General features: G+C 65.9%; 51 protein-coding genes (2 of these 51 only partly in view). 14 read left to right on the top strand and 37 right to left on the bottom strand.

All coding sequences use genetic code 11. The annotated features are described in order from the left end of the window. From sucB to GD628_RS07470, 3 genes are all read left to right on the top strand, one after another. Positions 1–1,510: the 3' portion of a 2-oxoglutarate dehydrogenase, E2 component, dihydrolipoamide succinyltransferase gene (gene sucB / locus GD628_RS07480; protein WP_152274308.1), read on the top strand. It extends 239 nt beyond the left edge of the window; only the last 1,510 of its 1,749 coding nucleotides appear in the window; its start codon lies beyond the left edge, outside the window; its stop codon occupies positions 1,508–1,510. 147 nt (positions 1,511–1,657) lie between these two features. After that, a complete protein-coding gene (locus tag GD628_RS07475; RefSeq protein WP_091605563.1) occupies positions 1,658–2,005 on the top strand; it encodes a hypothetical protein in 348 nt (115 codons plus the stop codon). Positions 2,006–2,207: 202 nt separating this feature from the next. Continuing rightward, positions 2,208–2,636, top strand: coding sequence for an OsmC family peroxiredoxin (locus GD628_RS07470; protein ID WP_152274307.1), 429 nt, complete (start codon positions 2,208–2,210; stop codon positions 2,634–2,636). Positions 2,637–2,669: 33 nt separating this feature from the next. Here GD628_RS07470 and GD628_RS07465 read toward each other — a convergent pair whose 3' ends face one another. From GD628_RS07465 to GD628_RS07445, 5 genes are read right to left on the bottom strand one after another with little or no spacing between them, the layout of a single operon-like run. Beyond that, on the bottom strand, positions 2,670–3,122 hold the full coding sequence (locus GD628_RS07465; RefSeq protein WP_338083411.1) for a fluoride efflux transporter FluC: 453 nt from the start codon (positions 3,120–3,122) through the stop codon (positions 2,670–2,672). Next, positions 3,044–3,493: a fluoride efflux transporter FluC gene (locus GD628_RS07460; RefSeq protein ID WP_152274305.1), complete on the bottom strand. Its 450-nt coding sequence runs from the start codon at positions 3,491–3,493 to the stop codon at positions 3,044–3,046. The genes GD628_RS07465 and GD628_RS07460 overlap by 79 nt, the downstream gene beginning before the upstream one ends. Next, positions 3,490–4,011 carry a universal stress protein gene (locus GD628_RS07455; RefSeq protein ID WP_152274304.1) on the bottom strand — a complete coding sequence of 174 codons (522 nt, stop codon included), beginning with the start codon at positions 4,009–4,011 and terminating at the stop codon, positions 3,490–3,492. Before GD628_RS07455 ends, GD628_RS07460 begins: the two co-directional genes overlap by 4 nt. Positions 4,012–4,020: 9 nt before the next feature. Beyond that, positions 4,021–7,548, bottom strand: coding sequence for a S41 family peptidase (locus GD628_RS07450; protein ID WP_152274303.1), 3,528 nt, complete (start codon positions 7,546–7,548; stop codon positions 4,021–4,023). A 10-nt stretch (positions 7,549–7,558) separates the two neighbouring features. Next, the gene (locus tag GD628_RS07445; RefSeq protein WP_152274302.1) at positions 7,559–9,262 is read right to left on the bottom strand and encodes a serine/threonine protein kinase; all 1,704 of its coding nucleotides are present in this window, start codon (positions 9,260–9,262) and stop codon (positions 7,559–7,561) included. A 113-nt stretch (positions 9,263–9,375) separates the two neighbouring features. Between GD628_RS07445 and lipB the strand changes: the two genes are divergently transcribed. The 3 genes from lipB (at position 9,376) to GD628_RS07430 (ending at position 11,940) form a co-directional block, all read left to right on the top strand. Next, complete coding sequence (gene lipB / locus GD628_RS07440) at positions 9,376–10,092, top strand: lipoyl(octanoyl) transferase LipB (RefSeq protein WP_152274301.1); 717 nt, start codon at positions 9,376–9,378, stop codon at positions 10,090–10,092. Beyond that, entirely contained in the window at positions 10,089–11,093 is a 1,005-nt protein-coding gene (gene lipA, locus GD628_RS07435) for a lipoyl synthase (RefSeq protein WP_091605583.1), read from the top strand. Before lipB ends, lipA begins: the two co-directional genes overlap by 4 nt. Before the next feature lie 94 nt (positions 11,094–11,187). Further along, positions 11,188–11,940 (top strand): DUF4191 domain-containing protein, encoded by a 753-nt coding sequence (locus GD628_RS07430; RefSeq protein WP_091605586.1) that lies wholly within the window; start codon positions 11,188–11,190, stop codon positions 11,938–11,940. A gap of 77 nt (positions 11,941–12,017) precedes the next feature. Here the strand turns inward: GD628_RS07430 and GD628_RS07425 are convergent, their stop codons facing one another. Then, complete coding sequence (locus GD628_RS07425) at positions 12,018–12,464, bottom strand: RDD family protein (RefSeq protein ID WP_091605591.1); 447 nt, start codon at positions 12,462–12,464, stop codon at positions 12,018–12,020. A 262-nt stretch (positions 12,465–12,726) separates the two neighbouring features. Between GD628_RS07425 and glnA the strand changes: the two genes are divergently transcribed. Both glnA and GD628_RS07415 read left to right on the top strand, forming a co-directional pair. Beyond that, entirely contained in the window at positions 12,727–14,151 is a 1,425-nt protein-coding gene (gene glnA, locus GD628_RS07420; protein WP_091605594.1) for a type I glutamate--ammonia ligase, read from the top strand. 129 nt (positions 14,152–14,280) lie between these two features. Then, positions 14,281–15,417, top strand: a complete 1,137-nt coding sequence (locus tag GD628_RS07415) for a serine hydrolase domain-containing protein (RefSeq protein ID WP_152274300.1) — start codon at positions 14,281–14,283, stop codon at positions 15,415–15,417. An 84-nt stretch (positions 15,418–15,501) separates the two neighbouring features. Here the strand turns inward: GD628_RS07415 and GD628_RS07410 are convergent, their stop codons facing one another. The 4 genes from GD628_RS07410 to GD628_RS07395 form a co-directional block, all read right to left on the bottom strand. Then, a complete protein-coding gene (locus GD628_RS07410; protein WP_152274299.1) occupies positions 15,502–16,230 on the bottom strand; it encodes an amino acid ABC transporter ATP-binding protein in 729 nt (242 codons plus the stop codon). Next, positions 16,227–17,684: an amino acid ABC transporter substrate-binding protein/permease gene (locus tag GD628_RS07405; RefSeq protein ID WP_377956258.1), complete on the bottom strand. Its 1,458-nt coding sequence runs from the start codon at positions 17,682–17,684 to the stop codon at positions 16,227–16,229. Before GD628_RS07405 ends, GD628_RS07410 begins: the two co-directional genes overlap by 4 nt. Before the next feature lie 125 nt (positions 17,685–17,809). Further along, complete coding sequence (locus GD628_RS07400; protein ID WP_152274298.1) at positions 17,810–20,830, bottom strand: bifunctional [glutamine synthetase] adenylyltransferase/[glutamine synthetase]-adenylyl-L-tyrosine phosphorylase; 3,021 nt, start codon at positions 20,828–20,830, stop codon at positions 17,810–17,812. Between the two features lie 16 nt (positions 20,831–20,846). After that, a complete protein-coding gene (locus tag GD628_RS07395; protein ID WP_091605607.1) occupies positions 20,847–22,187 on the bottom strand; it encodes a glutamine synthetase family protein in 1,341 nt (446 codons plus the stop codon). A 250-nt stretch (positions 22,188–22,437) separates the two neighbouring features. Between GD628_RS07395 and panB the strand changes: the two genes are divergently transcribed. Continuing rightward, the gene (gene panB / locus GD628_RS07390; RefSeq protein ID WP_152274297.1) at positions 22,438–23,292 is read left to right on the top strand and encodes a 3-methyl-2-oxobutanoate hydroxymethyltransferase; all 855 of its coding nucleotides are present in this window, start codon (positions 22,438–22,440) and stop codon (positions 23,290–23,292) included. A gap of 42 nt (positions 23,293–23,334) precedes the next feature. On the opposite strand, the gene GD628_RS07385 is transcribed toward panB, so the two are convergent. Then, positions 23,335–23,499 (bottom strand): SPOR domain-containing protein, encoded by a 165-nt coding sequence (locus GD628_RS07385; protein ID WP_141653674.1) that lies wholly within the window; start codon positions 23,497–23,499, stop codon positions 23,335–23,337. 102 nt (positions 23,500–23,601) lie between these two features. Between GD628_RS07385 and map the strand changes: the two genes are divergently transcribed. Together map and ppgK are read left to right on the top strand one after the other, a co-directional pair. Continuing rightward, positions 23,602–24,480, top strand: coding sequence for a type I methionyl aminopeptidase (gene map / locus GD628_RS07380; protein WP_152274296.1), 879 nt, complete (start codon positions 23,602–23,604; stop codon positions 24,478–24,480). 24 nt (positions 24,481–24,504) lie between these two features. After that, the gene (gene ppgK, locus GD628_RS07375; protein WP_091605615.1) at positions 24,505–25,302 is read left to right on the top strand and encodes a polyphosphate--glucose phosphotransferase; all 798 of its coding nucleotides are present in this window, start codon (positions 24,505–24,507) and stop codon (positions 25,300–25,302) included. Positions 25,303–25,385: 83 nt separating this feature from the next. Here the strand turns inward: ppgK and nrdR are convergent, their stop codons facing one another. The 25 genes from nrdR to dinB form a co-directional block, all read right to left on the bottom strand. Beyond that, positions 25,386–25,883, bottom strand: coding sequence for a transcriptional regulator NrdR (gene nrdR / locus GD628_RS07370; protein ID WP_091605618.1), 498 nt, complete (start codon positions 25,881–25,883; stop codon positions 25,386–25,388). Between the two features lie 91 nt (positions 25,884–25,974). Continuing rightward, positions 25,975–27,336: a histidinol dehydrogenase gene (gene hisD / locus GD628_RS07365; RefSeq protein ID WP_226802398.1), complete on the bottom strand. Its 1,362-nt coding sequence runs from the start codon at positions 27,334–27,336 to the stop codon at positions 25,975–25,977. A gap of 13 nt (positions 27,337–27,349) precedes the next feature. Continuing rightward, positions 27,350–30,889: a DNA polymerase III subunit alpha gene (gene dnaE / locus GD628_RS07360; protein WP_152274295.1), complete on the bottom strand. Its 3,540-nt coding sequence runs from the start codon at positions 30,887–30,889 to the stop codon at positions 27,350–27,352. 28 nt (positions 30,890–30,917) lie between these two features. Beyond that, positions 30,918–31,853: an RluA family pseudouridine synthase gene (locus GD628_RS07355; protein WP_193313219.1), complete on the bottom strand. Its 936-nt coding sequence runs from the start codon at positions 31,851–31,853 to the stop codon at positions 30,918–30,920. After that, positions 31,846–32,415: a signal peptidase II gene (gene lspA / locus GD628_RS07350; protein ID WP_091605985.1), complete on the bottom strand. Its 570-nt coding sequence runs from the start codon at positions 32,413–32,415 to the stop codon at positions 31,846–31,848. The genes GD628_RS07355 and lspA overlap by 8 nt, the downstream gene beginning before the upstream one ends. A 170-nt stretch (positions 32,416–32,585) precedes the next feature. Continuing rightward, positions 32,586–33,245, bottom strand: coding sequence for a DivIVA domain-containing protein (locus tag GD628_RS07345; protein WP_091605626.1), 660 nt, complete (start codon positions 33,243–33,245; stop codon positions 32,586–32,588). Between the two features lie 148 nt (positions 33,246–33,393). Further along, positions 33,394–33,687 carry a YggT family protein gene (locus tag GD628_RS07340; RefSeq protein WP_091605629.1) on the bottom strand — a complete coding sequence of 98 codons (294 nt, stop codon included), beginning with the start codon at positions 33,685–33,687 and terminating at the stop codon, positions 33,394–33,396. 60 nt (positions 33,688–33,747) lie between these two features. Beyond that, entirely contained in the window at positions 33,748–34,281 is a 534-nt protein-coding gene (locus GD628_RS07335) for a cell division protein SepF (protein WP_091605632.1), read from the bottom strand. Positions 34,282–34,364: 83 nt separating this feature from the next. Continuing rightward, positions 34,365–35,102, bottom strand: coding sequence for a YggS family pyridoxal phosphate-dependent enzyme (locus GD628_RS07330; RefSeq protein ID WP_152274294.1), 738 nt, complete (start codon positions 35,100–35,102; stop codon positions 34,365–34,367). A 42-nt stretch (positions 35,103–35,144) separates the two neighbouring features. Continuing rightward, positions 35,145–35,846 carry a purine nucleoside phosphorylase YfiH/LACC1 family protein gene (locus GD628_RS07325; protein WP_152274293.1) on the bottom strand — a complete coding sequence of 234 codons (702 nt, stop codon included), beginning with the start codon at positions 35,844–35,846 and terminating at the stop codon, positions 35,145–35,147. A gap of 31 nt (positions 35,847–35,877) precedes the next feature. Next, positions 35,878–37,044 (bottom strand): cell division protein FtsZ, encoded by a 1,167-nt coding sequence (gene ftsZ / locus GD628_RS07320; RefSeq protein ID WP_091605641.1) that lies wholly within the window; start codon positions 37,042–37,044, stop codon positions 35,878–35,880. Between the two features lie 216 nt (positions 37,045–37,260). Further along, a complete protein-coding gene (locus GD628_RS07315) occupies positions 37,261–38,262 on the bottom strand; it encodes a cell division protein FtsQ/DivIB (RefSeq protein WP_152274292.1) in 1,002 nt (333 codons plus the stop codon). Continuing rightward, on the bottom strand, positions 38,252–39,670 hold the full coding sequence (gene murC / locus GD628_RS07310; RefSeq protein WP_152274291.1) for a UDP-N-acetylmuramate--L-alanine ligase: 1,419 nt from the start codon (positions 39,668–39,670) through the stop codon (positions 38,252–38,254). Before murC ends, GD628_RS07315 begins: the two co-directional genes overlap by 11 nt. Beyond that, complete coding sequence (gene murG, locus GD628_RS07305; RefSeq protein ID WP_152274290.1) at positions 39,667–40,776, bottom strand: undecaprenyldiphospho-muramoylpentapeptide beta-N-acetylglucosaminyltransferase; 1,110 nt, start codon at positions 40,774–40,776, stop codon at positions 39,667–39,669. Before murG ends, murC begins: the two co-directional genes overlap by 4 nt. Further along, entirely contained in the window at positions 40,773–42,125 is a 1,353-nt protein-coding gene (gene ftsW / locus GD628_RS07300) for a putative lipid II flippase FtsW (RefSeq protein ID WP_091605653.1), read from the bottom strand. Before ftsW ends, murG begins: the two co-directional genes overlap by 4 nt. Then, the gene (murD, locus tag GD628_RS07295) at positions 42,126–43,670 is read right to left on the bottom strand and encodes a UDP-N-acetylmuramoyl-L-alanine--D-glutamate ligase (protein WP_152274584.1); all 1,545 of its coding nucleotides are present in this window, start codon (positions 43,668–43,670) and stop codon (positions 42,126–42,128) included. Positions 43,671–43,672: 2 nt separating this feature from the next. Then, positions 43,673–44,779 carry a phospho-N-acetylmuramoyl-pentapeptide-transferase gene (gene mraY / locus GD628_RS07290; protein ID WP_091605656.1) on the bottom strand — a complete coding sequence of 369 codons (1,107 nt, stop codon included), beginning with the start codon at positions 44,777–44,779 and terminating at the stop codon, positions 43,673–43,675. Next, a complete protein-coding gene (locus tag GD628_RS07285; protein ID WP_152274289.1) occupies positions 44,776–46,260 on the bottom strand; it encodes a UDP-N-acetylmuramoyl-tripeptide--D-alanyl-D-alanine ligase in 1,485 nt (494 codons plus the stop codon). Before GD628_RS07285 ends, mraY begins: the two co-directional genes overlap by 4 nt. 6 nt (positions 46,261–46,266) lie before the next feature. Beyond that, positions 46,267–47,856, bottom strand: a complete 1,590-nt coding sequence (locus GD628_RS07280) for a UDP-N-acetylmuramoyl-L-alanyl-D-glutamate--2,6-diaminopimelate ligase (RefSeq protein ID WP_152274583.1) — start codon at positions 47,854–47,856, stop codon at positions 46,267–46,269. A gap of 51 nt (positions 47,857–47,907) precedes the next feature. Continuing rightward, complete coding sequence (locus tag GD628_RS07275; protein WP_338083410.1) at positions 47,908–49,701, bottom strand: peptidoglycan D,D-transpeptidase FtsI family protein; 1,794 nt, start codon at positions 49,699–49,701, stop codon at positions 47,908–47,910. Between the two features lie 27 nt (positions 49,702–49,728). Next, positions 49,729–50,409, bottom strand: a complete 681-nt coding sequence (gene ftsL / locus GD628_RS07270) for a cell division protein FtsL (protein WP_091605666.1) — start codon at positions 50,407–50,409, stop codon at positions 49,729–49,731. Continuing rightward, a complete protein-coding gene (rsmH, locus tag GD628_RS07265) occupies positions 50,406–51,404 on the bottom strand; it encodes a 16S rRNA (cytosine(1402)-N(4))-methyltransferase RsmH (RefSeq protein ID WP_152274288.1) in 999 nt (332 codons plus the stop codon). Before rsmH ends, ftsL begins: the two co-directional genes overlap by 4 nt. Positions 51,405–51,599: 195 nt before the next feature. After that, positions 51,600–52,031, bottom strand: a complete 432-nt coding sequence (gene mraZ, locus GD628_RS07260; protein ID WP_091605672.1) for a division/cell wall cluster transcriptional repressor MraZ — start codon at positions 52,029–52,031, stop codon at positions 51,600–51,602. A gap of 289 nt (positions 52,032–52,320) precedes the next feature. Further along, positions 52,321–52,701 (bottom strand): DUF3040 domain-containing protein, encoded by a 381-nt coding sequence (locus tag GD628_RS07255; RefSeq protein ID WP_091605675.1) that lies wholly within the window; start codon positions 52,699–52,701, stop codon positions 52,321–52,323. Between the two features lie 170 nt (positions 52,702–52,871). Then, positions 52,872–54,095, bottom strand: coding sequence for a DNA polymerase IV (gene dinB / locus GD628_RS07250; protein ID WP_264372045.1), 1,224 nt, complete (start codon positions 54,093–54,095; stop codon positions 52,872–52,874). A gap of 85 nt (positions 54,096–54,180) precedes the next feature. Between dinB and GD628_RS07245 the strand changes: the two genes are divergently transcribed. Both GD628_RS07245 and GD628_RS07240 read left to right on the top strand, forming a co-directional pair. After that, entirely contained in the window at positions 54,181–54,696 is a 516-nt protein-coding gene (locus GD628_RS07245; RefSeq protein WP_152274287.1) for a hypothetical protein, read from the top strand. 71 nt (positions 54,697–54,767) lie between these two features. Further along, positions 54,768–55,841, top strand: a complete 1,074-nt coding sequence (locus GD628_RS07240) for a polyprenyl synthetase family protein (RefSeq protein ID WP_193313238.1) — start codon at positions 54,768–54,770, stop codon at positions 55,839–55,841. A gap of 7 nt (positions 55,842–55,848) precedes the next feature. Here the strand turns inward: GD628_RS07240 and GD628_RS07235 are convergent, their stop codons facing one another. Beyond that, positions 55,849–56,202: an Rv2175c family DNA-binding protein gene (locus tag GD628_RS07235; RefSeq protein WP_091605682.1), complete on the bottom strand. Its 354-nt coding sequence runs from the start codon at positions 56,200–56,202 to the stop codon at positions 55,849–55,851. Between the two features lie 228 nt (positions 56,203–56,430). Here GD628_RS07235 and GD628_RS07230 point away from each other — a divergent pair, with 228 nt between their 5' ends. Then, positions 56,431–57,259 carry the 5' portion of a lytic transglycosylase domain-containing protein gene (locus tag GD628_RS07230; RefSeq protein ID WP_152274285.1) on the top strand. It continues 539 nt past the right edge of the window, so the window shows 829 of its 1,368 coding nt (coding positions 1–829); its start codon is at positions 56,431–56,433; its stop codon lies off the right edge, out of view.

Raw genomic sequence — 57,259 nt, 5'->3', positions numbered from 1 at the left:
CGGGTCCTCCTCTGACGACTCCGGTTCCGCGCCCGCACAGGAAGAGGCACCGGAAGCCGAAGAAGCTCCCGCCGAGCCCGAGGCGAAGGAAGAAGCACCGGAAGCACCCGCAGAGGACTCCGGGTCAGCAGATTCCGGTGACAGCACCGACGTCACGCTTCCCGCACTGGGCGAGAGCGTTACCGAGGGCACCGTTACCCGCTGGCTGAAGGCCGTAGGCGACGACGTCGCGGTAGATGAACCCCTCCTGGAGGTTTCCACCGACAAGGTAGACACCGAGATCCCCTCCCCCGTGGCCGGCAAGCTGCTGGAGATCAAGGTCAATGAGGACGAGACCGCCGAGGTAGGTTCCGTCCTGGCCGTCATCGGTTCCGGTTCCGCAGCCCCGGCCAAGGCCGAACCGAAGGAAGCCGAGCCCGTGGCTGCCGCTCCTTCGACCGAGCGCGAGGAGCCGGTTGCAGAGCCGAAGGAAGAAGCTCCCAAGCAGGAGGCTCCGAAGCAGGAAGCCCCCAAGCAGGAAGCCCCCAAGCAGGAGGCTCCCAAGGAAGAGACCGGCAAGGAAGAGTCCGGCTCCGGCACGTACGTGACCCCGCTCGTCCGCAAACTGGCCAATGAGCACGGCGTGGATCTGTCCACCGTCAAGGGCTCCGGCGTGGCAGGACGCATCCGCAAGCAGGATGTTCTGGACGCTGCTGAAGCCGCCAAGGCAAAGGAACCGGCACCGGCTGCGGCGCCGTCGTCCTCTGACAAGGCTGCTCCGGCGAAGATCAGCGAAGAGAGCGCAAAGCTGCGCGGCACCACGGTCAAGGCACCGCGGATCCGCCAGACCATTGCCCGCCGCATGATGGAGTCCCTGGACACTTCGGCACAGCTGACCCAGGTGCAGGAAGTCGACATGACGCGCATCGCCACGATGCGCCAGAAGGCGAAGGCCGGCTTCAAGGAGCAGAACGGCGCCAACCTGACGTTCCTGCCGTTCATCGCCAAGGCCGTGGTGGAGGCGCTGAAGGCGCACCCGAAGCTCAACGCGTCCTACGACAGCGAGTCGCAGGAAATCACCTACCACGACGCCGAGCACCTGGCGATCGCCGTTGATACCGAAAAGGGCCTGCTGGTTCCGGTCATCAACGACGCCGGGGACCTGAACCTCGCAGGTCTGGCCAAGAAGATTGCCGACGTCGGTGCGCGCACCCGCAGCGGCAAGATCGGTCCGGACGAGCTTTCCGGCGGCACCTTCACGATCACCAACATCGGCAGCGTCGGAGCCCTCTTCGACACTCCGATCATCAACCAGCCCCAGGTGGGAATCCTGGGCACCGGTGCGATCGTGAAGCGCCCGGTTGTCCGCACGGATGAAGACGGCAATGACACCATTGCCATCCGCTCCATGATGTACCTGTCCCTGACGTACGACCACCGCCTGGTGGACGGTGCCGATGCAGGCCGCTTCCTTCAGACCCTGAAGGCACGCCTGGAAGAAGGCAGCTTCGAAGCCGACCTGGGCCTCTAAGCGCTAAGACACAATGACAGGCGGGTGCCCCCCACGGGGGCACCCGCCTGCTGCGTTATTTGGCGTCGACATCCCGACTTCTACTCGTTGTAGAATAGTTATCGGAAGAATTACGTCCCCTGACACACTGTCGGTAAGATCGAAACCATGGACTTCCTTCATAGCTTCCTCGTGTTCCTGCACATCCTCGGCGCCGGTGCCATCGTTGGTATCTGGCTCGCCAAGATCAAGAACCCCACCGTGATGCCGGGCCAGTTCCACGCTGCACTGCTGCAGCTGGTGACCGGCATCCTGCTGGTCGGCCTCAACGAAATGGGTGACGGAGAGGTCAACCACGTCAAGGTGGCCGTAAAGCTCGTCATCGCGCTGGTGATCGCCGTCATGGCCTTCATCGGCCAGCGCAAGTACAAGAAGGACCAGCCGGTCTCCGGCGTCCTGGCCAACGGCGTAGGTATCCTCACCGTGGTCAACGTGGCACTGGCCACCATGTGGTAATCGACCTCTGATCCACAGCGCGGCATCGCGCACCGGTTCCTCCCCTCACGTTCCGAGGGGAGGAACTTTTTTATGCGTCCCCGGGCCTGCCGGTCTCCGGTATCTGTATGCCGGGGTCTGGCAGTTGAGCCACCTGCCTGCAAGGATGGGCGGCAGCGCCCTACGGCAGTCCCGCCCGGCGCCCGGCCCCGAAGGAGCTCCCATGGCTACTGTCCGTAAAGCACACACCATCTGGAACGGGGACCTGTTCCATGGCACAGGCGAAGTCACCCTCGATTCGTCCCAGCTGGGAACATACGAAGTAACGTGGAAGGCCCGTGCGGAGGAGTCCGGGGGCCGCACCAGCCCCGAGGAACTGATTGCGGCCGCGCACTCCGCATGCTTCTCCATGGCCTTCAGCAACGCCCTGGCGGAGGCGGGCAAGACGGCAGAACGCATCGAGACGTCCGCGGAGGTCAACTTCGTTCCGGGAACCGGCATCACCGGCAGCCATCTCCGCGTCACCGCCGTCGTGCCGGGGCTGACCGCCGAGGAGTTCACGGACATCGCCGAGTCCGCCAAGACCGGATGCCCGGTGTCCCAGGCCCTCTCCGGCATTAGCATCACCATGGACGCGGCGCTCGAAACCTAGGGCCGGCGCCCGCCCCGTGGCGTCAGGGTACGGCTACAGTGCCGATCCGGCCCAGAGGCCGGCGATCGCGGCACCGACAGAAGCCACAAGCATCACGACACCGCTGATGAACGCCGCGGCCTTACGGCCTTCCCTGATGAGCTGCACTGTTTCATAGCTGGCGGTACTGAAGGTGGTGTATCCACCGAGAAAAGCAGTACCAAGGACGATGCCGAGTTCAGTGGGAAGCATCCGCCCAGCCGTGAGTCCCGTGAGCACGCCCAGGACAAGGGAGCCGGACACGTTGATGATCGTCGTTGCCCACTGGAACGTCGTCCGGAGGCGGGATCGGAGCACTCCGTCAACAACGAACCGCAGCGCCGCGCCCGCGCCGCCTGATGCCGCTAAAAGTACAAAGAGCCAGGGAGTCACCGCAAGGGACCCCGTTCTCTTGGCCTCTGTGGCGACCGGCGTCGAACTGAGCTGGAGGCGGCTATGCCTGCCCATGTGGCACAGGCACCGATTGCTACAGTTCCGAGTGCGTAGAGGACGCCTTGAGGGGCCAAACCGTCCCGGAGAAGCACCGCTGTGTCCCTGGCCAGGGCACTGTACGTGGTAAATCCGCCGCAGAAACCTGTTCCCAGGAGGAGCCGGAGGTTCCTGCTGATCGAGCGCTCACTGCCCAGAAGGGCCTCGTAGAGACAGCCCAGTAAAAAGGCGCCCATGACATTGATTGCCGGGATGGCCAGGGGCACGGACCCGAGGTGCGGAATCAGCAGGGATAGAGCCTCCCGGCAGGCCGCACCCGCAGTTCCCCCGGCGGCAACCAGCGCGATAGGCCGCCAGCGCAGGTGCGGCGGGCGTTCGGCGGCCTTCACTCGACCGACCCGCCTGAAGCTCTTCCCTCGTTCTTCGCGCCGACCGGAACCACAACAACCGGTCGAAACTGCCCGCGGGCAAGCTTTGCCGCGATGGACGAGCTAAGCAGCTCCTGGATGCTCCCTCCCAGGGATCGCTCGCGCGTACCCACAACGATCATGGCGGCGTCGACAGTATTCGCCAGGTGGCCCAGGGCATGTGCTACATCGCCGGGGATGGCCAGGGTGCGCCACGATACGTCTGTACCGGCGAGGATGCCGCCCAGATCCGCGGCCAGCTGCGGATCAAAAGCGGCCTCACCCTCGTCGGCAAAATCGGGGTCGAGGGAAGCACTGGTCATTGATCCATCCGCAGACTCGCCGGTAGCGAAGCGGGCCGGGTTGGCACAGGCACAAATCAGCTCGGACCCGAATTGCCTGGCGAAGCGCGCTGCCTGGCTCACCACCCGAGGGGACTGGCCCGGCGCGACGCCGACAACCACAGGTTGCCCGGGCCCCGCGCCGTGGTTCGTCTCCATCACGTGACCCTACACCCGCTCCTCTCCACCACGTCCGGGTATGGTTTGCGGCCGCGGGGGCAGCGGCGCCGGGCGCAGGCTCGGATAGCCTTCCCGGGCAGGCGGCACGTCAGTGGGGATCTCCGCCAGCATTTCCTTCAGGATCGCCACACCCTGCTCCAATTGGGGGTCCACGCCCGCTGCATAGGCGTGCGGCGGGTATGGAACCTCGATGTCCGGCTCCACCCCGCGGTTCTCCACGCCGAAGCCCACACCCTGGGTGAACCAGAAAGCGTAGCGCGGCTGGGTGACCGATGTACCGTCCGCCAGGTCGAAGCGGCCGTCAACACCAACGACGCCGCCCCAGGTCCGGGTGCCGACTACCGGTCCGATTCCCCGCAGCTTGGCCACCTGCGTCACGATGTCACCGTCAGAACCGGCGAACTCATCGGTGAGGATCACGACCGGACCCCGGGGAGCCTGGTCCGGGTAGGTCCCGGCCTGCTCGCCCCGCGGGAGCATCCACGCGGTGACCTTCCTGCCGATGAGCTCTGCGACAAGCTGGGAGGTGTGGCCGCCACGGTTATGGCGGACGTCAATGACCAGTCCGTCCTTGGCCGCCTCGCTGTCCAGGTCACGGTGAAGCTGCGCCCATCCGCTGGCGACCATGTCCGGAATGTGGAGGTAGCCGAAGCCGCCGTCGGATGCTGCACGCACGGCCCGCCGGTTCGCGTTCACCCAATTCTGGTAACGCAGCCGCTCCTCGCTGCGCAGGGGAACGACGGCGATGCGCCGCTGTTGCGGGCCGTCCTCGCCTGAAGTGCGGACAACGGTCAGTTCCACCACGCGGCCGCCGGCGCCCACCAGCAGCGCGGCAGGTCCCTTGTCCGGCGGAACCGGCAGTCCGTCCACGGCAGTGATGATATCCCCGGGGCGAACGTCCGCCCCCGGAGCGCTCAGGGGCGAAATGGCCTTGGGATCAGACGACTCCGGGTCCAGGATGCGCACGACCTCCCAGCCGCCTGCACCCGGACGGAGGTCAGCGCCAAGGAATCCCTGCGCACCTCCCCCGGCTTCCGCGGCACCGGAGGCCGTAACGTACGCATGGGACGTGCCCAGTTCGCCGTGCAGCTCCCAGAGCAGGTCCACCAGGTCGTCATGCGAGCCCAGGTTCTGCACCAGAGGACGGTAACGGACGTGTACCTCGTCCCAGTCCAGTCCACCCATGTCCGGGGTCCAGAAGAACTCACGCTGCAGCCGCCACGCTTCGTCGAACGCCTGTCCCCAGACCTTCAGCGGCTCCAGCAGGACCCGGATCCTGGCCAGGTCAACGGTGACGTTCTCCGGGGAATCCTCGTCCGCCCGGGCACCGGCGGGAACGGCCCGCAGGCGGTGCTCGTTGCGCAGGACCACCGTGCCTGCGTCCTGGGAGAGTTCGTAGTCTTCCAGCGCAGGAACAAGAACGGAGACTTCCCTGGCCGCTACGTCGAAACGCTCCAGCCTCTTGCCCGGTGCCCGGTCCGAGGAATTGGCCCGTCCGTCGCCGGTGACGCCGTAGACGTCTTCGGCCAGCCACAGCAGGGCGCCCTCGGCTGCGCGCAGTTTGGTGTAACTGCCCTGGGGCACCGGAACCGCGATGAGCCGCTCTGCCAGCCGCTCCAGGTCAACGGCGGTTCCTGGTGCCTCTGCATCCTGCGGGTCGTCGGACTCCGTCTTGTCGGCAGCAGCTTCCTCCACCACGTGGGCGGCGGGGCCGAACGGCGAGTTGGTGCCGGCGGCAAGCGCCACGAGGAACGGCTTCGTGGAGGTGGGGAATCCCAGATCGAAGCCGTGGGTGTCATAGACGGGGTCGAAGCTGCGCTCAGACAGGAATGCGAGGAACTTTCCATCCGGGGTAAACGACGGGCTATGGTCATGGAACCTGCCGTCGGTGACGTCCGTGTTCGCGGTGTCGCTGCCGGACACTTCCCTTAGCCGGATCCTGCTGCGCGCTCCGTGGACGGTGACGGGCTCAGCCCAGGCCAGCCAGCGGGAATCAGGGCTGAATGCCAGGTCTGTTACGGCTCCGTGGCCGCTGTCTGCTAGCTCCACAAGCTGGGCGGTCCCTGCATCCAGGAGGTAGACCTTGCCGAACTCGGTGGCAACGGCCACAAGCCTGCCGTCCGGGCTGGGTACCAGCTGAGCTGTACGCGACGGTGCCGGGAAGGGAACCCGCACCAGTCCGGAACCGGCTGCCTTTTCCTGCGACGCGAGCACTGCCTCGGATGCACCCTGCGCAGGCGCTTCGGCGTTGTCCTGTCCTCCGGCGGGTGCAGCGGGGGGCGGAGCGGCTTCAGTGCTGCCAGCCGCGGGGCGGCTGACTGCCGAGACCGGGCGCGGCAGGTCACTCGCATCCGGCTCGGAGGCTGCCTGGGTGGCCGGTGACGGGGCAGGGACGGGAGCCGGGCGCACATCGCCGGCGGCCGGCAGGGACGCGAAGACATCCTTGATGAACAGTGCCTCTTCATTGTCCGGGTCCGCGACGTACACGGCACGGCCTCCCGGGAGCGGGCGTCCGAGCCGGGCGCGTACGCCCGGGGTTGCCTCAATGACCCGGGAGGGGCCGTCCTTGTGGGTGAGCCAGTGAAGAGTCCCATGGGTTTCCACGACGCTGGACTTCCCGCCGGCATCCGGGAATGCCGTACGGAGGTGCTGCGCCGCATTGAGCGGACGCGGCCGCCGGTTGGTCCCGGCCGAGCCCAGGGTGATGTCCAGCCGTTCCGCCTCGGCGTCGAGGGACGGGAGGACCCACAGCGCGCCCGCCGATTCGAAGATGATCCGGGTACCGTCGGATGAGGGGTGCCGGACGTAGAAGTCCTGGAAATCTGTGTGCCGGCGCAATCCGGTGCCGGCAGGCGTTACGGAGTAGATGTTGCCGTGACCCTCATGGTCGGAGAAGAAAGCGATCCTGCCATTGACCCACATCGGGTAGGCAAGGTTGCCGTCCAGCTCCGGAACCAGGCGCACAAACTCGCCGTTGCCATCGGCGTCGATCCAGAGCTTTCCGGCGGTTCCCCCGCGGTACCGCTTCCAGCGGGCGGGCTCGCGGCTGAGCACCGAACCGATGACCAGGGGCCGTTCGTCCCCGAGCACGGGCCCGTGGGCCAGGGTGTCCACCGGGCCGTAGGGAAGGCGCTGCGGCGCGGTTCCGTCCAGCGGCACCTCGTAGGCCCAGCGCAGCCGGAAGTCCTCGAACTCGAAGGGACTCGTTGCGATCACGGCCCCGCCCGGAGCGAACCCCCGAACCGTCGTGCTCTGGTTGCCCCAGAACGTGAGCTGGCGGAAGTCTCCTCCGTCAGTATCGGCGGTCACTACTTCAGGGGCAGATCCCTGCGTCACGCTCCAGGCGATCCTCGAACCGTCCGGTGAGAACTTCGGGTTCCGGGCTGGCAGCTGCAGGGAGGAAACCCGCCAGGCCCGGCCGCCGGAGACCGGCGCCACCCACACGTCGTCCTCAGCTACGAAGGTCACTCGGTCACCGTGCAGGTCAGGATAGCGAAGATACGGAGTTGAACTCATACCCCCGATCCTATCTTTTGGTGACCGAGGGCTCCTGAAGGCTTGCCGCCGCGGGCAGCACTGCGGCGATCCGCCAGCTGCCTCCGCTCCGCTGCAGCTCAAGAAGCACTTCCTGGCGCTGCTCCGCGCCGGGATCCGCGGCCTGGGTCCCGTCGCTGCGGACCTGTGTCCAGGCCGAGAGTTCAGCGGAGACCGCTATCCGGACGCGTTCCCCGGAAAGAGGGGACGCAGCGGAGGCATCCAGTACGGCTGCGGTGAGCCCCTCGAGACGCTCACCGCGTTCCTGCAGGGCCCTGACTGTTGTCAGGTCCGCCGCTTCCACCTCGGAGCCCGGCTGGTTGACCCATCCAAGAAGCTCCGGGTTTCCCGCGGCGAACGCCCGGGCCCGGAGCACGGGCAGCACTTTTGCCGCGGCCAGCGGATCATCTCCGGCAAGGACAGCCAGCTCCCCGGGTGTCGGTTCGGATTCACCCTGGGCAGGCTGCAGCTGCGCCGCCGGAGGTTCGGCCTGTGGAGGGCCTTCGGGGCCGGGACCGGTAGGGGCAGTCTCCTGGACCTGTCCTGCGGCGGGGACCGACCTAACGCCATCCGGGTGCAGCACCTCGGGCGCCAGGACCGCAATGGCTCCGAGCACCGCCGTAGCGCCCACCAGCAGGGCAGTCGCGATCAGCCAGCCGCCGGTCTTTCCGGCACCGCGGCGGGTCTTCCGTGCGCTGCCCCCGGGGGCTGCCCGCGTGCCCCGCAGCGGTTCTTCCCAGGGAGCCCGCGGGGAACGCCGCGCCTTCCGCTGCCCGGGGCTGCGCCTCCGCCGGGACCCGGCCGGGGGCGAGGTGCGGCGCGTGCGCAGTTCCGCGGCAATGCTGGGGTGCACGGCCGGGAGCAGGTCCAGCGGTTCCGGCGGGCAGGCCCGCAGCACGCGGGCGGCGAAGTCACCGGCCGCCGGCCGTAACTCCGGGGCCTCCTCCAGGGCCGAATCCACCAGGTCCCGCAGCGCCGGCGGGAGGTTCGGAAGCAGAACACTCAGCGGAAGGCGCAATCCGGGAACCAGAGGGCGGCCGGTGAGCATGAACCAGCCCAACGCACCCAGGGCGAACACGTCACCTGCGCGCCCCTCCCCCGGTTCCCCAGCCTGGAGCGCCGTCTCGGGTGCACTGAAGCCCGGAGTCCCGGTGCCTCCCCGTCCCGGTTCGGCCAGGAGCCTGCCCGTACCGAAGTCAGCCAGCAGCGGCTTGCCGTTGGCAGTGAACAGGACGTTGCCCGGAGATACATCTCCGTGAACTGCGCCGTCAGCGTGGAGGCAGTCGAGCGCACGCCCCACGGCGACGAGCACAGTGACCGTTTCTCCGGCGCTCAGGACTCCCCGGGCGGCCACAAGCCGGGCCAGGCTGTCACCGGGGGCGTACTCCAGCAGCAGTCCGTGGCCCTGGGACGTGGCCAGGACACCCTCGACGCCCAGCAGGTTCTCATGCCGGTATCTGGACAGGATGCCCAGCTCCCGGCGGATTTCAAAACCATCAGGCAGCGCATCCCGGCCGAGCGGCACCTTCAGGGCGTACCGTTTCCGGTCCACCGGCCGCTCCACCAGCCACACGGATGAGCTGCTGCCCTTCCCCAGGCAGCGGCCTACGTGCCACTGCGGATCAGGGAGTACCGGCCTGGGCGGGGAATCTTCTTCATCCTCTCCGGGTACGTCCGGGTCCTGGACCATTTGCATGCCGATATTTCTAGCCTCTTCGGCGCACTCACGCAGAAGTTATCCACAGGCCCGGCGAAACATGACGTGAATCATGCCCGCTTTCAGTCACAATCCCGGCTAGGGTAGCCGGTATGGATTTGCAGTTTCTGCGCGTGGGCCTTGCTCCGGACTACCTGGATTACCGGGAGGGGTGGGACCTCCAGCGCAGGGCCCACTCCGAGGTGAGGGACGGCAGCCGTCCGAACACCGTTTTCCTGCTCGAACACACGCCTGTTTACACGGCGGGCCGCCGCACCGAACCTCACGAGCGCCCTTTCGACGGCACGGAGGTTGTCAGTGTTGACCGTGGAGGCAAGCTCACCTGGCACGGCCCGGGGCAGCTCGTCGGGTACCCCATTCTCAAGCTGCCGGACCCCGTCCTGGTGGTGGACTATGTGGCTGCACTCGAGGAGGCGCTCATTGCGGTGCTGGCCGGCTACGGCGTCGAAGGCCGGCGCGTCGAGGGACGATCCGGAGTCTGGATCACCGGCGCGGACAACGCCCAGGACCGCAAGATAGCCGCCGTGGGGATCCGCGTGGACCACGGCGTCACCATGCACGGCTTCTCGCTGAACTGCAGCAACGACCTGGCACCCTACGCCCAGATCATCGCCTGCGGCATCACGGACGCCGGAACCACCTCCCTGAGCCAGGAAACAGGAACCCTGGTGACCCCCGCCGCCGTCGTGCAGCGGGTCGAGGAGGAACTCATGCGTACCCTCGGGGGGCTCACCAGCCGTCCCGGAGCCGCCGCGTCCGCACCAGCGGCCGCCGGCACAGTCGAAGAAACACAAGGAGCCGTGACGTGACACTTGCCCCCGAAGGCCGCCGCCTGCTGCGCATCGAGCAGCGAAACGTCGCCGTTCCGGTGGAGCGCAAGCCCGACTGGATCAAAGCCAAGGTGAACATCGGTCCCGAGTATGTGCACCTCAAGGGCCAGGTGAAGAAGGAAGGCCTCCATACGGTTTGCGAGGAAGCCGGATGCCCCAACATCTTCGAATGCTGGGAAGACAAGGAAGCCACTTTCCTCATCGGCGGCTCGGACTGTACCCGCCGCTGCGACTTCTGCCAGATCGACACCGGCAAGCCCTCTCCCCTGGACCGCATGGAACCGATGAAGGTTGCCCGGTCGGTCCAGTCGATGAACCTGCGCTACGCCACAGTCACCGGAGTAGCGCGCGATGACCTGGCGGACGAGGGCACCTGGCTGTATGCCGAAACGATCCGCCAGATCCATGCAGTGAACCCGGGAACCGGCGTCGAAATCCTGATTCCGGACTTCTCCGGCAAGCCCGAGCACATCCAGGCGATCTGCGACGCAGCCCCTGAAGTCTTCGCGCACAATGTGGAGACAGTGCCGCGGCTGTTCAAGCGGATCCGTCCCGCGTTCCGCTACGAGCGCTCCCTCGACGTCATCACCCAGGGCCAGGCGCTGGGGATGGTTACCAAGTCCAACCTGATCCTGGGCATGGGCGAGACGCGGGAGGAGATTTCCGGCGCGCTGCGGGACCTGCGCGACGCCGGCTGCGACCTGCTGACCATCACCCAGTACCTGCGCCCCAGCGAACGCCACCTGCCGGTTGACCGCTGGGTTAAGCCCGAGGAGTTCGTTGAACTGAGCGCCGAAGCCGAGGAACTTGGTTTCCTGGGCGTCATGAGCGGGCCCCTTGTCCGGTCCTCTTACCGTGCCGGCCGACTGTGGGCCGGCGCCATGCGGAAGAAGGGCAGGGTACTGCCGCCCAACCTGGCGCACATCGAAGACTCCGGGACCGCCGCCCAGGAGGCATCCGCCGTCCTGGCCCGGCAGTAATCCGGGCAACCTCCACCGTTCAGCGGCCCGGCGCTTTCTTCCTGTTGTCATCGGGAGAAAGCGCCGGGCCGTCATCACGTAGAATTGACGCATTATGGCCAACAGCACTGATTCCGACGCATCCAAGGGCGCCCGCCGCGGCCTCTTCTCCCGCAAGCCGAAGGCGGAAAAGAAGAACAAGCAGCCCGGCCGCATGAAACAGATCGCCGATGTCTTCAAAATGACCCGGCGCAACGATCCCAGTGTTATCTGGCGGATGGTTGGTGCCTTCCTCGGCATCATCGCCCTCGGCCTGATCATCGGGTTCCTGATCGACAACTGGATTACGATGCTCATCATCGCGATCCCGCTCGGTCTGCTGGCCGCCATGTTCATCCTCTCCCGCCGCGCGGAACGTGCCGCCTTTTCACAGATCGAAGGCCAGCCCGGCGCCTCCGGTGCTGCACTATCCGTCCTGCGCCGCGGCTGGATCCTCGAAGAGCAGCCGGTGGCCGTCAGCCCCCGCACCCAGGACGCAGTCTTCCGCGCGATTGGCCGCCCCGGCATTGTGCTGGTCACTGAAGGACCTGCCAACCGGGTCAAGGCCCTGGTGGACGGCGAACGCCGCAAGATGAACCGCATTGTTCCCAACGTGCCGGTCCACGTCATCCAGACCGGCCGCGGCGAAGGACAGGTTCCGCTGCAGCAGGTGGCCAAGAAGGTCAAGAAGCTGAAGAAGTCCCTCACCAAGCAGGAAGTCCAGGCGGTCAACAAGCGCCTCTCCGCGATTGGCCAGCGACTGCCCATCCCGAAGGGAATCGATCCATACAAGGCGCGCCCGGACCGCAAGGCAGCGCGCGGCCGCTAAGCCCACGCCAGATAAGGAACGCCCCCGGCAATCTGCCGGGGGCGTTCCTTATCTCGCATGCGGGCCTGCGACGGCGTTCAGCGTCCGTGCTTGACCTTGACGAGGACGGTTTTCATGGCCCGGTCGTGCAGGCCCCGCTGGTCGGCGTCGAATACCAGGGCCGGGATCACCAGGCAGAGGAGCAGGGTACGGACGACGCCGGCGAGGGGGCCGGCTGCGCTGCCGTCCAGTTTCTGGACCTGCAGGCTGAAGACACGGTGGCCGATGCTGTAACCCAGCAGGCCTACAAGCACGATTTGTTCAACCGCGAAGACCAGCAGAATCGAAAGCTCAGTGCCGCCGAAGAACGCGTAGGCAATGACCGAGGCGATCGCCCAGTCGATGACCAGCGCCCCAAGCCGGGGTCCGACCCGGGCAATGGAGCCCGGTCCGCCGGGCGGCCTTCCGAGGCGCCGGCCCGGCCAGCTGCCTTCGTCTGACGGGGGGCCTTCGAGCCATGAACCTAAGCTTCTTCTGTCAACCACCATTTAAGACTACCGGGTTGCCCGGAGCGCGTCCGACGGTTCGTGAAGCGCCTGATTATGCCTGTGGCGGGGCGCACAGGCTAGGGTGGAGGCAGGAGCACAGTGCACGTAACGTCGCCGAAACATTGGTGACACGGGCGGTTAATGGGCTGCTCCTAGACTATTTCCAGTTGCCGGATCCTGCGGGAATTCCCAGCTGGCGCACGGACAGGTCCACCGCCCGAGGCCTTCCAACCAAACATGTATAAGGAGCATAGACACGATGTTCAAGAATGCGGACGAGGTCCTCAAGTTCATCGCTGACGAAGATGTGAAGTTCGTTGACATCCGGTTCACCGACCTTCCCGGCGTGCAGCAGCACTTCAACGTTCCGGCCAAGTCCGTGGACGCCGACTTCTTCATCAACGGCCAGCTCTTCGATGGTTCCTCCATCCGCGGTTTCCAGGGAATCGCCGAGTCGGACATGCAGCTGATCCCCGACGTAACCACCGCTTTCCTTGATCCGTTCCGCATCGAGAAGACTCTTGCACTGAACTTCTCCATCGTGAACCCCCGCACCGGCGAGCCCTACCACCGCGATCCCCGCGGCGTAGCCGAGCGCGCCGAGGCCTACCTGGCTTCCACCGGCATCGCCGACACCGCGTTCTTCGCTCCCGAGGCCGAATTCTTCATCTTCGACAACGTCCAGTACGAGTCCGCCCCGCAGGGCAGCTTCTACAAGGTCGACTCCATCGAAGCTCCCTGGAACAGCGGCCGCGAGGAAGAAGGCGGCAACCTGGGCAACAAGACGCCGTTCAAGGGCGGCTACTTCCCCGTTGCGCCGGTGGACAAGCAGGCTGACCTGCGCGACGCCATCTGCGTGGAGCTGGACAACGCCGGCCTCGAGGTAGAGCGGTCCCACCACGAGGTGGGCGGCGCCGGCCAGGCCGAAATCAACTACAAGTTCACCACGCTGACCCACGCGGCTGATGACCTGATGAAGTTCAAGTACATCGTCAAGAACGTCGCAGATGCCTGGGGCAAGTCCGCCACCTTCATGCCCAAGCCGGTCTTCAACGACAACGGTTCGGGCATGCACTGCCACCAGTCGCTCTGGAACGGCGGCGAGCCGCTGTTCTACGACGAGAAGGGCTACGCAGGCCTTTCCGACGTCGCACGCTGGTACATTGGCGGCCTGCTGAAGCATGCCTCTGCCGTCCTGGCCTTCACCAACCCGACGGTGAACTCCTACCGTCGCCTGGTCAAGGGCTTCGAGGCTCCGGTGAACATGGTGTACTCGCAGGGCAACCGCTCCGCCGGTATCCGCATCCCGATCACCGGTTCCAACCCGAAGGCCAAGCGCATCGAGTTCCGCGCTCCGGACCCCTCGTCCAACCCGTACCTCGCCTTCGCCGCCCAGCTGATGGCAGGCCTCGATGGCATCAAGAACCGCATTGAGCCGGCAGACCCGATCGACAAGGACCTCTACGAGCTCCCGGCCGAGGAAGCCAAAGACATCCAGAAGGCACCGGGATCCCTCGAGGAAGCACTGGATGCACTCGAGGCAGACAACGAATTCCTGCAGGCAGGCGGTGTGTTCACCCAGGACATGATCGATGCCTGGATCACCTACAAGCGTGAGAACGAGATCTTCCCGCTCTCCCTGCGCCCGAACCCCTTCGAGTTCGAGCTCTACTACGGCGTCTAGCATCTCCTGCGGCTAACCCAGCCGCAGCCGAAAAGGCCCGCACAGCTGCTCCGGCAGCGGTGCGGGCCTTTTTTGTTTCCGTCGCCGGCGGGCATTGACCCTGCGGGAGTTCAGGTGGACGGTGGACCCATGCCCGGATCATTGCAGCCACTGTGGGACAGCCTCGCCTCCCAGGTTGAATCGGGGTGGTGCCCGGGACTCGCTGCGGGGGTACGCATCGGCGGCGAGACCGAAGTCAGGGCGTTCGGAACACTGGACGTGCAGGGGACCGAACCGGTCCTGCCCGGCACGCCGTTCCGCATCGCCTCACTGAGCAAGCTGGTCGGCGGTGCGCTGGCACTGGACCAGGTGGCGGAGGGCAGGCTGACCCTGGACGATGACATCTCGCGCTGGCTGCCCGGATTGGGAGACCTGCGGGTGCTGGCGTCGCCGGATGCCCCGCTCTCCGTCACCGTTCCGGTACGCGGGCCGGTAACGCTGCGGCACCTGCTGACCCTCACCGCCGGCTTCGGCATCGATTTCGGCGACACACCCTACTCCAGGGCCACCCGTGAACTGCTCTGGGGCCCCAATCCCCCGGATATGGACCCTGACACCTACCTGGCCCGTCTGGCGGAGCTTCCGCTTGCCGCCCAGCCGGGCCAGCGCTGGATGTACCACTCGGGCGCGGACCTGCTTTCGGTGCTGCTTGCCAAGATCGCCGGCAAACCCCTTTCGCAGCTGCTGGCGGAGCGGATTACCGGCCCGTTCGGCCTGGACGGCACCGGTTTCCCCACCGGTGAAGAAAATTTCCCTGCCGTCTATCAGGAGGAGGACGGGGCACTCGTGGAGGCCGGGGCCTACCGGGACGCCTTCAGCGCCCCGCCTCAGTTCGAATCCCTCGGCGGCGGCATGGTCTCCACCGTTCCGGACTATGTCGCCTTCCTGTCCGCGCTGACCGACGACGTGCTGCTCCCGGCTGGCACCGCAGCCTCGATGGCCGCCGATCATCTAACCGGGAGCCAGCGCGCCGGGCTCACCGAGATGGCCGGGCCCGGGCAGGGCTGGGGCTACATGACGGCCGTGCAGACCGAACCCGGTGCCGCCTGGTCCGAGCCCGGAATGTGGGGCTGGGCGGGAGGTTCCGGGACCAGCGCCGCCGTCTATCCGAACGGAGACATTGGTGTGGTTTTTACCCAGCGCCTTATGTCCGGCCCGCAGGACAGCTTTGACTGGTTCTGGGAACCCCTGGGCCGGGTGCGCGGTGCCCTCCGTTCCAGCGGCTAGCCACGGGCGCCCAACGCACGACGGCGGCGCCGCGCCTGGCCGTTGAGACCACGCACCGCACCGCCGTCGTCATGGACTGGGGTTCTAGAGGACCTTCGCCAGGAAGTCCTGCAGCCGCGGGGACTGCGGATTGCCGAACAGTGCCTCGGGGGCGTTTTCCTCCACGATGTGGCCGTCGGCCATGAAGACCACACGGTCCGCTACTTCACGGGCGAAGCCCATCTCATGGGTGACGACAACCATCGTCATGCCTTCCTTGGCCAGGTCACGGATGACCTGGAGAACCTCGCCGACCATTTCCGGGTCAAGGGCGGAGGTTGCCTCGTCAAAGAGCATGACGTCCGGCTTCATGGCCAGGGCACGGGCAATAGCCACACGCTGCTTCTGGCCGCCCGAGAGCTGCGCGGGGCGGGCATCAGCCTTGTCGGCAAGTCCCACCCGTTCCAGCAAGGCCAGGGCGTTCTTACGCACCTCTGCCTTGGAACCCTTCTTCAGTTCCACGGGTGCCAGCATGATGTTCTCCAGCACGGACATGTGCGGGAAGAGGTTGAAGTGCTGGAAGACCATGCCGATGTGCTGGCGGACCTTGTTCAGGTCAACCTTCGGATCGGTAAGGTCGAAGCCGTCTACGACGACTTTGCCGCCGGTAATGTCCTCGAGCTTGTTCAGGCAGCGGAGGAAGGTTGACTTGCCGGAACCGGACGGGCCAATCACGCAGACCACTTCGCCCTCGGCTACGGCAACGTCAAGGCCCTTCAGGACCTCGACCGGACCGTAGGACTTGCGCAGGCCGATGGTTTGGATCTTGCTCACTTGTTGAACCTCTTATCCAGGACGTCCGCCAGCTTGGTAAGCAGCGTGATGACGATGAAGTACAGGGCGGCGACGATGATCAGTACCTCTGCGGTACGGAAGTTCACCGCGTAGACCTGCTGTGCCTGGTACGTCAGTTCCGCGAAGCCGATGACGGCAAGCAGCGACGTGTCCTTCAGCGTAATGACGAATTGGTTGATGAAGGACGGCGTCATGATCTTCACGGCCTGCGGAATAACGATCTTCTGCATCGTCTTGCCGTAGCCAAGGCCAAGGCTCCGGGCTGCTTCCATCTGGCCGGGGTCCACGGACTGGATGCCGCCGCGGACAATCTCGGTCATGTAGGCACCGGCGTTGAGGCTCAGCGTCAGGACACCGGCAGTCAGCACGTCAACCGGCTGGCCGATGATCTGCGGCAGGCCGAAGTAGAAGAAGAACGCCTGCACCAGCACCGGGGTGCCGCGGAAGATCGATACGTAGGTGGTGGCGATGCCGCGCAGCACCACCTTGGAGCTGACCTTGAAGAATCCGAAGATCACGCCCAGGATCAGCGCGAAGAACAGGGACAGCGCGGTCGCCAGCAGCGTCAGGCCGAGGCCCTTGGCGAAGGCGGGCGCGTTGTCGGTAACCAGGGACCAGAAGCTTGAATCAGCCGCACCAGCGTCCAGGTAACGGTCAAGGATCTCGTCGTATTCGCCCGATTCCCGCAGGTCTGCAAGGCCGGCGTTGAACGCCTCGAGCAGTTCGGGGTTGGTGTCCGCGTTCACGGCGAAACCGTAGGAGGAACCAACTTCCTTTTCGGTGACGGTCTTCAGGCCGTTGCCGGACTTGATGCCGTACGCAAGGACCGGGTAATCGTCGAAGACGGCTACGGAGGAGCCGGCCTTGACGTCGTCGTACATCTGCGCCGACTGGGCGAAGGCGACGACCTCGAAGCCGTACTGGTCCTTGATGGAGTCCGCGAAGGCCTGGCCTTCGGTGCCCGTCTTGACGGCTACCCGCTTACCCTCAAGGTCTTCGTAGCCGGAGACGTCGTTGTTGTTCTCCGCGACGGCCATCTGGATACCGGACTCAAAGTACGGGTCGGAGAAGTCGAAGACCTTCTGGCGTTCTTCGGTGATGGACATGCCGGCAATCACGCCGTCCACCTGGTTGGACTGCAGCGCCTGAAGCGCAGCATCGAAGCCGAGGGAGCGGATCTCAACCGAGAAGCCCTGGTCTTCGGCAATTGCGTTCATCAGGTCGATGTCGATACCGACCAGTTCGCCGTTCTCCCGGAATTCGAAAGGCGCGAAGGTAGTGTCAGTACCGATCGTGTAGGTCTTGCCGGCCGCCCCACCGGCGTCCGGGGAGGTGGCCGCGAAGGCCCCGGATGCGGGAATTCCCAGCAGCAGCGCAACCGCTGCCAGCAGGGAGGTGAGGGGAACCGCGAGTGAGGCGGGGCCCTTAGGCACCCGTTTGCCACTGTGCAAAGTAAACATCTCCTAGCTAATGGTTCGCGGCGATGCGCAGCAAACGCCATCAAAAAGCCTACTAGGAAAGCGGGCACTGAAATTACCGAAGGGCCTCCAAACGGGCCTCAACCCACCCCGTAGCCGTAGAACCAGCGTTCAAAAACGCCGCGTGCCCGGCGGGTGATCCGGAGGTAGTCTTCCTCCAAAACAGCGCCCTGACCAGCGTCGTAGCCGCACCAGCGGGCAACGGCCTCCAATTCCCGGCGCGAAGATGGCAGCACATCCGGGTTCCTGCCGCCCCGAATCACATTTGCACAACGGATCCGGCTGGCCAGCAGCCAGCTCTCCCGCAGGACGGCCGTATCCTGCTCCGGAAGGAAGCCGGCCCCGGCCAGGGCATCCAGCGCAGGAAGGGTGGCCGTGGTGCGCAGGGCCGGGTATGCGTGCGCATGCTGGAGCTGCAGGAGCTGGACGAGCCACTCGACGTCGCTGAGCCCGCCGCGCCCCAGCTTGAGCTGCCGGGACGGATCCGCTCCGCGCGGCAGCCTTTCGGATTCAACCCGGGCCTTGATTCGGCGGATCTCCCGGACGTCGGACTCGGCGAAGTTCTCCGGATAGCGGATCGGATCGACCAGGGACAGGAAGTCTTCTCCCAGCCGGTCGTCTCCGGCCATCGGCCGGGCCCGCAGCAATGCCTGCGCTTCCCAGGCCAGCGACCACCGCTCGTAGTACCCGGCGTAGGAATCGAGGCTGCGCACCAGCGGCCCCTGCCGGCCTTCCGGCCGCAGGGCGGCGTCGAGCTCCAGCACCCGTTCAGCCTGGACGGCCGGACGGCACGGCTGCTGCAGCAGCGAGGAAACCAGCTGGACGATCTTCTCTGCCTGTCCCTGGGCCGCCTGCGCGTCGGCTCCGGGCAGCGGCCGGTGCACGTAGAGCACGTCGGCGTCGGATCCGTAGCCGATTTCGCGTCCGCCCTGCCGTCCCATGGCCACCACAAGTACGTCGGTGAGCTGTTCCTCCCCGGCGTAGACCTCGTTCTCAGCCACATGCAGCGTGCCGAGGACTGCGGCACGGTCATTGTCTGACAGGGCCCGGCCCACTTCCTCCTGGCTCAGCAGGCCAGCGCTGTCCGCCAGGGCGATACGCAGCATCTCCCGGCGGCGGATCAGCCGGATCAGCCGGACAGCTTCGGCGGGACGCGGATGCCGGGACATCTTGGCGCGCATTTCCTGCCAGAGCGAATCAAAGCTGGACGGCTGAAGGTCCTTGTCCGTTCCCAGCCAGGCAGTGGATTCGGGCGAAACCTCGAGCAGCTCACTGATGAACCGGGAGGACGTGAGGATCTGGCAGAGCCGCTCCCCCGCGGCCGAGGAGTCACGGATCATGCCCAGGAACCAGTGGCTGTCGCCGAGGGATTCGCTGAGCCTGCGGAAGCCGAGCAGCCCGGCGTCTGGATCCACGCCGTCGCCCAGCCAGCCCAGCAGCACCGGGAGGAGCTGGCGCTGCAGGGCGGCCCGGCGGCTAATGCCGTTGGTCAGGGCCTCGATGTGCTTCATCGCGCCGCGCGGGTCGGCGTAGCCCAGGGCCGCGAGCCGGGCCTGGGCGGCCTCCGGGCTGAGCCGCACCTCGGCCTCGGAAAGGTTCGCTGCGGTAGCCAGCAGAGGTCGGTAGAAGATCGCCTCGTGCAGGCGCCGTACCAGCCGCTTGGTCCGCTGCCAGGTTTCCAGCAGCCGCTCGGCGCTGGGACGGACCAGCGCCAGCGCACCTGCCGAAGACTTCGACAGGGCGCGCAGGGCCGGCTCGGATTCGGGCATAAGGTGGGTCCGGCGCATGTGCACCATCTGGATCCGGTGCTCCAGGACCCGCAGGTAGCGGTATGCCGCGTCGAGGTCCGCCGCGTCGCCGCGGCCGATGTAGCCGCCCTCGCTCAGCGCTGCGATGGCGGCCGTGGTGGTGCGGACCCGCAGCGTCTCGTCGATCCTGCCGTGTACCAGCTGCAGCAGCTGCACGGTGAACTCGACGTCCCGCAGCCCGCCCTTGCCGAGCTTGATCTGCCGGTTCTCCTCGTGGGACGGAATGTGGTCCGTGACGCGGCGCCGCATTGCCTGGACGGACTCAACGAATCCGTCACGCTCCGAACTGGACCAGATCAGCGGGGCCACGGCATCTTCGTAGCGCCGTCCCAGCGCCGCGTCTCCGGCCACGGCACGGGCCTTGAGCAGGGCCTGGAACTCCCAGGTCTGCGCCCACCGCCGGTAGTAGTTCAGGTGGGAGTCCAGCGTACGGACCAGCGGACCGTCCTTACCCTCGGGCCGCAGGTTGGCGTCAACCTCCCACAGGCCCGGTTCCGGGGCCGAGGCGTTGATGACCCGCGAGATTCCCGCCGCCATCGCGGTGCCGATCCGTCCGGCGAGGGACTCGTCCAGGTCCGGTGCGTCGATCACGTAGATGACGTCGACGTCGGAAATGTAGTTGAGCTCGCTTGCACCGCACTTACCCATGCCGATCACGGCCAGGCGCACCGCAGCGACGTCGGCCGCGTCAAACGCGCCCTCCGCCAGCTCGGCGCGGGACACCGCCAGCGCTGCCTCCAGGGCTGCCCCGGCCAGGTCTGCCAGTTCGCGCCCGACGGCGGGCATGGTGTCTTCCGGCGATGCAGCGCCCAGATCCCGGATCGCCAGGTCGAGAAGGTGGCGCCGGTACCTGGTGCGCAGCTGCACGTACGCTTCCGGGCCGGTCAGGCGGGCCACGGGATTCGGACCGGAGCCTGCCTGCACCGACTCCAGCAGCGAGGCACGCAGCGTGCGGGCGGGAACCTGCCCCGGCTCGGCACGCAGTCCAGTGTGGAAGAGCTCCGCGTTCTCCGGGTGCCGCATGACGAATTCGGCAAGCGCCTCGGACGCCCCGAGCACCCGGAAAAGCGCTTCGCCTTCTTCCTGCTCCCCGGCAACCAGCTCGGCGAGGGAAGGAATCCGGTCGAGCAGCCGAACCAGGGACTGCAGCGCCATGTCAGGGTTCGCTGACCGGACGAACCCGGAGAAGAGCCGCTCCTGGTCCATCCCGGCGAGTTCCGGCGCGGCCAGGAACCGTTCGCTTTTCTCAAGGTCGGTGAATCCGGCGGCGATCAGGCGTCTGGTCAGGCTCATCGGCAATCGGCTTCCGTTAGAGAATGCTGAGGTTCTTCTTCAGCTCGAAGGCGGTGACCTGCTGGCGGTATTCATTCCAGTCGGCCTGCTTGTTGCGCAGGAAGTTCTCGAAGACCTGTTCGCCCAGGATCTCCGCCACCAGCTCCGAGTCCTCCATGACGCGGATGGCGTCGTGGAGGCTGGAGGGAAGCGGTGCGTGCCCCATGGCGCGCCGCTCAGCAGCGCTCAGCGACTCGATGTCATCCTCGGCTCCCGGCGGCAGCTCGTAGCCTTCCTCGATGCCCTTCAGGCCGGCGCCCAGAAGGACGGCGTAGGAGAGGTAGGGATTGGCCGCCGAATCGATGCCGCGGTATTCGATCCGCGCAGACTGTCCCTTGCCCGGCTTGTACAGCGGCACGCGCAGCAGGGCAGAGCGGTTGTTGTGGCCCCAGGACAGGTAGCTGGGTGCCTCTCCCCCGCCCCAGAGCCGCTTGTAGGAGTTCACGAACTGGTTGGTCACGGCGGTGAACTCCGGCGCGTGGCGCAGGATTCCGGCCATGAACTGGCGTGCCGTGGCAGAGAGCTGGAACTCGGCGCCGGCCTCGAAGAACGCATTGGTGTCGCCCTCGAACAGGGAGAAGTGCGTGTGCATGCCCGAGCCCGGGTGGTCGGAGAAAGGCTTCGGCATAAAGGTTGCGTAGCAGTCAGTCATCAGGGCGACTTCCTTGACCACGGTGCGGAACGTCATGATGTTGTCCGCGGTCTGCAGGGCGTCCGCGTAGCGCAGGTCGATTTCGTTCTGGCCGGGGCCCGCCTCATGGTGGCTGAACTCGACGGAGATGCCCACGGCTTCCAGCATTGACACCGCCGTGCGGCGGAAGTCCTGGGCCACGCCGCCGGGAACGTGGTCGAAGTAGCCGGCGCGGTCCACCGGGACCGGCTCGCCGTCGGGACCCGGCTGGTCCGACTTCAGCAGGTAGAACTCGATCTCCGGGTGGGTGTAGCAGGTGAAGCCCATGTCCGCGGCCTTCGCCAGCTGCCGCTTGAGCACGTAGCGGGGATCCGCAGCCGAAGGCTGGCCATCCGGGGTGAGGATGTCGCAGAACATCCGGGAGGTCTGCTCCTCGTCACCGCGCCACGGCAGGATCTGGAACGTGGAGGGGTCCGGCTGGGCCAGCATGTCCGACTCGAAGATCCGGGCCAGTCCCTCGATCGAGGAACCGTCAAAGCCAAGGCCCTCGTCGAACGCGCCTTCCACTTCCGCCGGTGCCAGGGCCACTGACTTCATCGAACCCACAACATCCGTGAACCACAGCCGCACGAACCGCACGTCGCGTTCTTCGATCGTACGCAGAACGAATTCCTGCTGGCGGTTCATGCTTAACCTCTTTCGCTGTACTTCGCTTTGGCGGTTCCGGATCGGGCGTCCTGCGGGCTCCCGACGGCAGCGTCCGGCCGCTGGGGCCATGCTGCTGGGCAGGCTCGCTCGGCAGTGCGCGCAGCCTGCAATTACTCTACCCAGCCAACTGCCCTTTTACGGCCCAGGAGCGGGTGTGCCTTCCGCACATTACGCGCAGGACATAAAGCCGGTCCGGCCCGGCCGGCCCAACGTTTAGTAGTCTCGAAGAATGACCAGCGCTGAACAGCCCAAACCGTACGGCACCGAACAAAGCAAGGCACCGGTGCCGCCGCGGCGGGTACGCACCTCCTACCTCCAGCAGCTCAAGGACACCGGCGGCAGGTTCGCCATGCTCACGGCCTATGACCAGTACACCGCGCAGATCTTCGACGAGGCGGGCATTGAGACCCTCCTGATCGGTGACTCTGCGGCCAACAACGTGATGGGGCACGAAACAACGCTGCCCATCACGCTGGACGAGATGATCGTCTTCGCCAAATCGGTTTCCGCCGGTGCAAAGCGCGCACTGATTGTCTGCGACCTGCCATTTGGTTCCTACGAGGTGTCCCCGGCCCAGGCCATCGAGTCCTCGGTGCGGCTGATGAAGGAAGCCGGTGTGCAGGCCGTGAAGATGGAAGGCGGCGCGCACTACGCGGACCACGTCCGCGCCATGACGGCCGCCGGCATTCCGGTGATGGCGCACGTCGGCTTCACTCCGCAGAGCGAGCACGCACTGGGCGGCTACAAAGTGCAGGGACGCGGCGACGCGGCGCAGGCGGTAATTGACGATGCCACGGCCCTGGCCGACGCGGGCGCGTTCTGCGTGCTGATGGAAATGGTTCCTGCCGATGTCGCGGCAGCAGTTGACGCGGCCGTGCGCGTTCCGACCATTGGCATCGGCGCCGGAAACGCCACCACGGGTCAGGTTCTCGTGTGGCAGGACATGGCGGGGATGCGCGGGGGCAAGGCTCCCAGGTTCGTCAAGGCCTTTGCTGACGTTCGCTCGGTACTGTCGACCGCTGCCCGTGAATATGCGGACGAGGTTCGCAGCGGCACGTTCCCGGGCCCGGAGCACAGCTTCTAGCAGCTGCGGACGGGCGGCCGCAGCCGCCCGTCCGTTCAGGCCCTAGTCGTCGTCCTGCTTGTCCCAGGCCTCGTTGCGCGCCTGCACCTTCTGCAGCGCGGCAGCGGCCTCCTCGCGGGTCTGGTACGGCCCCAGCAGCTTCGTCCAGTCCGACTGCGGGCCCACCTCGACTTCATGGGTCTGTACGTTGAACCAGTACTCTGCCATTGGCCCTCCTCAGTCTCGGCCCCGGATCCCGTGCGGGCCTCCGGGGATGTTCAGCCAACGTCCCATGCAGGAGCACGTAACGCTGGCGATAAGATCGATAGTATGCCCCAGAATATTGCCACCGCACCCCTTGGCCGCCTGCAGCCGGGAACGGTCTCTCCCCGCCGGCACGTGCCGGCGTCGATAGCCCGCCCCGAATACGTGGACAGGGATGCACCCGCAAAATTCACCGGCTCGGAAGTGAAGTCCGCGGAAACCATCGAGAAGATCCGCGTCGCCAGCCGCATCGCGGCCCAGGCCATCGTGGAGGTCGGTACCCGCATTGAACCCGGCGTCACCACCGATGAGCTGGACCGGGTTGCCCATGAATTCCTGCTGGACCACAACGCCTACCCGTCCACACTGGGCTACCGGCACTTCCCCAAGTCAATCTGCACCTCCATCAACGAGGTCATCTGCCACGGCATCCCGGACAGCACCGTCATCCAGGAGGGGGACATCGTCAACGTGGACATCACCGCGTACATCAACGGGGTGCACGGCGACACCAACTACACCTTCCTCGCCGGCAACGTGGACGAAGAGTCCCGGCTCCTGGTTGAACGCACCTCCGAATCGCTCCGGCGCGCCATCAAGGCGGTGATGCCCGGACGGGAAATCAACGTGATCGGCCGCGCCATCGAGTCATATGCCCGGCGCTTCGGCTACGGTGTGGTCCGTGACTTCACCGGACACGGTGTGGGAGAGGCCTTCCACACCGGGCTGATAATCCCGCATTACGACGCCGCACCGGCCTACAGCCGCCTCATCGAAACCGGAATGGTGTTTACCATTGAGCCTATGCTCACTCTCGGGACCATTGAGTGGGACATGTGGGAAGACAACTGGACCGTGGTCACGAAGGACCGCAAGCGAACCGCCCAGTTTGAACACACCCTGCTCGTCACCGATGACGGCGCCGAAATCCTGACCCTGCCCTAGGGCACCGCCTAGCACTGGAGAACCATGGCCAAGAAGCATAAGAACAAGCACGACGCCGTCATTGGCATCGACATCGGCGGCACGGGCATCAAGGGCGGCATTGTCGACCTCGCCAAGGGCAAGCTCATCGGTGAGCGCTTCCGCATCCCGACGCCGCAGCCCGCCACCCCGGAGGCCGTCGCCGGCGTCGTCGGCCAGATCGTCGCCGAACTCTCCGCCCGCCCGGACGGGCCGGGCCCTGAGGTTCCCGTTGGCGTAACCTTCCCGGCCATCATCCAGCACGGCGTGGCCCGTTCCGCGGCCAACGTGGACAAGAGCTGGGTGGACACCGACGTCGACGCCCTACTGACCAAGGCGCTGAACCGCGAAGTGCAGGTCATGAACGACGCCGATGCCGCCGGCCTGGCTGAAGCACGCTACGGCGCAGGACGAGGCGTAGACGGCACGGTGCTGGTCATCACCCTCGGCACCGGGATCGGATCGGCACTGATCTCCAACGGCGCGCTGGTCCCCAACGCCGAACTGGGGCACCTGGAAGTCGACGGCGTTGACGCCGAAACCAAGGCGTCCGCCTCCGCACGCGAACGCGACGACATCAGCTGGGAAGAGTACGCCAAGCGCCTGCAGCGCTACTTCTCCCACGTCGAGTTCCTCTTCTCCCCCGACCTGTTCGTGATCGGCGGCGGCATCTCCAAGCGCAGCGAGGACTTCCTCCCCCTGCTGGACCTGCGCACCCCCATGGTCACGGCCAACCTGAAGAACAACGCGGGAATCGTCGGGGCCGCACTGCAGGCCGCCCTGCACTTCAAGTACATCAAGTAGCTCCTCCCCTCAATCGAGATCGCAGAAAGTGCCCGTTAGAACGTTCTAACGGGCACTTTCTGCTATGTCGATGAAGGGGGCGCCTACTGGGCGGTGAGCGGCCGCTGGGCGCCGGCCGGAACTCCACCGGCGCGGGCGGACTCGGCGCGCAGCGCGGCGATCGCCGTTTCGAAGTCCTCCAGCGAGTCGAAGGACTGGTACACGCTGGCGAAGCGCAGATACGCCACCTGGTCCAGCTTCTGCAGCGGCTGCAGGATGGCCAGCCCCACCTCGTGGGCCTGGATCTCCGCGACGCCGGATGCCCGGATGGTTTCCTCCACCTCCTGGGCGAGCAGGGCCAGGTCATCCTCGCTGACGGGACGGCCCTGGCAGGCTTTCCGTGCCCCGTTGATGACCTTGCTGCGGCTGAACGGCTCGGCCACGCCGGAGCGCTTGATGACGCTCAGGCTGGTTGTCTCCACGGTGCTGAACCGGCGTCCGCATTCGGGACACTGCCGGCGGCGGCGAATCGCGGACCCGTCGTCAGCCAGGCGGCTGTCCACAACCCGCGAATCGGCGTTGCGGCAATACGGACAGTACATTCATCGGTCCTTTCACACGCGGGCGGCGGGCTTGACGCCCTCATTCTAGGTCCCCGCTCCGCCGGCTCGTCGCCGGCCGGGCAGGGAGCTGCTATTCGGCGAAGCGGATGCTCACGGCGTCGCCGTGGGCCGGCAGGTCCTCCGCGCGCGAGAGTGCGACGACGTGCCCGCTGACTTCCTCCAGGGCGTTCCGGCCGTAGTCGATCACCTGGATGGCGCGCATGAAGGTGGTGACGTTGAGTCCGGAGGAGAATGCCGACGTTCCGGCGGTGGGAAGCACATGGTTGGACCCGGAGCAGTAGTCTCCCAGGCTCACCGGGCTGTAGCTGCCCACGAAAATCGCCCCGGCATTCGTGACCCGTCCGGCCACTGCATTTGCGTCCGCGGTATGGATTTCAAGGTGCTCGGCACCGTAGGCATTGCAGACGGCAATGCCATCCGCCAGCGAGTCCACCAGGACGACGGCGGACTGCGCGCCGGCCAGTGCCGTGCGAACACGCTCGGTGTGCTTGGTTGCCGGGACCTGGACGTCCAGTTCGGTCCGGACCGCTTCAGCCAGTTCCGGCGAGTCCGTCACCAGCACGGACGCGGCATTGGGGTCGTGCTCGGCCTGGCTGATGAGATCCGCGGCAACGAACTTCGGTTCGGCTGCCGCATCGGCGAGGACCGCGATCTCGGTGGGTCCGGCTTCAGCATCAATGCCGACTACGCCTTTGACCAGGCGCTTGGCCGTTGCCACAAAGACGTTGCCGGGACCGGTGACCACGTCCACCGGTTCCAGCGCGGGGCCGGCTTCGCTTTCCTCGATGCCGTAGGCGAGGGCAGCGATCGCCTGGGCACCGCCCATGGCGTACACCTCTTCGATTCCCAGCAGCTCGGCTGCCGCGAGGATGGTGGGGTGCGGAAGGCCGCCGAATTCCTTCTGCGGCGGAGACGTCAGGGCGAGTGAAGCCACCCCCGCAGCCTGGGCCGGCACCACGTTCATGACAACGGAGGACGGGTATACGGCCAGTCCGCCCGGAACGTAGAGGCCTACACGGTTGACCGGCACCCACCGGTGGGTGACCTTCGCGCCGTCCGCAATGTCCACCTCGACGTCGGCCGGGCGCTGGGCGGCCGCGAACATCCGCGCACGGCGGATCGATTCCTCGAGTCCGGAGCGGACGGCGGGGTCCAGGTTCTCCAGGGCCTCGATGAGTGCCCGGCGCGGAACCCGCGGATGGTCCTGGCGTACGCCGTCGAACTTTTCCGCCAGCTCCGACAGGGCGGCGAACCCGCGGGAGCGGACATCCGTGATGATGGCTGCAACCGCGTCGAAAGCCACGTCGGTAGTGGTTTCCGCCCGCGGCATCACTGCCTTCAGCTGCGCAGGAGTATGGGTCCTGCCGCGCAGGTCGATGGTACGCAGGGAGGCAAAGGGCTGGCCGGTTTGTTCAGCTGCGGAGAAAGTCACAGCCCCATTCTACCTAGGCATCCAGGCACGCCGGTCCCAGCAGCACCTTGAGGTCGCCGAAGAGGGACGGCGTGGGGTTCACCCGAAGGTCCACGCCGAGTTTCATGACTTCGACAGTGCGGTTGCCGTTGAGCCGGATCTGTACCTCGGAGGTTCCGGGATGGGTCCGCAGCACGTCACCGAGCTGGGTCACCACGGTTTCGGTGGCCTTGTAGGTGGCCATCGAAATCACCACCGGACCGGAATGGCCCTCGCTGAGGTCCGGGACAGTCAGTTCCTGGGCGTTGAGCGTCACCGCGCCGTCGTCGCGCCGCTGCAGGCGTCCGCGTACGACGACGATCAGGTCCTCTGCCAGCACGGCGGCGATGGGGCCGTAGACCTGGCCGAAGAACATGACTTCCATGGAACCGGCGAGGTCCTCAATCTCGCAGCGGGCGTAGGCGTTGCCGCTGTTCTTGGCGATGCGGCGCTGCAGCGAGGTGATCATGCCGGCGATGGTCACGATCGATCCGTCCGGCGGGCCTTCCTCGCTGACGATCGAGGTGATGGAGGAGTCCGCGTGCTGGCTGAGGATTCCTTCCAGGCCCTGGAGCGGGTGGTCGGAGACGTACAGGCCCAGCATGTCCCGTTCGAAGGACAGTTTGTCCTTCTTCTCCCATTCGGGGAGGTCCGGGATATCGATGGAGATTGAATCTTCCGGCTCGGACTCCCCCATGCCCGCGAACAGGTCGAACTGGCCGACTGCCTCGTTGCGTTTGAGCACCACCACGGAGTCGATGGCTTCTTCGTGGATCATGGCCAGCGGACGCCGGGCGTGGCCCATCGAGTCGAAGGCGCCGGCTTTGATCAGCGATTCGATGGTGCGCTTGTTGCAGACAACGGCAGGAACCTTCATCAGGAAATCCTTGAAGTTGGTGTAAGCGCCCTTTTCCTCCCGGGCACCCACCATCGCCTGGACCACGTTGGTGCCAACGTTGCGGATGGCGCCCATGCCAAAGCGGATGTCCTTGCCCACCGGGGTGAAGTTCACCGAGGACTCGTTGACGTCCGGCGGCAGCACCGTAATGCCCATCTTGCGGCATTCGTTCAGGTACATGGCCAGCTTGTCCTTGTCATCACCCACGGAAGTGAGCAGGGCTGCCATGTATTCCGTGGGATAGTGCGCCTTCAGGAACGCGGTCCAGTAGGAGACCAGTCCGTACGCGGCGGAGTGTGCCTTGTTGAAGGCGTAGTCGGAGAACGGGAGCAGGATGTCCCAGAGGGCCTTGATGGCAGCCTCCGAGTATCCGCGCTCCACCATGCCGCCGTGGAAGCCTGCGTACTGCTTGTCCAGCTCGGACTTCTTCTTCTTGCCCATGGCACGGCGGAGGATGTCCGCCTGGCCGAGCGAGAAGCCGGCCACCTTCTGGGCGATCGCCATAACCTGTTCCTGGTAGACGATCAGGCCATAGGTGGTGTCCAGGATCTCCTTGAGCGGTTCTTCCAGCTCGGGGTGGATCGGAGTGATCTCCTGGACGCCGGTCTTGCGCAGGGCGTAGTTGGTGTGCGAGTTCGCACCCATGGGGCCCGGCCGGTACAGCGCGATAACAGCGGAAATGTCTTCGAAGTTATCCGGGCGCATCAGTTTCAGCAGGGACCGCATGGGCCCGCCGTCGAGCTGGAACACGCCCAGGGTGTCACCGCGGGCCAGGAGTTCGTAGGACTCCTTGTCATCGAGCTCCAGCTTCTCAAGGTCGAGGTCTACGTCCTTGTTGAGCTTTATGTTCTCAATCGCGTCCGAAATGATGGTCAGGTTCCGCAGGCCGAGGAAGTCCATCTTGATCAGGCCGAGGCCTTCGCAGGTCGGGTAGTCGAACTGCGTGATGATCTGGCCGTCCTGCTCCCGCTTCATGATCGGGATGATGTCGATCAGCGGATGCGAGGACATGATGACGCCGGCGGCGTGCACGCCCCACTGGCGCTTCAGCCCTTCCAGGCCGATCGCGGTTTCGAAGACGCGCTGGGAATCCGGATCGGTGGCCAGCAGCTCGCGCAGCTCTTCGGCTTCGCCGTAGCGCTTGGCTTCCTTGTTGTGGACGTCGGTCAGGGAGATGCCCTTGCCCATGACGTCCGGCGGCATTGCCTTGGTGAGGCGTTCACCGACGGAGAAGGGGTAGCCCATGACGCGGGAGGAGTCCTTCAGCGCCTGCTTGGCCTTGATGGTGCCGTAGGTGACGATCATGGACACCCGGTCCGCGCCGTACTTCTCGGTGACGTAGTGGATCACCTCGGAGCGGCGCCGATCATCGAAGTCGACGTCGAAGTCAGGCATCGACACACGGTCCGGGTTGAGGAACCGTTCGAAGATCAGACCGTGCGCCAGGGGGTTCAGGTCGGTGATGCGCATGGCGTACGCGACCATCGAACCTGCACCGGAGCCGCGGCCCGGACCCACGCGGATGCCGTTGTTCTTGGCCCAGTTGATGAAGTCGGCAACCACCAGGAAGTAGCCCGGGAAGCCCATCTGGGTGATGATGCCGATTTCGTATTCCGCCTGCTTGCGGACGTCGTCCGGGATGCCGTTCGGGAAACGGTACTGCAGCCCGGTTTCGACTTCCTTGACGAACCAGGATTCCTCGTTCTCCCCCGGCGGGCAGGGGAAGCGCGGCATGTAGCTGGCTTTGGTGTTGAACTCGACGTCGCAGCGCTCGGCAATAAGCAGGGTGTTGTCGCAGGCGTCGGGGTAGTCGCGGAACATGGCCCGCATTTCCGCCGGGGACTTGAGGTAGAACTCGTCGGCGTCGAACTTGAACCGCTTGGGGTCGGCAAGGGTGGAACCGGACTGCACGCACAGCAGCGCGGCATGCGCCTTGGCGTCCTCGGCGTGCGTGTAGTGGAGGTCATTGGTGGCAACCAGCGGCAGGTCCAGTTCGCGTGCCAGCTTGATCAGGTCCGCCTGGACGCTGCGCTCGATGTCCAGCCCGTGGTCCATGAGTTCACAGAAGAAGTTTTCCTTGCCGAAGATGTCCCGGAAGTCCGACGCCGCCTGCTTGGCTTCGTTGTAGAGTCCCAGGCGCAGCTTCGTCTGCACTTCGCCGGACGGACAGCCGGTGGTGGCGATCAGGCCCTTGCCGTAGGTCTGCAGCAGGTCCCGGTCCATGCGCGGCTTGTAGAGGTACCCTTCCAGCGAGGCCAGCGAAGACATCCGGAAGAGGTTGTGCATGCCTTCGGTGCTCTCGGCCCACATGGTCATGTGGGTGTAGGCACCGGCACCCGAGACGTCGTCGCGTCCGCCGCCGCCCCACTTCACACGGGTCTTGTCCTGACGGGCGGTGCCCGGCGTCAGGTAGGCCTCGACGCCGATGATCGGCTTGATGCCGGAGTTCCGTGCCTTGTTCCAAAAGTCGAACGCACCGAAGACGAACCCATGGTCCGTGGTGGCCAGGGCATTCATCCCCAGCTCATCGGCGTGGCTGAACAGGTCGGTCAGGCGCGCTGCCCCGTCCAGCATCGAGTATTCGGTGTGATTGTGAAGGTGGACAAACGATTTAGACGTACCAGTTGCTGAAGCCACCTAACCATTCTAGGCGCCGCCGGAAGACTCAGATATCTCCGCGGGCCAGCGCGTCGAGTGCGTACTGCAGGTCCTGGGGGTAGTCGGAGGTGTACTCGACCCATTCCCCGCTACCGGGATGGGTGAAACCAAGCTTCCGGGCATGCAGCCACTGCCGGGTCAGTCCCAGCTCCGCTGCCAAACGCGGGTCCGCGCCATAGGTCAGGTCCCCGGCGCACGGATGGCGCAGGGCGGAGAAGTGCACGCGGATCTGGTGGGTCCGGCCCGTCTCCAGGTGGACTTCCACCAGGGAGGCACGGCCGAAGGCCTCCAGCACCTTGTAGTGCGTCACGGAGTTCCGGCCCTCATCGACGACGGCGAACCGCCAGTCGTGCCCCGGGTGCCGGCCGATCGGGGCATCGATGGTGCCCTCCAGCGGGTCCGGCAGGCCCTGGACCAGCGCGTGGTATTCCTTTTCCACGGTGCGGTCGCGGAAGGCCTGCTTCAGGAGGGCGTAGGCATGTTCGGTCTTGGCGACCACCATGACGCCGGAGGTTCCGACGTCGAGCCGGTGGACAATGCCCTGCCGCTCCCCCGCCCCGGAGGTGGAGATCCGGTAGCCTGCGGCTGCCAGGGCGCCCACGACGGTGGGCCCAACCCAGCCGGGAGAGGGATGGGCGGCCACCCCAACCGGCTTGTCAATCACCACGAGGTGCTCATCGTCGCCAAGGATCCTGAGATCATCCACAGGCTCGACGACGACGGCCAGCGGGTCCGGCTGTTCAGGGACGTCCGCGGCGACGCTGTCACCGGCATGCAGCCGGTCAGACTTTGCCAGCGGCCGTCCGCCCCGGGTAAGCCAGCCCTCGGCACACCAGCCGGCGGCGGTGGAGCGGGAGACATCCAGCAGTTCGGCCAGAGCGGCGTCTGCACGGACCCCCTGGTGTTCCTCCCCGATGGTGAAGCGTTCATGGATTTCAGGCATCAGTGCTGTCCTTGCCTGCGGCTGCACGGGTTCCGTCCATGTTGATGCCGCGAAGAGTCAGCAGGCACACCAGGATGACGCCCGAGACAACGCAGGAATCCGCGATGTTGAAGATGGCAAAGTTGGGGAAAGCGATGAAGTCCACCACGTGGCCCTGACCGAATGAGGGTTCCCGGAACAGCCGGTCGGTGAGGTTCCCCACGGCCCCGCCAAGCACGAGTCCCAGGGCGACGGACCAGGCGGCAGAACGCAGCCTGAACATCAGGTAGATGAGGAAGCCGGACACCAGGACCATGATGATGGTGAAGATCCAGGTGTAGTCGGTCCCGATGGAGAACGCCGCTCCGGGGTTCCGAATGAAGTGCCAGCGCAGCAGGGGCGGCAGGACGTCCGTGACCTGTCCCTCGGTCATCGTGGCAACTACCCAGATCTTGGTGAGCTGGTCAAAAACCCAGGCGGCGAATGCGACGAGCGCCATGACCAGGGCATAGCGCGTCAGGGCTGCTTTGGGCCGCGCGGGCGGCTGGGGCTGGGGGGCTGGAGCCGAGCTTGAATCAGTCATGGTGCTTTCGGGAGTCGGACGGAACAGTTGCCGGGAATGGCCGGTTCTGAACAGGCGGTGCAACAGCATGGGCCGGTGGCCGGGAGATCCCGGCCACCGGCCCATGTCTCTGTCACCAGTCTAATCCTGATTCATATCCGTCCAGGCGGAAACGACTAGCTGTACGCGCTCTAAGCGTCCGCGGTCTCCGAGGCTACCGAGCCGCGGGAGTCGAGGTCACGCAGCTGGCCTTCGATGTACGCCTTGAGGCGTGAGCGGTAATCCCGCTCGAAGCCGCGCAGCTGCTCCACCTTGCGCTCCAGCAGTGCTTTCTGCTGTTCGAGGGAGCTGAGAATCTTGCGGCTCTTCTCCTGTGCTTCGGTGACCAGTCCGCTGGCTTCGATCTGTGCCTCGGCAATGATCTTGTCGCGCTGCTCAACGCCGGCGCTGACGTAATCGTCGTGCATCTTCTGGGCCATGGCCAGGATGCCTGCGGCGGACTCGGCCGTGTTGGCGGAGGCGGCGGGCTCGGCGGCGCGGGGAGCTTCGGCCTTGGGCTCTTCGGCCTTCGGTGCCGGAGCCGGCTCGGGCTTCTTCTCTTCCTTGACAGGCTGGGACACCTGCTCGGTCTTTGCAGCCGCAGAAACCGGGGCGGGAACCTGGTTGCCAGCAGGAGCGTCAGCCACTGCCTCGGCGAGCTGCCGGCGCAGGTCCTCGTTCTCGGCATTCAGCCGGCGGAGTTCCACGACGATTTCGTCGAGGAAGTCATCCACCTCATCCTGGTCGTAGCCTTCACGGAACTTAGTCGGCTGGAACCGCTTATTGACTACATCTTCTGGCGTCAGGGCCATCTGGTCACCTCATACTGGTTATCAGGCCGGCCTGCCCTTGGGCAGTGAGCCTAGTTACAGAATCTCGAACATAAAATCAGGGATCATTTCAATATAATTTTCACATTATATCTTTTGCGAACCGATATCGAACCAACCCCTCGCCTGCCTAGCGAACGGCTGCTGCCCACACGATCTGCATGGCAATGCTTACCACGATGAACAGCAGCAGAAACGCCAGGTCAAGGGAGATCCCTCCCAGGCGCAGCGGCGGAATAATCCGCCTCAATGCCCGGATGGGAGGGTCCGTGGCCCCGTAAACCGCGGTAGCCAGGACCAGTGCGGCCCCCTTGGGACGCCACTGACGGGCAAACATCTGCACCGCGTCATAAACGATGCGCAGGATCAGGGCGAGCTGAAAGAGCATCAGCACCAGGTACAGCAGGGCAAAAATAATACTCACGCGTGTTGTCGTTTCCGCCGTAGGAGAACGGCTGCCCGCTCCGCCCCGGAGGGGCGGCGGCTAGCTCTGGTTGAAGAAAGTGGACTGGGACTCGCTGACCTTCTTGTCATCCCCCAGCACCTCGACGTAGGACGGCGATAGCAGGAAGACCTTGTTGGTCACCCGTTCGATGGTACCGCGCAACCCGAACACAAGTCCCGCGGAGAAGTCCACGAGGCGCTTGGCGTCCGCTTCTCCCATGTCGGTGACGTTCATGATGACCGGAATCCCGTCGCGGAAACTCTCGCCGATGATCTTGGCGTCATTGTAGGAACGGGGATGGACAGTAGTGATTTGCCGCAAACCTGCCACGTCTTCCTTTGCCGATGAGGGGGCACGCTTGATGGGAGTTACCGGAGCACGGTATTCCTCCACCGCGGTCTTGCGCTCGGGCTGGGACGGCGCTGCCGGCTCGCGGTCCTGCCGCTCGTTTTCCGGTGCCCGTTCCTCTTCCCTGGCGGGTGCCTCGCGGACAGGCTTCTGCTCGTCCTCGTAAAGCTCATCGCCATCGGCGAGCCCAAGGTAGATCATCGTCCTGCGCATTGCGCCAGCCATGGTTGCTCCTTCAGTCCTTCAGCGTCCCGCGTTATCCAGTGGTACCCAGTGATTTTGCAGTGTTACCCCTGCCGTCTTTGACGCTACCCCACAGCGGGGCGGGGACCGAGAACATCCGAGCCAATCCGCAGGTGTGTCGCGCCGTGCGCCACTGCGGCTTCGAGATCCTGGCTCATGCCGGCGGAGATACCCGCAGCCTGCGGATAGCGGGCCGTGAGGTCGGCGGAGAGTTCCTGGAGGCGCCCAAAGGCCTCTGCCGGATCCCCGCCGAGCGGCGCAACGGCCATGAGTCCGGCAAGGGACAGCCCGGGATCTGCCGAGACCGCCGCAGCGAGCTCCAGCATGTCCGCGGGGCGGGCCCCGCCGCGGCCGGGCTCGAGGTCCTCCGCGGCGCGCAGATCGAGCTGCAGGTAGCAGTCCAGCGGCGCCCTTTCCGGCTCTCCCGCTTCGGTGCGCCGGCGGTTCTCGGCGGCCATTGCCTTGCCCAGTGCCGCCACAAGCCCGGGCCGGTCCACGGAGTGCACAGCGGAGGCGTACCGGACCACTGATTTGGCCTTATTGGTCTGCAGCTGCCCAATGAAGTGCCAGCGCAGATCTGATCCAGCCAGCCCTGCGGCCTTGGCCTCGGCTTCCTGGGCCTTGTTCTCGCCCACGTCCCGCACTCCGAGCCCCGCCAGCAGGGCGACGTCGGAAGCCGGAAAGTACTTCGTGACAACGATGAGTTCCGGTTCAGTGCGGCCTAGGGCCGCTGCGGCGATGCGGTGCCGGACCCGCTCGAGGCGGCGCTGCAGGTCTGCTGCACGGTCAGTGGTGGTGCTCATTGCTTCCTCGATGGTGCTGTATTCCGTTGGGCCGGGGCCGGGTCACCGGGGCTGCCAGATGAGTCCGGCGAACCGGCCCGTGGGGGCATCCCGGCGGTGGGAGAAGAGCCGCGGTTCTTCCATGGTGCATCCGGGGACCATCTGGACGGATACATCCTGGGACAGCAGCTGGTTGCGGGCTGCTGCAGGCAGGTCCAGCGCCGGTGTCCCCCAGCTGGTCCTGGAAGACGCGCCGGGAAGGTGGGCTGCCTGTCCAAGCATTTCTTTCGGAACCTCGTAGCATTTGCCGCACACCGCGGGGCCGATCCACGCCTGGATTCCGGTGGCGCCGGCGTCGCGGAGGGCAGTGACCGTATGTGTCAGGATGCCGTCCAGCAGGCCGCGCCGGCCCGCGTGTGCTGCCGCGCTGACCGCGCCGTCCGGCCCCGTCCCGGCAAAAACCACCGGCAGGCAGTCGGCTACCATAACGGCCAGCGGGGCGGAGCCGTCCGGGCTGAGGAGTGCATCCGCCACCGGGACCTCCCCTGCCGCGGGAAGGCCATGCACCAGGGCCACGTCTGCTGAGTGGACCTGTTCCATGAACCGCAGCGACTCCGGCTGCACGTCCATCCGCTGTTCCAGCTGGGACCTGCGCCGGCGCACTTGGGCGGGATCATCCCCAACATGCAGCGCGAGGTTGCCCGCCGATGTATCGGTGAAAGCTACGCGGAACCCCGCAGGGCCCTGCCCTTCCCACCAAAACATACGATCAGACAACCTCGCGCCCGTACTGGTCTCACTTGAGGAAATCAGGAACGTCCAGGTCGTCCTGGCGCCCCGCGCTGAGGTCTGGCTCCACCACGGCGGGCAGGTCGACGTCGAACCCGGCATCGGCAGGTACGGTCTGCGGGCGCTGGGCCCAGGCCGAGTTCCCCGTTCCGGCAGCAGCGGCAGCTGCGGCCGGAGAGGTGAGCGGCTGCTCAGCAGGCTTGGCCGAAGCGGGCTGCGAGGTGACATCCACCTGGTCGAAGCCGGCGGCGATCACGGTCACGCGGGCCTCATCTCCCAGCGCATCGTCAATGACGGCGCCGAAGATGATGTTGGCCTCCGGGTGGGCGACTTCCTGCACCAGGCGCGCGGCTTCGTTGATCTCGAACAGGCCGAGGTCGGAGCCGCCCTGGATGGACAGCAGGACGCCGTGTGCACCGTCAATGGAGGCTTCGAGCAGCGGGGAGGCGATAGCCAGCTCGGCTGCCTTCACTGCTCGGTCCTCGCCGCGGGCGGAACCAATGCCCATCAGTGCGGAGCCTGCGCCCTGCATCACGGACTTTACGTCGGCGAAGTCGAGGTTGATCAGGCCGGGGGTCGTGATCAGGTCGGTGATGCCCTGGACACCGGACAGCAGCACCTGGTCCGCGGAACGGAAGGCGTCCAGCATCGAGACGTTGCGGTCGCTGATCGATAGCAGGCGGTCGTTCGGGATGACGATCAGGGTATCGACTTCGTCCCGCAGGGTATCGATGCCGGATTCAGCCTGGTTGGAGCGGCGGCGGCCTTCGAAGGTGAAGGGACGCGTCACCACGCCGATGGTCAGGGCGCCGAGGGAACGGGCGATCCGGGCCACGACGGGTGCACCGCCGGTGCCGGTGCCGCCGCCTTCGCCTGCGGTCACGAAGACCATGTCCGCTCCGCGCAGCACCTCTTCGATTTCCTCGGCGTGGTCCTCTGCAGCCTTGCGGCCCACCTCGGGATCGGCTCCGGCGCCCAGGCCGCGGGTCAGTTCACGTCCGACGTCAAGCTTCACGTCGGCGTCGCTCATCAGCAGCGCCTGGGCATCTGTATTGATGGCAATGAATTCGACTCCGCGGAGTCCGACGTCGATCATTCGGTTGACGGCATTCACGCCGCCGCCGCCGATGCCGACGACCTTGATGACGGCCAAGTAATTCTGCGGTGCTGCCACGTCCTGTGTCCCTTGTTCGAATCTGTGCAACTGATCAATGCGGCCGGGTATGCCCCGGCCAAAACCTTCAACCGAACAACCTTAACCCTCGACTTGAGGGTTATAGTTATGTCAAGTACTGCTCTAACCACGACGCTATGGGGCGCCGGATGCTTCCGCAATTACCGTTCCGCGCGTGTCGGTCAGAAACTTCACGGGTGTTTTGCGGCTGGAAGCTCACCGGGTCACCGGCCGGTTCGGGGTGCTCACATCGAACACCGAAACCGGCGGGTCAGCTGGAGGCATCAGCAGCAGGGCCTCAAGTGCCCTGGCCTTCGCCGCGTTCGCATCCGCGCTTCCCCAGAATACCGTCTGCCCGCCGGTGAGCTTGAGCTCCACCGAGTCCACTGTCTGCGCCGATGCGTGGTCCAGCATTCCCAGCACGTTCGGCGGAAGGGCGGCCAGCACCGCGGTAACCGTCGGGAAGACGGAACTATTGACCGCTTCCGTGCCGCCGTCAATCAGCGGCAGTGCTGCCTGGCCCCTCTCCCCCACGGACTTGAGCTGGCGGCCCTGCTCATCGATGAGCAGGAACTCGCTGCCGTTCTGCAGCACTGCCACCGGAACCCGTTCGGTGACCGTGACCACCAGGTCCGACGGCGGCACGGCGGTCACCTTCACCGACTCGACCTCCGGCCGGTCTCCCAGCAGTGCTCCGGCGTCGGAGTCCGAGATGAGGGCCAGCGGCGTGCCCAGCAGCGGAGACAGTGCGGCTTCGGCTTCCTGCGTGGCCAGCAGTGTATTGCCTTCCACCCGGAGGTTCTTCAGGGCCAGCGCCGGAGAGAAGAACACCACGAAGAACAGCGCCGCAAGCAGCACTGCAGCAATTCCCGAGCCCACCAGGACGTATCGCCGGCGCCGGCGGGCGGGTGGTTCGGGGAAAGCCAGGACGCTGGCCTCGGGCTGCCCGGCAGTCCCGCCCGGCTCCGTTCCTCCGTCCGTGCCGGAAAGCCCGGGCTCGTCGAAGGCATCCCGTGTCGCGGAGATGACGGTGTCCGGATGTCCCGAGGCGCCCGGACGGATCTCGTGAATCTGTGCGTCCCGCGTGCCGAGGACTTCAACCTTGGCGGAATTGGCTGCGCTGCGCGCTGGCTGGGCACGGTCGGGGTGCGTGCCCGGGCTGGATACGCGGGGTCCGGTGGCTGCCGCCGGCGGACGGCGGGGTTTCCTACCCGGCATCCGGGCCGCTCCCCCCGGAATCGTGGCTTCCCAGGGCCGCTACCAGCGCGGATCCGTACTGGGTCACGTCCCCGGCGCCAACCGTCAGCACGATGTCCCCGGAGACCGCCCGGCCGGCAATCTCCCGGACGGCGGTGCCGGCGTCGGAGGCCACGGCGGATGGCGTCTTCAGGCGTGCGGTGATCAGTTCCGAGGTGACACCCGGAATAGGGTCCTCCCGGGCGGGATAGATGGGCAGGACGGTGACCGAATCTGCCAGATCGAGTGCCTGTGCGAACTCGGCCGCGAAGTTGCGGGTCCGGCTAAACAGGTGAGGCTGGAAAAGGACATGGACGGCATGGCTGCCGGCAACGGCCCGCGCTGCCTGCAGGGCCGCCGCCACCTCGGTCGGGTGGTGGGCATAGTCATCGAAGACGCGCACTCCGCGAGCCTCGCCCTTGGGTTCGAAGCGGCGCGCCGCTCCAGAGAAGGTACCCAGGCCGCGTGCGGCCGCATCCGGGTCAACCCCCAGGGCCAGCGCGACGGTGAAGGCGGCAGCGGCGTTGAGCACGTTGTGCCGGCCCGGCACCTGCAGCTCCAGCCGTTGCTCGCGGTCCCGGTGGTCGTGGCGGAAGTGCAGCGTGCTGGCGCTCCGGCGCCCATCCGACTCGGTCCCTGAGATGCGGACGTCCGCGTCCGCGGAGTACCCGTAGGTGCGAACCGGTGATCCCACGTTCCGCGCCAGCAGGTCACGCACGCCGGGATCATCCGCGCAGGCAACCAGGACGCCGTCTTCGGGCAGCAGTTCAACAAAACGGTCAAAGGAGGCAAAGACCGCCTCGGCTGTGCCGTAGTGGTCCAGGTGGTCCGCCTCGACGTTGGTTATGACGGAAATGCGGGGTGAGTAGTTCAGGAACGAGCCGTCCGACTCGTCGGCTTCGGCAACGAACATCTGCCCCGAACCGGCAGCAGCGTTGACGCCGAGTGCCGCGACATCGCCGCCGATGGCAAAGGAAGGATCAAGTCCGGCTTCGCGGAGCAGGACGGTGATCATCGCCGTCGTCGTGGTCTTGCCGTGCGTACCGGCGACGGCAACCACCTCCCGGCCCTCCATTGCGGCAGCCAGGGCCTCGGAACGGTGGAGGACACGGATGCCGGCGGCTTCGGCTGCCGCGAGCTCGGGGTTGTCGGCACGGATGGCCGTGGAAACAACCACGGTGCGCGCACCGGCGATGTTGGCTGCGTCATGGCCCACATGCACGTCGGCGCCCAGTGCCTCAAGGGCACGCAGGCCGGCGGAATCGCGGGCATCGGATCCGGACACCTCTATGCCGCGGCCGAGCATGACGCGGGCGACGGCGGACATGCCGGCACCCCCGAGGCCAATGAAGTGGACCCGGCCCAGGTCTTCCAGCAACAGGGCGCTCATGCGTCTTTCCGTTCCGCTGCCTCAACGATGAGCTCAGCCATTCGGGTGTCCGCGTCGCGGATACCGCGTGCGGCGGAGGCTTCCGCCATGGTCTTTAGTGCCTGGGGATCCTTCAGCAGCGGAATAATGTTCGCGCTGATCCACTCGGGGGTGAACTGCGAGTCCCGCACCAGCAGTGCGCCGCCGGCATCGACCAGCCCGGCCGCGTTCAGCGCCTGTTCGCCGTTCCCGTGCGGCAGCGGAACCAGCACGGCCGGAAGGCCGACGGCGGAGATTTCGCTGACCGTTCCGGCGCCGGAGCGGGCCAGCAGCAGGTCCGCGGCGGCGTAGGCCAGTTCCATGCCGTCTACGTATTCCACCTGACGGTACAGCGGGGCGGTCAGTGCCTTGCCCTCGGCATCTGCGGCCGCCTTTCCGCGGCCGGTGACGTGAAGGGTCTGGATGCCTGCGGCGGCCAGTTCGGGGAGGGCGGCGGTGACAGCGGCGTTGATGCTCGCAGCACCGGAGGAACCTCCAGTCACTACCAGCGTGGGCAGGTCCTGTTCCAGTCCCAGCGCCGCACGGGCATCATGCCGGGCTGCTTCGCGGTCAAGTCCGGAGATTTCCCGGCGCATGGGCATACCCACCCAGCGGGCACCGGCAAGTTTGGTCTCTTCAAAGGCGACTCCCACGACCGCCGCGTTCTTGGCCCCCACCCGGTTGGCCAGCCCCGGACGGGCGTTGGCCTCATGCACCACCACGGGGATCCGGCGCTTACGGGCGGCCAGGTACACGGGAGTGGACACGTAACCTCCCACGCCCAGAACGACGTCGGCCGCTGCGGCGTCCAGGATCTCCCCTGCCTGCCGCACCGCGCGGGCCAGACGCGCGGGAAGGCGAGCGAGGTCGCCACTGGGCCGGCGGGGCATGGGGACGCGGTCGATGACGGCCAGCTCATAGCCCGCTGCCGGAACCAGCCGGGTTTCCATGCCCGCGGAAGTGCCCACCACTTTGATGCGGGCATCGGGCCGCAGCTGTCTCACGGCGTTCGCTATGGCAAGCAGCGGGCTGATGTGCCCTGCTGTGCCGCCGCCGGCGAGGACTACTGAAAGTGGGGACTGCGTCATGGAGCTGCTGGTTCTCTCTCGGGGATAGTGCGTGCAAAGGACAAAAGGACTCCGACTGCGGCGAGGGTGAACGTCAGGGACGAACCGCCGTAGGAGATGAAGGGCAGCGGGACGCCGATCACGGGAAGCAGCCCGGTCACCATCGCGATGTTCACGGCGGCCTGGCCAATGATCCAGACGAGGATGCAGCCGCAGACAATGCGGATGAACGGCTGCGTGTGGCGCATGGTCACCCGGACCGTGGCCACTGCAAGGATACCGAACAGCACCAGCACCACCAGGGTGCCGAGGAGTCCGAACTCTTCGCCGATGATGGCAAAGATGAAGTCATTGTGGGCTTCCGGGATCCAGTTCCATTTCTGCCGGCTCTGGCCGATGCCGACGCCGAACCAGCCGCCCGAGGCCAGGGCGTACATCCCGGCATTGGCCTGGTCACAGAGGCCTGCCGAACAATCCAGCTGCAGCCAGGCACTGATGCGGCTGGTCCGGTTGCCGCTGGCAATCGAGGAAACGATCGCGGCTGCGCCGGCAGCCAGGCTGAGCAGCCCGAGCAGTTTCAGCCGGGCACCGGCGAAGAACAGCGCCGCGAGCATGATCAGGCCCATGATGATCACCGTGCCGAGGTCATGCCCCAGCAGCACCAGGCCGATCAGCAGGCCGCCGCCCGGCAGAACCGGAATCAGGGCATGCTTCCAGTCGGCTATGAGGGGCCCCTTGCGGGAGAGCACGGCGGCGAACCAGACCGCCATGGCAAGCTTCGCAGCTTCGGAGGGCTGGCCCGTGACCGGGCCGAACGCCAGCCAGTTCTTGTTGCCGTTGACTTCCACGCCGATGAAGAGCACCAGGACCAGCAGGAGGGCTGCGGCGCCGAGTGCGAGCCACGCGATGGCCCGGTAGAAGCGCGGACCAAACCGCGAGAGTCCGAGCATCAGCACGATGCCGATGGCGGCAAACATCAGCTGCTTGATGAAGAGATCGAATTCGGTGGCGGCTTCGGCGTCCCCCGCGGCGGCGGCGATGGCCTCAACGGAAGACGCGGAGAGCACCATCATGAGCCCGATAGCAGTCAGCGCGAGCGTGGTGCCCAGGATCATGTAGTAGCTGGATCCGGTCGCCTTGGAGCCGCTGCCCTCAAGCAGGACCATGAAGGCCGTAAACCGTTCCCCAAGCCGCAGGCCCCGTTTCTTCGGCGGGACCGCTCCGGCACCTGAACCGGCGGGCGCACTTCCGGCGGCGCCGGCTCGGCCGGCTGTACCGGCGGGTCCTGCAGCCGAGGGGCCGGGCCGTGTGCCTGCCGGGCGCCGTCGCGCCGTCGGCTTGCGGCCCTTGCCCGTGGACGTGGTCACCATCTACGGCTCCTTGGTGGTCTGCGCCTGCCCTTCCACGTATCCGCGGACAGCTTCAATGAAGGCCTCGCCCCGGTGGGCGTAGGAGCGGAACTGGTCCATGGACGCCGAGGCCGGTGCCATGAGGACCGTGTCCCCTGCCTGTGCCGCGCCGGCCGCTGCGGCCACGGCCTGGACCATGACGGCTTCGCCGGTGGGCGTTCCTTCCTCTCCAGTGTCCGCCTGCCGGGCTTCAATTACCGGCACATCGGAAGCGTGTCGGGCCAATGCGGCACGAAGCTGCGATGAATCGGAACCGATGAGCACGACGGCACGCAGGCGGTTGGCGTTGGCGGCGACCAGCTCGTCGTAGGTGACGCCCTTGGACAGCCCGCCGGCAATCCAGACGACGCTCCCGAAGGCGGCCAGCGAGGCAGCCGCAGCATGCGGGTTGGTGGCCTTGGAGTCATTGACCCAGAGGATGTCATTGAGCTTGGCCACCGGTTCAATCCGGTGCCCGCCCGGGGCATAGTTCCGCAGCCCGTCGCGCACCGCAACCGGTTCGACGCCGAAGGCACGCACCAGTGCCGCGGCGGCGAGGGCGTCAGCGGCGAGGTGGCGCGGCGCGCTGTCGCCCAGATCGTCCAGGGACGCCAGTTCGGCGGCGGCATTGCGGCGTTCCTCGATGAAGGCGCGGTCCACCAGGAGCCCTTCGACTATTCCCACCATGCTGATCGCCGGAGTGCCGGTGGTGAAGCCCACCGCACGGCATCCCTCCACCACGTCCGCGTCTTCGACCATGCGCTCGGTCTCGGCCTGTTCAGCGTTGTAGATGCAGGCAACCCGGGTGTTGGCGTAAACCTTCGCCTTGTCCGACCGGTAGGCGTCATAGCTGCCGTGCCAGTCCACGTGGTCTTCTGCGATGTTCAGGCAGACGCTGGCCAGCGGCGACACCGTATGGGTCCAGTGCAGCTGGAAACTTGAGAGTTCGACGGCGATCGCGTCCCAGCCCTGCGGGTCGCGGATGGCGTCCAGGATCGGTGTGCCCACGTTGCCTGCGGCAATGGCCCGGAGTCCGGCTGCGCGCAGCATGGACTCGGTCATGCCCACCGTGGTGGTCTTGCCGTTGGTGCCGGTAATGGCCAGCCAGGGAGCCGTGGGGCGGCCCTCGCGGATGCGCACCCGCCAGGCCAGCTCAACGTCGCCCCAGATCGGAATCCCGGCGTCCGCGGCTGCCGCGAGGACGGGATGCGTGGGCCGGAGTCCGGGTGAGGTGACCACGAGTTCGGGCTGTTCGCCGTCGACCGTCGAGAGCCCGTCCATGGCTCCGGCACCCAAGCGGACATCCGCGGCGCCGACGATCTTCAGCGTGTCTGCCTTGCCCCTGTTTTCCTCGGAGTCGGCGCCGTCCACGACGACCACGCGGGCACCAAGCTCAATCAGGGTGTCCGCTGCCGAGAACCCGGACAGGCCGATTCCCGTTACCAGGACCCTCAGGCCCTTCCAATTGGAGTCCCACGTGGTCAGGCTGTCCAGCCGGGGATTCGAAGCGTTCGATGCGGAGGCGATGCTCACTGTCCGGCCACCCAATCAGCGTAGAAGAGTCCCAGGGCAAGGGCGACGCAGAGCCCGCCGATGATCCAGAAGCGGACCACCACGGTGACTTCCGCCCAGCCCTTGAGTTCGAAGTGGTGCTGCAGGGGCGCCATCTTGAACACGCGCTTGCCGCCGCTGAGCTTGAAGTAGCCCACCTGGATGATGACCGATGCGGAGATGATCACGAACAGTCCGGCCAGGAGGACCAGCAGCAGTTCGGTGCGGGAGAGGATCGCGAAGGCCGCGATGGCGCCGCCGATGGCCAGGGAACCGGTGTCCCCCATGAAGATCTTGGCCGGGGACGTGTTCCACCACAGGAAGCCCACCAGCGCACCGGCCATTGCGCCGGCCAGCAGGGCAAGGTCCATGGGGTCGCGCACTTCGTAGCACACCCCGGTCTCGCCCGGGTTGGCCAGGCAGGACTGGTTGAACTGCCAGATGCCGATCAGGAAGTACGCACCGAACACCAGGATGGAGGCACCGGCGGCCAGGCCGTCAAGGCCGTCAGCCAGGTTCACGCCATTGGTCGCGGCGGTGATGATCACGCTGGACCAGAGAATGAACAGGATCGCGCCGATGATCGTTCCGGCAAAGGCGAGGTCAATTGCGGTGTCCCGGACGAAGGAGACGTTGGTCGACGCCGGGGTCAGACCTGCGTGGTTCGGGAACTGCAGGGCGAGGATGGCGAACACGATGCCCACGATCGCCTGCAGGATGATCTTGGCCTTGGCGTTCAGGCCAAGCGACCGCTGCCGCGAGATCTTGGTGTAGTCGTCGATGAAGCCCACGAATCCCATGCCGACCATCAGGAACAGCACGAGCAGCCCGGACGCGGACGGACCAAACGTGGTGGGGTTGATCGCGTAGGAGATCAGGTGGGTAATGAAGTAGGAAGCCACGACGGACGCCACGATCACGGCGCCGCCCATGGTGGGCGTACCGCGCTTGGTGTGGTGCGACGTCGGGCCGTCGTCACGGACAAACTGCCCGTAGCCCTTCCTGACCAGGAAACGGATGAACAGCGGGGTCAGGACAAGCGCCAGGACCAGCCCGAGCAGGCAACCGATCAGGAGGGAGATCACAGTGCCTCACCCCGGTTGGGCTCGTCCTGGGTGCTGCCTGCTGCGGTAGGGGTATTCAAGGCGATCCGATCACCAAGGAACCGCAGACCGGCACCGTTGGAAGATTTGAACAGGACAATGTCCCCGGGTTCGAGGGAGGACTCAAGGATTGCCTCGGCCTCTTCGGGGGTCTGGACGAAGGTCGATTCGTCTCCCCAGGACCCCTCCATCACGGCTCCGGTGTGGAGGGCGCGGGTTCCCGTTCCCACCACAATGAGCTTGGAGATATTCAGGCGGACCACGTAGCGGCCAATGGCGTCATGCTCGGTGACTGCGTCGTCACCGAGCTCAAGCATTTCGCCGAGCACGGCCCAGGTGCGCCGTCCCCTGCCGAGCTCGGCCAGGGTCCGCAGCGCAGCACGCATTGATTCAGGGTTGGCGTTGTAGGCGTCGTTGATGACGGTGACGCCGTCGGCGCGGTCGGTGCGTTCCATGCGCCAGCGGCTCGCGGCCTTCTGTCCGGAGAGTCCCCCAGCGATATCCGCCGGGGAGATTCCGGCGGCAAAGGCGGCACCGGCGGCGGCCAGCAGGTTCGCCGTGTGGTGGGCACCGATCAGGCCCGATTCGACCCGGTGGCGTTCCCCGGTTGGGAACTCAAGGGTGAATACCGGCCGCCCCTGCCCGTCCGTGCGGGCATCGACGGCGCGCAGCGTGGCGTGGTTGCCCGGCAGTTCATCGGTGGAGGACGTGAAGGAAAGCACCTTCGCCGTGGTGCGCTTGTCCATTGCGGCGACGCGGATGTCGTCTCCGTTGAGTACGGCAGTGCCCTCCGGGGACAGCGCTTCGACCATTTCGCCCTTGGCACGGGCAATGTTCTCCACGCCGCCGAATTCTCCGGCGTGGGCGGTGCCAACGCAAAGGACGACGCCGATGTCCGGGCGCACCATGTCCGCCAGGTACGTGATGTGCCCGATTCCGGTGGCTCCCATCTCGACCACGAGGTAGCGGGTGCCGTATCCGGCGTTGAAGATGGTCAGCGGGACTCCGACCTCGCCGTTGTAGGAACCGACCGGAGCCACGGTGTTCCCGTGTGTTCCCAGCAGCCCTGCAAGCAGGTCTTTGGTGGTTGTCTTACCGGCCGAGCCGGTGATGCCGATAACGGTCAGCGGGCCGTCCGCGCGGAGACGGCGAACTATTTCCGCGGCCATCTGTCCCATGGCGGCAACAGCGTCCGGAACCACGATGCCGGGGAATACCGAGCCGTCCGCGCCGGTCACCGGGCGCTCGGTCAGGGCCAGTGCGGCGCCGGCTTCAAAGGCCCGTTCCACGAACAGATGCCCGTCGGAAAACTCGCCCGGCTTGGCAATGAACAGGGCCGCCGGGCCGGCTTCGCGGGAGTCGGTGGTGGCCGACGTCACTGGAATGGACGGGTCTGATGCTGCTGCCCCCACCAGCTCGCCGCCCGTAATTGCCGCAATTTCGGCTGCATTAAGTTCAATCATGACGATTTAGGACTCTACCCCGTCGTAAGTAGGCACTGTGAATCCGGCCTTGGCCAGCGCAGTGCGAAGTTCAACCCGGTCATCAAGGGCATGGTTGACTCCCTTGACCTCCTGCCACACCTCGTGTCCGCGCCCGGCCACGAGGATCGTGTCCCCCGGGCCGGCCAGTTCAACGGCGCGGTAAATTGCGGCTGCACGCGGGGCTTCTTCGAGCACCAGCGGGCCGTGCCCGTCCTGCCCTGCGGCGCTTCGGGCACCGCGGAGCACATCGGCACGGATGGCGGCCTCGTCCTCGTCGTGCGGGTCGTCGTCAGTGACAATAACGACGTCGGCCAGGCGCGCCGCGATCTCCCCCATGAGGGGGCGTTTGGTCTGGTCCCGCTCTCCCGTGGCGCCGAAGACGACGATGACCCGACCCTCCGGCCGGCGGACGGACTCGAGGGTGCGCTGCAGCGCGTCGGGGTTGTGGGCAAAGTCAACGATTGCCGCCGGAGCCTCACAGACCAGCTGCATCCGCCCCGGCACTTCGACGGTGAAGGGGTCCTGCCGGTCCAGTGCGTCCTGCACGGCAGCGGGGTCGGCACCCGATTCGAGGACCATGGCCAGGGCCAGGGCCGCGTTGGACACGTTGAAGGTACCCGGCAGGCCGGTCCGCACCCGGAGGGGCGTGCCCTGAGGGCCGTGGAGCTCGAAGCTGTGGCCGAGCCCTTCCCGCTGCACGGAACGGACCTGCCAGTCGGCGTCGGAAGCTGCACCCGAGGTGGACAGCGTAACGCCGCGGGTTCCCGCGGCTTCCGCCATCCGGCGCCCCCATTCCTCGTCCACAGTAACCACGGCACGCCGGCTGCGGTCCGCCCGGAACAGCTCTGCCTTGGCGGCAAAGTACTCCTCCATGGATCCGTGCAGGTCCAGGTGGTCCTGCGTGAGGTTGGTGAAGCCCGCGACGTCGAAGACCACCCCGTCCACCCGCCGGTAGGAAATCGCATGGGAGGAGACTTCCATGGCGGCCGCGTCCAGGGCACGCTCGCGCATCAGGGCCAGCAGGCCGTGGACCTGCGGTGATTCGGGAGTGGTCAGGACACTGGGAATCGCTTCCGCTCCGGCCAGGATCTCTATGGTGCCAATCAGCCCCGTGGTGCGGCCAAGGGCCTTCAGCAGCGAGGTGATGAAGTACGTGGTGGTGGTCTTGCCGTTGGTTCCGGTGACGCCGAAGAGCAGCGGGGCGCTGCCGTCCTGCGGCTGGCTGTTGAAAACCGCGGCAGAAAGCGGCCCCACCAGCCGCCGGACATCCGCTGTCAGGAACACCGGCAGGGCGGTCTCCGGAAGCTGGTCCAGCCCGGCCGCGTCGGTCAGGACTGCGGCCGCACCGGCAGCCTCGGCACCGGCCGCGAATCCGGCCCCGTGGTGCCGCGCTCCCGGCAGGGCCAGGTAGAGGTCCCCGGGAAGGACCTGCGCGGAGTTGATGCTTATGCCCGTGACCTCGACGTCCCATGCGCCTGCGGCGGTTCCGGGCGCCGGCGTGATGGCCGGAGAGCCTTCGGGGAGCGATGCCGCAGCGCGGGCCAGGCTGACCGGCTGCACCCGTTCGGGGCGCATGCTGCTTTGGGCATGCTGATTGTTGCTATGTGGCACTGCACTGCTCCAGCTTTAGTACTCGATGGGGTACGTAACCGGCTCCCCTTCGGAGGGGGCTACGTTGTTGGTGGTCAGGACCTGTTCCATGACCTTCTGGAAGGTCTTTCCGGGTTCGATGTAGTAGAGGTCTCCCTTGGGCCGCTGCAGGGTCACTACGGCGACGTACTTGGGATCATCCATGGGCGCAATACCAGCATAGGAGACGGTGTATCCGTCATACCCGCCGTTGGGGCTCGGCGCCTCCGCGGTACCGGTCTTGGAACCGACCCGATACTTCTCGAGTGCTCCCGACGAGCCGGATCCCTCAACCGTGGTGGTCTCCAGCATGTGCTGGACTTCCAGGGCTGTCTTCTCGGACACAACCCGGGTGCCCCCGTCCTTTTCAGCCCTGTGTTCGACGCCGTCGGCATCGATCCTGGCATCCACCAGCCGCGGTTGCAGCCGAACCCCGTCATTGGCGATGGTCTGGAAAACCATGGCGGTGTGCAGCGCCGTCTGCGTTAGGCCCTGGCCGAAGAGGACGGTGTACTGCTGGCGGGTATCCCAGTTATCCGGGGTGGCGAGCAGGCCGGACGTCTCGCCGTTGAGGCCCGTTCCCAGCTCGGTCCCGATGCCGAACTTCCGCAGCCAGTCGTAGCGCTGCTGGGGAGTGAGCTGCTGGCCAACCATGACTGTTCCGGTATTCATGGATTTGGCCAGCACGCCGGACGCCGTCATCCGGACCGTGCCGTGGTCAAAGGCGTCCTTGAAGGTCTGCCCGTCAATTGAGTACGTGTTGTCGATCTGGAACTGGGAGGTGGGGGTGATGATCCCCTCCTCGATGGCAGCCGCCATGGTGATCACCTTGGTGGTTGAGCCCGGCTCGAAGGAATCCGTCACCGAGCGGGCCTTGCGGGAATCCGCTTCAGTGGCGCCGGGATTGTTCGGGTCCACCGTGGTGGATTCCGCCATGGCAAGGACGTTGCCCGTCTCCACCTCCACGACGACGACGTTGCCCCAGTCCGCGTTGTACTCCTGGACCTGGTCCGCAATGGTCTGCTGGGCGAACCACTGAAGGTCCTGGTCAATGGTCAGCCGGATCGAATCGCCGTCCTGAACCGGCACGTCTTCGTTGGTGGCGTACGGAATGCGGATGCCGTCTCCGCCAATCTCGTACGTCTTGCTTCCGGCCTCACCCGCCAGGATCGAGTCCTGGGTCAGTTCCAGACCTTCCTGGGCTCCCTCGGTCCCGAGGAAACCGACGATGGATCCGGCCACGGGCCCGGAGGGGTAGGTACGGAGGGTGGTTCGGTCGGCATAGACGCCGGGGAACTTGACGGCCAGGACCTTGTCCCGGATTTCCGGGGTTACGGTCTTTGCCACGAAGTTGAAACCCTTCTCGCCCAGGACCGACCTGCGCAGAGTCTCCGTGTCCTGGCCCAGGACCGCGGCAAGTTCCTTCAGCGCAGCGTCGAACGTCACGGTTTCAAGGTCACCCTCGGAGTTTCGGCGCTGGTATTCATCCTCGTCGTAGGCCGCGGCGAGCCGCTGGTCGACAACGATGTCGAAGCGCTCCACACTGCGTGCCAGGTAGTTGCCCTCGTTGTCCAGGATGCCCCCGCGCAGTGCCGGCACATTCACGGTCACCAGCCGGTTTGCCACCGCTGCCTCCGCCATGCCTTCCGGATCCACGGCCTGCACCTGGAACAGCCGGACGCCCAGGACGGTGAGCAGCACCAGCACAATGATCATCCCGGCCCGTAGCCTGCCGGTCACGAGGTTTACCCTGTGGTCCTCCGGTGCCGGAGCCTGCCCTGCTTTTGCCACAACGTGTCCTCGCCGGTGCTGGTTGGTTTACTGGCCGCTTCTCTGGCTGGGAGCCGGAATCGTGCCGCCGTTCAAATCGGTTTCCGCCGGTGCGGGGGCAGGAACGGGAGCCGGTTCCGGTTCCGCACCGGTAGAAGCACTGTCCTGCTGCTGCGCGGCCCGTGCGTTTTCGGCCGGTTCCGGGGCAGCAGGCTGTGCCGGGGTAACCGGCTGGGTCAGGACCTGGGGCAGCTCAATCAGCGTTCCCGGTCCCGCACCTTCCTTGGCAGGCTCAGGGTCCCCTGTGACCGCCAGGGTCTGCAGGTCGATCGTACCGAACGTGGGCGAAACAACCATGCCCAGTTCGCCGGCGGCACCGGCAAGGACCTGGGGAGCCTGGTTGTGCTCCACCTGCTGCGTCAGTGCCTCGTTCTGCTGAATCAGCTGGGTGCGCTGGTTCTGCAGCTGGACGAGCTCATACTGGCCGCTGGATACAGAGATGTTCAGGCCGAGGACTGCTGCGAGGCCGGCGGCAAGCGCGGCGAAGCACAGCGCCACCGCAGGGACCCGGCGCTTTCGGGTTGCCGCGGGGACCAGGGCCAGCGGTGTCCGGCGGCGCGGAGCTGGCTGCTGGGGCGCCTCCTGCGGAAGGTCACGTGCCAGGTTGCCCTGCACGGACGGGGCTGTCCGCACCGGAACCTGCGGCCGGCGTGGTGATCGTTCAGTCATCGACGTGCCCCATCCATGGTTGCGCGAATCCGTTCGACTGCCCGCAGCTTGGCCGATGCCGCGCGCGGGTTCTCTGCGATTTCCTGCTCGGTGGGAACTTCGGTTCCCTTGGTCAGCCGCTTGAGCTGCGCCTTGTGTTCCTCGAGCTCAACCGGGAAGCCCTTGGGCGCCGAGGAACGGGAGCCGGCAGCGAAGATATCCTTCACGATCCTGTCCTCCAGGCTGTGGTAGGACATGACGACGATGCGTCCGCCCACACCGAGCACGGAAAGCGCAGAGGGAATGGCCCGTTCCAGCACGTCGAGTTCCTCGTTGACCTCGATGCGCAGTGCCTGGAAGGTGCGCTTTGCAGGGTGGCCGCCGGTGCGGGCCGCTGCTGCCGGAACCACTGCGCGGATGGCTTCGACCAGTTCCCCCGTAGTGGTGAACGGCTTGTCCGCACGGGTGGAGACAATCGAGGACGCGATGCGGCCGGCGAACTTTTCCTCGCCCCAGCGGCGGATGATCGAAACCAGTTCGGCCTCGTCATAGGTGTTGACGATTTCGGCAGCAGTGCGGCCGCGGCTGGTATCCATGCGCATGTCCAGCGGCGCGTCGTAGGAGTATGCGAAGCCGCGCTCACGCTCGTCGAGCTGCATGGAGGAGACGCCGAGGTCGAACAGCGCACCATCGATGGTTTCGAATCCGAGGTCCTGGACGACGTCTGCGATCTCGTCGTAAACGGCGTGCACCAGGTCCGTGCGGTTCTCGAAGGCTGCCAGCCGCTCCCCCGCCAGGGCAAGCGCCTGCGTGTCACGGTCAATGCCGATGACGTGCAGTTTCGGAAAGCGCTCGAGCATGGCTTCGGTGTGCCCGCCCATGCCAAGCGTGGCGTCCACGACGACGGCGGTGCGCCCGGCTGCCTCGGCTGCCTCGATGGCCGGTGCCAGGAGGTTGATGCAGCGGTCCCGCAGTACGGGTACGTGCCGGTCCTCAGTTGGACGGTCTTCGTTCATTGGTCTCTCCCTCCGCTGCCTGTCCGGTTCAGCGGGTTCTTGGACCAGATCCCCATCCGCGCCTCACGGTACGCCTGGCTCCGGGGAAGGTGAGCCAGGTGAATTCCATGGGGCGGCTGGAGATCTCGTTCAAGATCCCGCCGGGTCCGGCGTCGAATTCCTCTGGGTACTGCTGTACTGCCTGCTGTGCAACGGCTAGAAGATGCCGGGCATCGTGTCTTCGTCAGTCTCCGAAAACGCGTTTTCCTGTTCCTCCAAGTATTCCTGCCATGCCGTGGCGTCCCAGATCTCGGCCCGGGTGCCCGCGCCGATAACGGCGAGTTCACGTCCGAGCCCGGCATACGAGCGCAGTGCCGGCGGAATAGTAACGCGGCCCTGCTTATCCGGGACTTCGTCAGAGGCTCCGGACAGAAACACACGAATGTAGTCACGGGCCTGGCGTGATGACAGTGGAGCCTGCCTCATCTGCTCGTGGACCTTCTCGAATTCCTTCTGGCTGAAGACGTAGATGCAGCGTTCCTGGCCCCGTGTCAGCACCAGCCCTTCGGCGAGTTCGTCACGGAACTTAGCGGGAAGGATGAGCCTGCCCTTCTCGTCAAGGCGCGGCGAATGAGTTCCGAGGAACATCGCCACCACCTGTCAGATATGGGAGTTACACCCCTCCTGCACTGCCCTACCCTCTTACGCCCCCCACTTTACTCCACTTCCCTCCACAGTCAACGCAATTCGATAACGTTTTCCGGCGCGTCGCGCCCGTGGTTCCCAACGCGGGCAAGGGAAAGCGGGGTGTGGTGTGCGGTGGAGGGAAAAGTGCTCGTCGAGGGGCCCACCGGCGGTTAAAAAGGAAAAGACCCGCAGCTGCGGGTCTTTCCGGCCTCCCGGGCCTGTGCCGGGGAGGAAAGTGGGGCTGGCGGCGCTAGGGCTGGTCCCGCTTGCGCTCATCCCATTTGTTCTCGAGGTTGGACATAAATCCACGGGGAGCCGCAGCGCGCTCCTTGCGGCCCGCAGGAATCTGCGTCTCAGCCTGCTTGCCCTTGGTGGTCGCGTAGTACATCCCGGCACCCATGACCATAAACCCAACAATCCCCACCAGGATGTTGAACGGACTGTCGAGGGTGATACCCAGGATCAGGACTGCTATCCCGGCAACTGCCACGAGTGCGCCCAGCACAATCCGCCGGGTAGACATGCCTCGGCCGGCCGAGGAAGCCATTGAATTGGCAAACTTCGGGTCCTCAGCGTGTAATTGCTGCTCCAGCTGATCAAGCAAGCGCTGCTCGTGTTCTGAGAGTGCCATTACTGTCTCCTTGCGGTCCAAATGTGCCCTGTAATCCAAGCAACGAACCCGGCGTGGTGGTTGTTCCCGCGGAGGTGTCGACGCTGTTCTGCAACTAGCTCTAAGGATAGTTTGCAAACGGGTCCGGGGAAAGCGGCTGCCGGACGCTGCGGCTTCCTCTCAGCTAAAGCTCAGCCTTGCCCGCCCGGGGGCTTGTTCCGCTCCCGCCCCAGGAGGCGTGCCGGCATGATGCCGGCTTCCCCGAACCGCCGGTTGATGCGGTCCAGTGCGTCCTCCGCAGAGCGCCAGTTGTCATCCCGGCCGTCCAGCGTCAGCTGCTGGGCAGCGCCGTCGGCCGTCTCGAGCTTCTCCGCCCGCAGGCCAATCAGCCGCACGCTCATGGGCCGGCGGCCCAGTCCGGCCAGCAGTCCGCGCACCGCCTCATACAGAAGCTGTGCACTGTCCACCGGTTCAGTGAGCGTGCGGGAACGCGTCAGCGTTGAGAAGTCGGCGTACCGAAGCTTGAGCGACACGGAACGGCTTTGGAGTCCTGCCGCCCGCAGCCGGGCAGCGGTTCGGTGTGCCAGCCGCAGGAGTTCCGTCTCCAGCACCTCATCTTCATCCACGTCCCGGGCGAACGTCTCCTCCGCGCCGAGGCTCTTCTCCACGCGTACCGGAGTGACGGCGCGCGGATCCCGCCCCCAGGCCAGGTCGTAGACGTGCCTTCCGGTGGCACCGAGCAGGCGCTGCAGGACGGTGGGAGGCGTATGGGCCACATCAAAGACAGTATTGATGCCCACCCGGGCAAGGGCTTCGCGGGTTTTTGCGCCCACCCCCCAGAGCGCGGAAACGTCCAGGGTGTGGAGGAAGCCGATGGTCTCCTCCTTCGGGACCAGCAGCAGGCCATTGGGCTTGCACCGTGCCGAGGCAATCTTCGCGACGAACTTGGTGGATGCGATACCCACGCTGGCAGTAATCCCCAGTTCCCGGGACACACGGCTGCGGACCAGTTCACCGATCTGCCGCGGCGGGCCCAGCCGGCGCATCGAGCCGGCGATATCCAGGAAAGCTTCGTCCACGCTCAGCGGCTCCACCAGCGGCGTTATGGACTCGAAGATGGCCATGAGCCGGGCCGACACCTGCCGGTACACCCCCTGGTGCGGTTCCAGGACCTCCGCCTGGGGACACAGTCTGCGCGCGTTGGCCATGGGCATGGCGGACCGCACCCCGAAGCGGCGGGCCTCATAGGATGCCGAAAGGACAACGGACCTGCCTCCGTGGCCTCCGACGATCACCGGCCTGCCAACCAGTTCAGGACGGCGGAGCAGCTCGACGGCCACATAGAAGGCATCCATGTCCACGTGCATGATGGTGCAGTCCCGGTTTTCGGCCGCCGCCTGCGTTTCTGTACCCACGTCCCCATACTAGGCAGCCAGCAGACACTCCTCCGCTCGCCTAGACTGGATTGCAGGCCCTGACCCTTCGTCGATGCGGATCCCCATGAAGAAATTCCTCGCAGTTGCCTGCAGCGCAGCCATCCTGGCCGCAGTTGCCGGCTGCAGTTCCGACGCCACTTCCCCCGACACCACTGCGTCCCCCAGCACCTCGGCGGCATCCCCCTCGTCCTCGGCCGCGGAGGCCAGCCCGACGACGTCCCCCTCGCCTACATCCGCCATCGCGCCAGGTTTCCCCGAAGCCCTCATCCCCGTCTTCGCAGGATCCGAGCCCACCGCCTCCAGTTACGAATCTGACGGCAAGCTCGTTACTGCCTCCATGACGGCTTCCTCCCCCGCCGCCCCCGAGGAAATCCTTGCCTTCTACACGGCGCACTTCGAGAAACTTGGGTTCACTGCCCTTGAGGGCGACGCGGTGGATTCAACACCGGCCAAGGACTTCGCCCGCACTACTGACTCCGAGACGGAAACGGTGAACGTCTCAGTCGTCACCCGGAACGGCAGCTCCGTCTACACCGTGGGGGCGAACGTGCTTCCCGCTACCGCCGAAACCGCAGGATAGGACACTCCGTGAGCCAGGCACCCGCCGCATGGGAAGCAAACCCGGAACCCGGACAGGCACCGGGGGACGCGGTGCAGGAACAGGCCGCGTACCGCCAGGCCCTGTCCGCTGACCTGGAGCAGTTCCTCGATTTCCAGCGCGAGGTCCTGGAGGACGTGTCCAGCGAATCGGTTCCGCTGCTTGGCGCCGTCCACTCGCTGGCCAAAGGCGGCAAGCGCCTGCGTGCGCTGCTGAACTACTGGGGTTGGCGAGGCGCCGGCGGGGACGCACTGGGAGCTCCGGCAATCCGGGCCGGCGTTGCGCTGGAACTGTTCCAGAGTGCGGCGCTGATCCATGACGACATCATTGACCGGTCCGACACCCGCCGCGGCGCGCCCAGCGTGCACCGGCACTTCAGCAACCGGCACGCCGAAGCCGAATGGTTCCTGGACGGACAGCACTTCGGTTCCTCCGCAGCGATCCTCGCAGGCGACCTCTGCCTTGCGCTGAGTGAAGAGGCATTCACCTCCGTGGGTGAACGCGCTGCCTACAACACCCGGGCACGCGCCCTCTTCAACCGCATGCGCACTGAAGTCATGGCCGGGCAGTACCTGGATATTCTCGAAGAAGTGGTTGGGCCCGGGCATGAGCCCGAACGCGCCGTTGTGCGGGCCCGGAACATCCTGCGGTACAAATCCGCGAAATACAGCATTGAGCATCCCCTCGCCATAGGCGGGGCGCTGGCAGGCGCCGGGAACGAGCTGCTGGCCGCGTACTCACAGTTCGCGCTGCCGCTGGGTGAAGCGTTCCAGCTGCGGGATGATGTGCTGGGAGTATTCGGTGATCCGGAGCTCACCGGGAAGCCTGCCGGGGACGACCTGCGTGAAGGCAAGCGCACGGTGCTGATCGCCTATGCGCTGAGCACCGGATCCGAGGCTGTCCGGAAGGAAATCACGGACAATCTCGGCCGGCCGGACCTGGATGACGACGCCGTAGCGTCCCTCCGGACGGCCATCGAGGAAAGCGGTGCGCTGGCTACTACGGAAGCGCTGATTGCCGAGCACACCGAGCAGGCCTTCACCACCCTCGCCTCTCTGGCTGTGGATGAGCAGACCCGCTCGGCGCTTGAGCTACTGGCACATGCGGCCGTAACCCGGACTGCCTAGGGCACTTTCACCAGGCCAGGGCCTGCGCCCGGCGGCGGATCTCCGTCTTCCGGCCTTCCTTCAGTGCGTCCACGGGACGTCCGGGGAGGGTGTCATCCGCGGTGAAGAGCCAGCGGAGCATTTCCTCATCGGAGAAACCCGCATCAGCGAGGACCGAAATAGTCCCCTTCAGGCTGTCCAAAATGGCGCCGTCGTTAATAAAGGCTGCAGGCACGCTGCGGATCTTGCGCTCACCGAGCCGCACCGCCAGCAGCGCGCGTTCTTCCAGCAGGCTGTGCACCTTGCTGATTGTTACGTCTAGTTGTTCAGCCACATCGGGCAGGGTCAGCCAGTCGGAAACCAGTTCCTCGAGTTCATTCACGTTTCCAAGATTGCCACGGCAGCAGCAATCCGGGCCAGTCGGAGCCCCTTTCACCCCTGCGGCATGGGCCGATAAGTTTTGCCTGCGGGTATCGCAATCCAGCAATTCTCGTGTAAATTCGCATTAGTCACAGTAATCACACCCGTAACACCCGTATCACTACTTGTTTTTTGTCCCGCGGACTGCGGCACAAAGCCGCCCCGCCAACAGATGAGGAAACGACCCGTTATGACCGTGCAGCCCAATGCCAGGCCGCGTACCGCTGCCTTGCCCCGCAAACTGAGCGTTGCTGTAACCACGGCAGCGATCCCGGCTGTCATGATGTCGTCGTTGGCTCTTGCCGAACCGGCCCAGGCCCAGGTTCCGCAGTCACCGGCCAAGGCACTGTTCCCGCAGCTTCCGCTGCAGGCCAAGAAGACCCTCCCCTCCGCCGTCATTCCAGCCGCCCAGCTCGCGGCGCAGGTCCCGGCCACGGTCGCCGCCGAGTCCTCGGTTCCCGCGACCCACCGGATTGTTCCGGGAGACACGGTCAGCGCCATCGCCGCAAAGTACGGCCTGGACATGAACGAGCTGCTCCGGGTCAACAACCTCACGCCGTCCTCGATCATCTACGCAGGCAAGGAACTGAAGCTGACCGGCTCGGCACCCGCAGCGGCTGCTCCCTCCACCAAGGTGCCGGCCGCAGCCGCCGGAACCTACACCGTGGCTGCCGGGGATACCCTCAGCGCCATTGCCGCCAAGCACGGCGTCAGCCTGGCCTCCATCCTGCAGGCGAACAACCTCAGCATGACCACCGTGATCTACCCCGGGGACAAGCTCACCATTGGAGCAGGCGCCGCCACTTCGGTGACCGCCCCGTCATCCGCTGCTGCTCCGGCGGCTCCCGCCCCGGCTCCCGCAGCGCCGTCGGCCGGCACGTACACCGTGGTCCCGGGCGATACCCTGGGCGCCATTGCCGCCAAGCACGGGGTCAGCCTGAAATCGGTGCTGGACGCCAACAACCTCAGCATGACTTCAATCATCCGCCCGGGCCAGAAAATCTCCCTGTCCGGCGGAT

The sequence above is a fragment of the Arthrobacter koreensis genome (assembly GCF_009193255.1).
Lineage (GTDB): Bacteria > Actinomycetota > Actinomycetes > Actinomycetales > Micrococcaceae > Arthrobacter_B > Arthrobacter_B koreensis.
This window is presented reverse-complemented; position numbering and strand designations above follow the sequence as displayed.

What these genes read in the sequence shown, in the direction of transcription:
- GD628_RS07475 (WP_091605563.1), top strand. Translation starts at nt 1,658, where the DNA reads ATGGACTTCCTTCATAGCTTCCTCGTGTTCCTGCACATCCTCGGCGCC.
- GD628_RS07470 (WP_152274307.1), top strand. Translation starts at nt 2,208, where the DNA reads ATGGCTACTGTCCGTAAAGCACACACCATCTGGAACGGGGACCTGTTC.
- GD628_RS07465 (WP_338083411.1), bottom strand. Translation starts at nt 3,122, where the DNA reads ATGGGCAGGCATAGCCGCCTCCAGCTCAGTTCGACGCCGGTCGCCACA.
- GD628_RS07455 (WP_152274304.1), bottom strand. Translation starts at nt 4,011, where the DNA reads ATGGAGACGAACCACGGCGCGGGGCCCGGGCAACCTGTGGTTGTCGGC.
- GD628_RS07450 (WP_152274303.1), bottom strand. Translation starts at nt 7,548, where the DNA reads ATGAGTTCAACTCCGTATCTTCGCTATCCTGACCTGCACGGTGACCGA.
- GD628_RS07445 (WP_152274302.1), bottom strand. Translation starts at nt 9,262, where the DNA reads ATGCAAATGGTCCAGGACCCGGACGTACCCGGAGAGGATGAAGAAGAT.
- lipB (WP_152274301.1), top strand. Translation starts at nt 9,376, where the DNA reads ATGGATTTGCAGTTTCTGCGCGTGGGCCTTGCTCCGGACTACCTGGAT.
- GD628_RS07430 (WP_091605586.1), top strand. Translation starts at nt 11,188, where the DNA reads ATGGCCAACAGCACTGATTCCGACGCATCCAAGGGCGCCCGCCGCGGC.
- glnA (WP_091605594.1), top strand. Translation starts at nt 12,727, where the DNA reads ATGTTCAAGAATGCGGACGAGGTCCTCAAGTTCATCGCTGACGAAGAT.
- GD628_RS07415 (WP_152274300.1), top strand. Translation starts at nt 14,281, where the DNA reads ATGCCCGGATCATTGCAGCCACTGTGGGACAGCCTCGCCTCCCAGGTT.
- GD628_RS07400 (WP_152274298.1), bottom strand. Translation starts at nt 20,830, where the DNA reads ATGAGCCTGACCAGACGCCTGATCGCCGCCGGATTCACCGACCTTGAG.
- GD628_RS07395 (WP_091605607.1), bottom strand. Translation starts at nt 22,187, where the DNA reads ATGAACCGCCAGCAGGAATTCGTTCTGCGTACGATCGAAGAACGCGAC.
- panB (WP_152274297.1), top strand. Translation starts at nt 22,438, where the DNA reads ATGACCAGCGCTGAACAGCCCAAACCGTACGGCACCGAACAAAGCAAG.
- GD628_RS07385 (WP_141653674.1), bottom strand. Translation starts at nt 23,499, where the DNA reads ATGGCAGAGTACTGGTTCAACGTACAGACCCATGAAGTCGAGGTGGGC.
- map (WP_152274296.1), top strand. Translation starts at nt 23,602, where the DNA reads ATGCCCCAGAATATTGCCACCGCACCCCTTGGCCGCCTGCAGCCGGGA.
- ppgK (WP_091605615.1), top strand. Translation starts at nt 24,505, where the DNA reads ATGGCCAAGAAGCATAAGAACAAGCACGACGCCGTCATTGGCATCGAC.
- nrdR (WP_091605618.1), bottom strand. Translation starts at nt 25,883, where the DNA reads ATGTACTGTCCGTATTGCCGCAACGCCGATTCGCGGGTTGTGGACAGC.
- GD628_RS07355 (WP_193313219.1), bottom strand. Translation starts at nt 31,853, where the DNA reads ATGCCTGAAATCCATGAACGCTTCACCATCGGGGAGGAACACCAGGGG.
- lspA (WP_091605985.1), bottom strand. Translation starts at nt 32,415, where the DNA reads ATGACTGATTCAAGCTCGGCTCCAGCCCCCCAGCCCCAGCCGCCCGCG.
- GD628_RS07345 (WP_091605626.1), bottom strand. Translation starts at nt 33,245, where the DNA reads ATGGCCCTGACGCCAGAAGATGTAGTCAATAAGCGGTTCCAGCCGACT.
- GD628_RS07335 (WP_091605632.1), bottom strand. Translation starts at nt 34,281, where the DNA reads ATGGCTGGCGCAATGCGCAGGACGATGATCTACCTTGGGCTCGCCGAT.
- GD628_RS07330 (WP_152274294.1), bottom strand. Translation starts at nt 35,102, where the DNA reads ATGAGCACCACCACTGACCGTGCAGCAGACCTGCAGCGCCGCCTCGAG.
- GD628_RS07325 (WP_152274293.1), bottom strand. Translation starts at nt 35,846, where the DNA reads ATGTTTTGGTGGGAAGGGCAGGGCCCTGCGGGGTTCCGCGTAGCTTTC.
- GD628_RS07315 (WP_152274292.1), bottom strand. Translation starts at nt 38,262, where the DNA reads ATGCCGGGTAGGAAACCCCGCCGTCCGCCGGCGGCAGCCACCGGACCC.
- murC (WP_152274291.1), bottom strand. Translation starts at nt 39,670, where the DNA reads ATGAGCGCCCTGTTGCTGGAAGACCTGGGCCGGGTCCACTTCATTGGC.
- murG (WP_152274290.1), bottom strand. Translation starts at nt 40,776, where the DNA reads ATGACGCAGTCCCCACTTTCAGTAGTCCTCGCCGGCGGCGGCACAGCA.
- ftsW (WP_091605653.1), bottom strand. Translation starts at nt 42,125, where the DNA reads ATGGTGACCACGTCCACGGGCAAGGGCCGCAAGCCGACGGCGCGACGG.
- GD628_RS07285 (WP_152274289.1), bottom strand. Translation starts at nt 46,260, where the DNA reads ATGATTGAACTTAATGCAGCCGAAATTGCGGCAATTACGGGCGGCGAG.
- GD628_RS07280 (WP_152274583.1), bottom strand. Translation starts at nt 47,856, where the DNA reads ATGCGCCCCGAACGGGTGCAGCCGGTCAGCCTGGCCCGCGCTGCGGCA.
- ftsL (WP_091605666.1), bottom strand. Translation starts at nt 50,409, where the DNA reads ATGACTGAACGATCACCACGCCGGCCGCAGGTTCCGGTGCGGACAGCC.
- rsmH (WP_152274288.1), bottom strand. Translation starts at nt 51,404, where the DNA reads ATGAACGAAGACCGTCCAACTGAGGACCGGCACGTACCCGTACTGCGG.
- mraZ (WP_091605672.1), bottom strand. Translation starts at nt 52,031, where the DNA reads ATGTTCCTCGGAACTCATTCGCCGCGCCTTGACGAGAAGGGCAGGCTC.
- GD628_RS07255 (WP_091605675.1), bottom strand. Translation starts at nt 52,701, where the DNA reads ATGGCACTCTCAGAACACGAGCAGCGCTTGCTTGATCAGCTGGAGCAG.
- GD628_RS07245 (WP_152274287.1), top strand. Translation starts at nt 54,181, where the DNA reads ATGAAGAAATTCCTCGCAGTTGCCTGCAGCGCAGCCATCCTGGCCGCA.